This is a genomic window from Marinifilum sp. D714, from assembly GCF_030851345.1.
Lineage (GTDB): Bacteria > Bacteroidota > Bacteroidia > Bacteroidales > Marinifilaceae > Marinifilum.
This window is the reverse complement of sequence record NZ_JALPNU010000004.1, coordinates 1-57,671: the sequence shown is the minus strand read 5'-3', so window position 1 is coordinate 57,671 and position 57,671 is coordinate 1. Positions and strand designations below refer to the sequence as shown.

Annotated in this window: 47 protein-coding genes (1 of these 47 running past the window's edge); 21 read left to right on the top strand and 26 right to left on the bottom strand. The window is 36.0% G+C overall.

Features of this window, described 5'->3' with window-relative positions:
- From M0051_RS05515 to M0051_RS05490, 6 genes are all read right to left on the bottom strand, one after another.
- On the bottom strand, nt 1-2,063 hold the 5' portion of the coding sequence (locus M0051_RS05515; protein WP_306740556.1) for a glucosamine-6-phosphate isomerase. 265 nt of this gene lie to the left of the window's left edge; only the first 2,063 of its 2,328 coding nucleotides appear in the window; its start codon is at nt 2,061-2,063; its stop codon lies off the left edge, out of view.
- A 91-nt stretch (nt 2,064-2,154) separates the two neighbouring features.
- On the bottom strand, nt 2,155-3,258 hold the full coding sequence (locus M0051_RS05510) for a phosphotransferase enzyme family protein (protein ID WP_306740555.1): 1,104 nt from the start codon (nt 3,256-3,258) through the stop codon (nt 2,155-2,157).
- Nucleotides 3,259-3,304: 46 nt separating this feature from the next.
- Nucleotides 3,305-4,528, bottom strand: a complete 1,224-nt coding sequence (gene gluP / locus M0051_RS05505; protein ID WP_306740554.1) for a glucose/galactose MFS transporter — start codon at nt 4,526-4,528, stop codon at nt 3,305-3,307.
- A gap of 103 nt (nt 4,529-4,631) precedes the next feature.
- The gene (locus M0051_RS05500; RefSeq protein WP_306740553.1) at nt 4,632-5,531 is read right to left on the bottom strand and encodes a sugar phosphate nucleotidyltransferase; all 900 of its coding nucleotides are present in this window, start codon (nt 5,529-5,531) and stop codon (nt 4,632-4,634) included.
- A gap of 224 nt (nt 5,532-5,755) precedes the next feature.
- On the bottom strand, nt 5,756-6,982 hold the full coding sequence (locus M0051_RS05495) for an ROK family protein (RefSeq protein ID WP_306740552.1): 1,227 nt from the start codon (nt 6,980-6,982) through the stop codon (nt 5,756-5,758).
- 432 nt (nt 6,983-7,414) lie between these two features.
- On the bottom strand, nt 7,415-8,395 hold the full coding sequence (locus M0051_RS05490; protein ID WP_306740551.1) for a DUF4097 family beta strand repeat-containing protein: 981 nt from the start codon (nt 8,393-8,395) through the stop codon (nt 7,415-7,417).
- Between the two features lie 162 nt (nt 8,396-8,557).
- Between M0051_RS05490 and M0051_RS05485 the strand changes: the two genes are divergently transcribed.
- Nucleotides 8,558-9,229, top strand: a complete 672-nt coding sequence (locus tag M0051_RS05485; RefSeq protein WP_306740550.1) for a ferredoxin--NADP reductase — start codon at nt 8,558-8,560, stop codon at nt 9,227-9,229.
- 18 nt (nt 9,230-9,247) lie between these two features.
- The gene (gene rlmN, locus M0051_RS05480; protein WP_306740549.1) at nt 9,248-10,291 is read left to right on the top strand and encodes a 23S rRNA (adenine(2503)-C(2))-methyltransferase RlmN; all 1,044 of its coding nucleotides are present in this window, start codon (nt 9,248-9,250) and stop codon (nt 10,289-10,291) included.
- A 70-nt stretch (nt 10,292-10,361) separates the two neighbouring features.
- Here rlmN and M0051_RS05475 read toward each other — a convergent pair whose 3' ends face one another.
- A complete protein-coding gene (locus M0051_RS05475; protein WP_306740548.1) occupies nt 10,362-11,381 on the bottom strand; it encodes a LacI family DNA-binding transcriptional regulator in 1,020 nt (339 codons plus the stop codon).
- 394 nt (nt 11,382-11,775) lie between these two features.
- Nucleotides 11,776-13,167 (bottom strand): aldehyde dehydrogenase family protein, encoded by a 1,392-nt coding sequence (locus M0051_RS05470; RefSeq protein WP_306740547.1) that lies wholly within the window; start codon nt 13,165-13,167, stop codon nt 11,776-11,778.
- Nucleotides 13,168-13,324: 157 nt separating this feature from the next.
- Here M0051_RS05470 and M0051_RS05465 point away from each other — a divergent pair, with 157 nt between their 5' ends.
- Nucleotides 13,325-14,020: a LexA family transcriptional regulator gene (locus M0051_RS05465; RefSeq protein WP_306740546.1), complete on the top strand. Its 696-nt coding sequence runs from the start codon at nt 13,325-13,327 to the stop codon at nt 14,018-14,020.
- Between the two features lie 289 nt (nt 14,021-14,309).
- The gene (locus M0051_RS05460) at nt 14,310-15,266 is read left to right on the top strand and encodes a DMT family transporter (protein ID WP_306740545.1); all 957 of its coding nucleotides are present in this window, start codon (nt 14,310-14,312) and stop codon (nt 15,264-15,266) included.
- 343 nt (nt 15,267-15,609) lie between these two features.
- Here the strand turns inward: M0051_RS05460 and M0051_RS05455 are convergent, their stop codons facing one another.
- The 5 genes from M0051_RS05455 to dinB form a co-directional block, all read right to left on the bottom strand.
- Nucleotides 15,610-16,191: a hypothetical protein gene (locus tag M0051_RS05455; protein WP_306740544.1), complete on the bottom strand. Its 582-nt coding sequence runs from the start codon at nt 16,189-16,191 to the stop codon at nt 15,610-15,612.
- A gap of 269 nt (nt 16,192-16,460) precedes the next feature.
- Nucleotides 16,461-17,339: a cation diffusion facilitator family transporter gene (locus M0051_RS05450; protein WP_306740543.1), complete on the bottom strand. Its 879-nt coding sequence runs from the start codon at nt 17,337-17,339 to the stop codon at nt 16,461-16,463.
- Between the two features lie 111 nt (nt 17,340-17,450).
- Nucleotides 17,451-18,398 carry a bifunctional UDP-sugar hydrolase/5'-nucleotidase gene (locus M0051_RS05445; protein ID WP_306740542.1) on the bottom strand — a complete coding sequence of 316 codons (948 nt, stop codon included), beginning with the start codon at nt 18,396-18,398 and terminating at the stop codon, nt 17,451-17,453.
- Nucleotides 18,373-19,155 carry a 5'-nucleotidase C-terminal domain-containing protein gene (locus M0051_RS05440; protein ID WP_306740541.1) on the bottom strand — a complete coding sequence of 261 codons (783 nt, stop codon included), beginning with the start codon at nt 19,153-19,155 and terminating at the stop codon, nt 18,373-18,375. The genes M0051_RS05445 and M0051_RS05440 overlap by 26 nt, the downstream gene beginning before the upstream one ends.
- Before the next feature lie 233 nt (nt 19,156-19,388).
- Nucleotides 19,389-20,453 carry a DNA polymerase IV gene (gene dinB, locus M0051_RS05435; protein WP_306740540.1) on the bottom strand — a complete coding sequence of 355 codons (1,065 nt, stop codon included), beginning with the start codon at nt 20,451-20,453 and terminating at the stop codon, nt 19,389-19,391.
- A gap of 107 nt (nt 20,454-20,560) precedes the next feature.
- Here dinB and M0051_RS05430 point away from each other — a divergent pair, with 107 nt between their 5' ends.
- From M0051_RS05430 to M0051_RS05405, 6 genes are all read left to right on the top strand, one after another.
- Nucleotides 20,561-22,078 (top strand): MATE family efflux transporter, encoded by a 1,518-nt coding sequence (locus tag M0051_RS05430; RefSeq protein ID WP_306740539.1) that lies wholly within the window; start codon nt 20,561-20,563, stop codon nt 22,076-22,078.
- A complete protein-coding gene (mnmD, locus tag M0051_RS05425) occupies nt 22,053-22,757 on the top strand; it encodes a tRNA (5-methylaminomethyl-2-thiouridine)(34)-methyltransferase MnmD (RefSeq protein WP_306740538.1) in 705 nt (234 codons plus the stop codon). The genes M0051_RS05430 and mnmD overlap by 26 nt, the downstream gene beginning before the upstream one ends.
- A 116-nt stretch (nt 22,758-22,873) precedes the next feature.
- A complete protein-coding gene (locus tag M0051_RS05420) occupies nt 22,874-23,476 on the top strand; it encodes an FKBP-type peptidyl-prolyl cis-trans isomerase (RefSeq protein WP_306740537.1) in 603 nt (200 codons plus the stop codon).
- Nucleotides 23,477-23,501: 25 nt separating this feature from the next.
- Complete coding sequence (locus M0051_RS05415) at nt 23,502-24,206, top strand: FKBP-type peptidyl-prolyl cis-trans isomerase (protein WP_306740536.1); 705 nt, start codon at nt 23,502-23,504, stop codon at nt 24,204-24,206.
- Between the two features lie 273 nt (nt 24,207-24,479).
- Nucleotides 24,480-24,914 carry a peptidylprolyl isomerase gene (locus M0051_RS05410; protein WP_120240624.1) on the top strand — a complete coding sequence of 145 codons (435 nt, stop codon included), beginning with the start codon at nt 24,480-24,482 and terminating at the stop codon, nt 24,912-24,914.
- Between the two features lie 24 nt (nt 24,915-24,938).
- Nucleotides 24,939-25,310 carry a DUF3127 domain-containing protein gene (locus M0051_RS05405; RefSeq protein WP_110360567.1) on the top strand — a complete coding sequence of 124 codons (372 nt, stop codon included), beginning with the start codon at nt 24,939-24,941 and terminating at the stop codon, nt 25,308-25,310.
- 152 nt (nt 25,311-25,462) lie between these two features.
- On the opposite strand, the gene M0051_RS05400 is transcribed toward M0051_RS05405, so the two are convergent.
- Nucleotides 25,463-25,888, bottom strand: coding sequence for a hypothetical protein (locus M0051_RS05400; protein WP_306740535.1), 426 nt, complete (start codon nt 25,886-25,888; stop codon nt 25,463-25,465).
- A gap of 20 nt (nt 25,889-25,908) precedes the next feature.
- Nucleotides 25,909-26,484 (bottom strand): RNA polymerase sigma factor, encoded by a 576-nt coding sequence (locus M0051_RS05395; protein WP_306740534.1) that lies wholly within the window; start codon nt 26,482-26,484, stop codon nt 25,909-25,911.
- A gap of 487 nt (nt 26,485-26,971) precedes the next feature.
- Here M0051_RS05395 and M0051_RS05390 point away from each other — a divergent pair, with 487 nt between their 5' ends.
- On the top strand, nt 26,972-27,307 hold the full coding sequence (locus M0051_RS05390; RefSeq protein WP_306740533.1) for a DUF6249 domain-containing protein: 336 nt from the start codon (nt 26,972-26,974) through the stop codon (nt 27,305-27,307).
- A gap of 77 nt (nt 27,308-27,384) precedes the next feature.
- Here M0051_RS05390 and M0051_RS05385 read toward each other — a convergent pair whose 3' ends face one another.
- Nucleotides 27,385-28,668 carry a M64 family metallopeptidase gene (locus M0051_RS05385; RefSeq protein WP_306740532.1) on the bottom strand — a complete coding sequence of 428 codons (1,284 nt, stop codon included), beginning with the start codon at nt 28,666-28,668 and terminating at the stop codon, nt 27,385-27,387.
- A gap of 162 nt (nt 28,669-28,830) precedes the next feature.
- Here M0051_RS05385 and M0051_RS05380 point away from each other — a divergent pair, with 162 nt between their 5' ends.
- From M0051_RS05380 to M0051_RS05360, 5 genes are all read left to right on the top strand, one after another.
- Nucleotides 28,831-30,069 (top strand): mechanosensitive ion channel family protein, encoded by a 1,239-nt coding sequence (locus tag M0051_RS05380; RefSeq protein WP_306740531.1) that lies wholly within the window; start codon nt 28,831-28,833, stop codon nt 30,067-30,069.
- Nucleotides 30,070-30,075: 6 nt separating this feature from the next.
- Nucleotides 30,076-30,369, top strand: a complete 294-nt coding sequence (locus M0051_RS05375; RefSeq protein WP_306740530.1) for a PQ-loop repeat-containing protein — start codon at nt 30,076-30,078, stop codon at nt 30,367-30,369.
- Nucleotides 30,370-30,388: 19 nt separating this feature from the next.
- The gene (locus tag M0051_RS05370) at nt 30,389-30,943 is read left to right on the top strand and encodes a chalcone isomerase family protein (protein WP_306740529.1); all 555 of its coding nucleotides are present in this window, start codon (nt 30,389-30,391) and stop codon (nt 30,941-30,943) included.
- 257 nt (nt 30,944-31,200) lie between these two features.
- Nucleotides 31,201-32,286 (top strand): 3-oxoacyl-ACP synthase III family protein, encoded by a 1,086-nt coding sequence (locus tag M0051_RS05365; RefSeq protein ID WP_306740528.1) that lies wholly within the window; start codon nt 31,201-31,203, stop codon nt 32,284-32,286.
- A gap of 350 nt (nt 32,287-32,636) precedes the next feature.
- A complete protein-coding gene (locus M0051_RS05360) occupies nt 32,637-34,010 on the top strand; it encodes a 4Fe-4S dicluster domain-containing protein (RefSeq protein WP_306740527.1) in 1,374 nt (457 codons plus the stop codon).
- Nucleotides 34,011-34,109: 99 nt separating this feature from the next.
- On the opposite strand, the gene rlmB is transcribed toward M0051_RS05360, so the two are convergent.
- From rlmB to M0051_RS05340, 4 genes are all read right to left on the bottom strand, one after another.
- On the bottom strand, nt 34,110-34,850 hold the full coding sequence (gene rlmB, locus M0051_RS05355) for a 23S rRNA (guanosine(2251)-2'-O)-methyltransferase RlmB (RefSeq protein WP_306740526.1): 741 nt from the start codon (nt 34,848-34,850) through the stop codon (nt 34,110-34,112).
- 4 nt (nt 34,851-34,854) lie between these two features.
- Nucleotides 34,855-36,099 carry a DUF418 domain-containing protein gene (locus tag M0051_RS05350; RefSeq protein WP_306740525.1) on the bottom strand — a complete coding sequence of 415 codons (1,245 nt, stop codon included), beginning with the start codon at nt 36,097-36,099 and terminating at the stop codon, nt 34,855-34,857.
- Nucleotides 36,100-36,324: 225 nt separating this feature from the next.
- On the bottom strand, nt 36,325-38,265 hold the full coding sequence (locus M0051_RS05345) for an ABC-F family ATP-binding cassette domain-containing protein (protein ID WP_306740524.1): 1,941 nt from the start codon (nt 38,263-38,265) through the stop codon (nt 36,325-36,327).
- 93 nt (nt 38,266-38,358) lie between these two features.
- Entirely contained in the window at nt 38,359-39,108 is a 750-nt protein-coding gene (locus M0051_RS05340) for an AAA family ATPase (protein WP_306740523.1), read from the bottom strand.
- Nucleotides 39,109-39,309: 201 nt separating this feature from the next.
- On the opposite strand from M0051_RS05340, the gene M0051_RS05335 reads away from it, so the two are divergent.
- Nucleotides 39,310-39,726 carry a hypothetical protein gene (locus M0051_RS05335; protein WP_306740522.1) on the top strand — a complete coding sequence of 139 codons (417 nt, stop codon included), beginning with the start codon at nt 39,310-39,312 and terminating at the stop codon, nt 39,724-39,726.
- A gap of 33 nt (nt 39,727-39,759) precedes the next feature.
- Here M0051_RS05335 and M0051_RS05330 read toward each other — a convergent pair whose 3' ends face one another.
- Entirely contained in the window at nt 39,760-40,878 is a 1,119-nt protein-coding gene (locus M0051_RS05330) for a hypothetical protein (protein WP_306740521.1), read from the bottom strand.
- 220 nt (nt 40,879-41,098) lie between these two features.
- Here M0051_RS05330 and rlmD point away from each other — a divergent pair, with 220 nt between their 5' ends.
- Nucleotides 41,099-42,508: a 23S rRNA (uracil(1939)-C(5))-methyltransferase RlmD gene (rlmD, locus tag M0051_RS05325; RefSeq protein WP_306740520.1), complete on the top strand. Its 1,410-nt coding sequence runs from the start codon at nt 41,099-41,101 to the stop codon at nt 42,506-42,508.
- A gap of 65 nt (nt 42,509-42,573) precedes the next feature.
- Here rlmD and M0051_RS05320 read toward each other — a convergent pair whose 3' ends face one another.
- The 3 genes from M0051_RS05320 to M0051_RS05310 form a co-directional block, all read right to left on the bottom strand.
- A complete protein-coding gene (locus M0051_RS05320) occupies nt 42,574-44,016 on the bottom strand; it encodes a PAS domain-containing sensor histidine kinase (protein WP_306740519.1) in 1,443 nt (480 codons plus the stop codon).
- Entirely contained in the window at nt 44,006-44,578 is a 573-nt protein-coding gene (locus M0051_RS05315; protein WP_306740518.1) for a hypothetical protein, read from the bottom strand. The genes M0051_RS05320 and M0051_RS05315 overlap by 11 nt, the downstream gene beginning before the upstream one ends.
- Before the next feature lie 874 nt (nt 44,579-45,452).
- On the bottom strand, nt 45,453-46,895 hold the full coding sequence (locus M0051_RS05310; RefSeq protein ID WP_306740517.1) for an MATE family efflux transporter: 1,443 nt from the start codon (nt 46,893-46,895) through the stop codon (nt 45,453-45,455).
- Between the two features lie 732 nt (nt 46,896-47,627).
- Here M0051_RS05310 and M0051_RS05305 point away from each other — a divergent pair.
- From M0051_RS05305 to M0051_RS05295, 3 genes are all read left to right on the top strand, one after another.
- The gene (locus tag M0051_RS05305) at nt 47,628-50,213 is read left to right on the top strand and encodes a S9 family peptidase (RefSeq protein WP_306740516.1); all 2,586 of its coding nucleotides are present in this window, start codon (nt 47,628-47,630) and stop codon (nt 50,211-50,213) included.
- 217 nt (nt 50,214-50,430) lie between these two features.
- Nucleotides 50,431-51,201, top strand: a complete 771-nt coding sequence (gene yaaA, locus M0051_RS05300; protein ID WP_306740515.1) for a peroxide stress protein YaaA — start codon at nt 50,431-50,433, stop codon at nt 51,199-51,201.
- Nucleotides 51,202-51,309: 108 nt separating this feature from the next.
- Nucleotides 51,310-52,023, top strand: coding sequence for a hypothetical protein (locus tag M0051_RS05295; RefSeq protein WP_306740514.1), 714 nt, complete (start codon nt 51,310-51,312; stop codon nt 52,021-52,023).
- A 63-nt stretch (nt 52,024-52,086) separates the two neighbouring features.
- Here the strand turns inward: M0051_RS05295 and M0051_RS05290 are convergent, their stop codons facing one another.
- Complete coding sequence (locus M0051_RS05290; RefSeq protein WP_306740513.1) at nt 52,087-53,079, bottom strand: type IX secretion system membrane protein PorP/SprF; 993 nt, start codon at nt 53,077-53,079, stop codon at nt 52,087-52,089.
- Nucleotides 53,080-53,204: 125 nt separating this feature from the next.
- Nucleotides 53,205-57,671: gliding motility-associated C-terminal domain-containing protein (locus tag M0051_RS05285; protein WP_306740512.1), on the bottom strand; the 4,467-nt coding region annotated here is incomplete at its 5' end.

Here is a 57,671-nt window from a genome sequence, read left to right as displayed (position 1 = left end):
GAATTCTCCAATACATCAAGAGCATTTAAGGATACCGGTACAATATAATCGGCATCTGCCGGATGATACTTGAACCAAACATTTCTGTATCCAATAATTCTCAATTTAGAAAGATCCTCTTCTTCTCCCCACTCCTTAACAGCTCCTGCAATTGCTTGCAATACTTTGTAGTGAGTATCAGGACCACTTCCTTCCGGATCCATAGCCAAACTGATGGTAGTTGGCTTGTACTTTCTAAACTCTTCCAATACTGGAAGCATATCTCTATTCTTTTCAGGAAGTTCAGTAAAAATATCTCCCTTGTAGAAACCTAAACGCAAGTGGTGAACATTGTTTACTGGAACACCAAAGTGACCCCATACCAATTCTTCTTCGAACTCACGAACCATACCCTTCATTTTCTGAACCTCTGGTGAATTCTTTCCTCCATCATAAGCACTTTCCAGCTCGCCAATTACACTTGCAATTACTTTATTTAAATGGAACTTATCCTGTACTTTCCAGATTCCTACTATCGATCTGATCACACGGTGACACAAACCTCTACGTTTGCCATTCTCGTTACGCTCAGCAACTGAATTCAAGAAGTGAGAAACGTCTTTGTCCCATTTTTTACTATATCCTACTTCAAAGAAATCAGGATATTCCAACATCTGAACCTGACCTTTTGCAATAAATTCCTGACACTCTTTTAAAACGCCAATAATAAATCCATTGGTTACCGCTGTAAAACCAGAAGTCAATACCGAAAAATGAATTTCGTTACTAGCCGAACGCATCTGACGGTTGGTGTAAGGCATAATTCCCAACATGATATCATCATGATGTGGTCCTGTATGATAGATCACCTCATCATTATCAGCTTTCATTCCTTTTTCAAGCTTATTTTGGATAGCATCGATAACAAACTGTACCGTATCCTCACTTAAATTAGGAATCTGGCTGGTATATGGATCAGCTTTTAAATCTTCAAGCGTTAGGTGATGTCCATATTTGTTAAGCTTCTGACACAAATCAATTACTGCTTTCTCAGTTTTTGTTTGTGTCCACTCACCCTCTTTGTAGTACTGATTTACAAAATCGGTAAGCTTACATGCAGCGCCAGTAGTCAAGTAAAAACGACTGTTTTTCTGACGTTGAAGTACAGAAGCAGGATAAACAGCATCAGGCTTAGTTTCCAATGAACCTTTTACAATATCTGCCTTAGCTTCACCCGCTGCAAAAATAATTGAAACAGCATCTTTATCGTGAGTAATTGTATCCAAACCAATGGTAATAACCAATCGGTTTCTCGATACTTCAATTCCCCCCAAATCACCAGCAGCAACTGCCTGTGTTTCGAAGTTGGTTTTGGTCAATCGAGTAGTTGAATAATGATCCGAACCACGCGTATTGAAGGCAATGTGACCATCAGGACCAATTCCTCCCAGGAAGAAACCAATTCCACCTTTTTCACGAATCTTCTGCTCGTATTGTGTACACCAATTGTCAATCATGAAGATTGAATCTTGCTGCATTTTCTCTACTTCACTTGTTGCTTCACGGTAACGAAGCGACAAATCGATATTGTAATCCGGGAATACCTCAAGGAATGATTTGTTATCAACCAAAGGAATTTCCTCTGAATTAATTAACAATGCATTCTCTTCCTTCAATCCAAATCCTTCGATGTAATATTTCATCACATAGTTGTAAAAGCTATTGTGCTGACGAGGATCAATCGGATAAAACTCATCGATTTGAACAAATTGTAATCCACTCAAATCAGGCTTAGCCATTTCGCCTAAACCGTATTGTGAACGAATTTCAATTCCTTTCTCATTGTCCCAGTTTTCTAACAAAAACTGCGTGTATTTGATAAAATATTCAGGAGTTTTACCCGTAGGCAAACTAATTACTCCATTAGGGTTTTGCTCCGCCCATTCTAAAAAGCGCAGCGAGGTCATCAATCCTAATTTTGGGAAATTATCAACCGTAACATATGGAATTTTGGTTGTTATTTCCTGCATTCCTGATAATTCATAGAATGCTTGCTCTACTCTTGATTCAAATCTTTTTTCCATTTCTCTCTAATAAATCTTTTTCGGCTGAATCTCCACCACACAAGGAGAAAACGGCTTGTTATCTATGAGTTAGCTATTATTACACACAATTTTATGCAGACAACTCTTTACAATACTGATTCACCACTTGATTCATCTCTTCGAACTGATCTTCCATGCTTGTAAGCAATTTATACTGTGCATGAGTTCGAACCAAATTGTGCTCAGGTGATTTCACTTTGTAATAATTGTCTCCATCTATATAATCCATAAGGAATCTTAGCACCTGCTCGTAAGTGATATACTTGGCAGAGAAAGCAAGATATTCCAACTCTTTTTCAGTTAAGAATGAAATTGTTTCTCCCAAATAACCTTTTGTATAAGCTGTGAAAATTTCCATATCCATGCTTACGTTATCAAGGTTTTCGTCATCTTCCAAACCTGTGTTTGTATATGATCTCATTGCATCACCATAATCATTCAATACTGTACTATTCAAAACAGTATCCAAATCGATAACACATAAATCATTTCCATCCTGATCGAAAAGAATGTTGTTGATTTTAGTATCGTTGTGAGTTACACGGGTAGGAATGGTTCCGTTTTCAACCAACTCCCAAAACTTCAACATCTCCTCACGACGAGACTCAATCCATTCAATTTCTTTCTGTAAATCTTTTTTTCTACCAACAGGATCATTCGCCAATACTTCATCCCATTGCTTAAAACGGAATCTGATATTGTGAAATCCTGGAAGAATATCAACCAAAGGCTCTTTCATATCGGCCAACATTGCCTGGAATTTTCCAATTCCTTTTCCTCCTGCGAATGCCAATTCAGGACTGTCAGCAGCTTCATAAGTAATGTTGTCCTTAATGAACATGCATATCGTCCAATAATCATTGTTTTCATCAGCAAAGTAAGGAAGTCCTTCTTCAGTAACATTAATCGTCATTGCTTCTCGACTAGTATCACCTCCTGCAGCTTTAATTTTTGCTTTCAGATGAGCTGTTACTTTTTGAATGTTCCCCATCATTCCGGGAACATCCTTAAAAATGTTGGTATTCTTTCTTTGTAATATATAATTTGGTGATTCTTCTCCATCTGTAGTGATCAGAAAAGTATCATTAATAAATCCTTCACCTAATGGCTTAATATCCTCGATCTTTCCTTCCAACACGAATTTCGAAGCAACATCAAACAATTTCTCCTTCATAATTTATCTTTAAATGGTGTATCCTGATGCAACACCTATTTTCATTTTATTTCGTTCTTACTTTATGTCCTTTTATCCCATAGTATAAAATGTATAGGAAACATGGTACACAAATCCAATATGCATTTTGTCCTCCTACAGAATCTTTCACGAATCCATAAAGAGTAGGAATAATAGCACCACCAACAATTGCAATTACCATTAAAGATGATCCTGCTTTGGTAAACTTACCCAAGTCGGTCATAGCTAATGGCCAAAGTGCAGGCCACATCAAAGAACATCCCAAAGCCATAAATACAATGAAGAAAATAGACCATTCCGCAGGAACCAATACAACCATTAGAGAACCAAATAAAGCCGCTATCGCACAAATTTTAAGTGCAGCAGCCTGACTAATATATTTAGGGATAAAGATGATACCACAGATATATCCTATCACCATTCCTACCGGAGCAATCCATGCATAATATTCAGGGTTTGCCAAGCCTAAACTCTCTGCATAATCTACCAAGGTTCCAAGAGATACTGTTTCAACTCCTACATACAAGAACAATGCAAATACTCCTAAAAGCAAGTGTGGAAATTGCCATACCGATGTTTTATTTGCAGCATACGGACATTCTTCTGCAGAATCCTCATCTTCTCCAGCAGCTTTCACCTCAGGAAGTTTAGCCACCATGGCCAACATACCTAGTAAAATGAAAATCGCAATAATGATATAAAAAGGAACATTGATATCGGTAAGTGCAACATCATTTACTTCTTTACCAATTACCAATGCCAGGAATAAAGGAGCAATAGGCCAAGCTAATTTATTGGCAACTCCCATATAACTCATTCTTTTTGCAGCACTTTCAATTGGGCCTAAAATGGTGATGTACGGATTTACAGATGCCTGCAAGAAAGTATTTCCCATTCCACTAATAAATGAAGCCAACAAAAACAAAGGAAGACTTTCTATTTGAGCCGATGGGATAAACAAATAGAACCCAAGAGCAAACATCAAAAACGACAATGCCATTGTTTTCTTATATCCGATCTTCCCAATTACCAAAGATGCTGGGTAGCCAAAAATTAAGAATGCAGAAAAAGTTGCTGCAATAACCAAATATGATTCTGCAGAGGATATTCCTAATGTTTTATTCAATAATGGAACGATATAACTATTAATTCCTAAAGCAAAACCAATTGCAAAAAACATCACCCCTACAACGATCAATGGGATCATGAATTTCTTGGTTCCTGAGTCTGTTGCTTGTATACTCACCATAACAATAAATTTATTTTCAATTAATGATTTCTTATAATTTAACGCTAACGGTTTCTTTCCAACTAGTCATATCTCACATCCCAGAAACCATGTACTTACAATACTATTCCCAAAGTTTTGAAGGGTAAACACCTTTCTCAATCAACAAATTAATAGCTTTCTGTGCCTTTTCCTTATCTTCTTTATAAGTTACTCCAAACCACTGAGCATCCGACTTTAACACCTTTATCTGAGTCTCTCCTGATTCAATAATTTCAGCCACAACCGAAGGAATAAAGAATTCAGACTTCAACTGATCACCTTTCTCTTGAAGGAAAGTTTTAAACTGACTATCCAAATGATCAAAAAGTTTAGGAGTAAATCCCCAGAAGTTCATCGATACCGTTGCATCCTCAGGAAGTGGATACCATTTCTCATCTTCCAGGTAGGCGATATTTTCTGGTAGTTTTTCGATATGTGTTCTTTCTACTACAGTTTCCAAATGATCATTTTCATTGGTAGCACAAACTCCTCTTGACACAGATCCATTTTCAGAAATTGTGTTCGCCAACTGGTAACCAACCATGCAATTTTCCTGATCACTAATTGAATTGCGCAAATAATCAGCAATGGTTTGAAAAGCTTCTACTCCATAATAATCGTCTGCATTAATAACAGCAAAAGGCTCATTAATACAATCCTTTGCCATTAAAATAGCATGCCCGGTTCCCCATGGTTTTTCTCTTTCAGGATTATATGTTGTACCTTCTGGTACCTTAAATAATTCCTGATTCACGTAATCCACATCAATCTTACCAGCTAATTTTGCATTAAATAATTCCTTAAATTCTTGTTCAAAACGCTCTCGAATTACGAATACAATTTTTCCAAATCCTGCCTTAATTGCATCGTAAATGGAATAATCAATAATGGTCTCATTTGATGGTCCAATTGGATCCATCTGCTTCAATCCGCCATATCGACTTCCCATTCCTGCTGCTAATACTAATAATGTTGGTTTCATGAGTTTCTTCTTTTGTATCAATTACCACATAAAACTTTTATGAAATTTTAATTAACAAGCTGTCTTTGCTGCTATCATTAAAACTTACAAGTTCGTTTCATCTGTATTTTTTATATATATTTTTTTTAGGCGTTGATATAAAGAAATTGATTCCCGCAGAACACTACTACTACAATTGAATATTAAACCAAAGTTTAACCATGCGGGAATCAATAATTTCTCTATTAATCTAAACTTAAAACACTTCTCATCACATTTGCCATTGTTCCCATTAATGCTGAATCATCCAGCAAATCGGAACAAACCAATTCTGTTTCAGAACTAATTCTACTCATGGCATATTTATTCATCGACATGGTAACCGGATCAATTACAAACTTGCCAGCATGTGCAATTTTACCTCCAATTATTACCATTTCTGGATTCAACAAGTGAATCAATGTAACCAGTCCTTTCCCCAAATACTCACACATTTGGTTCAACTGATCTATTGCAAACTGATCACCTTGCAATATGGCTTCCACCACTGCTCTTAGATCAATTTTTTTATTTTCTTTTTTGTACTTAGCCAAAAGAGTTGGCTGTCCCTTATCAACTGCTTCTCTGATATTTTTTACCAGTATTTTCCCTGATGTTAAAGTCTCCAGACATCCAATTTTACCACAATCACAAAGCTTTCCCTCCGGATCAATCAAAATGTGGCCAAATTCCCCTGCAAAACCATTTTTACCAGAATGAAGATTCCCATTCAAAATCATTCCAAGACCAATACCATTACTTAAGTTTAAGCATAGTACATTTTCTTTGTCAATTGCTTTACCGAATGCTTTCTCTCCCAAAGCCATAGTTCTTGCATCATTGTCTAGCAATACATTCATACTTAACCTATCGCTTAAAAAATGTGCCAAACCTTCTTCAGCAACCGACAAATGAGTATGGCTTAACCCTTGCTTGGCATCAACCAAACCTGGAAGTGAAATTCCCACAGCAAGATATTTTTCCCTTGGCATTCCCAGTTGGGAAATCATTGTCTCTATCTTTTCTATCAAAGAATTTAAATACTCTTCACTATTCTCAAGATCAAAATACTTTGTCTCCTCTCTAAAAATTTGTTTGTTCGATAAATCAAACACAGCCAAGTTCAGAGTATGCAAATTGATATCTACACCAATTACATATTGATATTCGGAGTTTAGACAAAATAAATTTGGACGACGCCCCCCTATTGATTCTCCTACACCTTTATCCAACAACATTCCATAGCTAATTAAATCATCTACCAATGATGCTACCAATGGTTGACTTATTTTCACAGCTTTAACAATTTCGGCAATTGATGCAGCACCATTATAATAAAGGTGTCGAACAATTTTACGATACTGTTCTTGCTTTCTTTTTACAGAATTAGCTACCCCGTGTAGGTTCTTTTCATATAGAAATTGTGGTCTCAAACGTTTTTCTTCTATTATTAGTTTGTAATCTGCGGGTAAAATTACAATTTATTTTTTCAAACAAACAATTCTTTTATAATTTTTTTTAAAAGTATTGTATATTGAATTTAAAGCAGAAAAATTTAAGAAATTGAATGATTAGGGATATAAAAAAGAAAAAGGGCCTTAAAAAGGACCCTTAATCAAAGAAAACCAATTAATTATGCTATTAAAACCAAAATCCCGGGACACCACTCCCAATTTTTGGGAAACCATTAATAATGATTTCGCATAAGTAATTACAAGCTGCGGGCCAAAAACCCCTTCACTCTGTATATGTGACACTTAAGGGAAAATTAATTAAATTCTTCATTTCAAAAGTGTCCGATAGCATCACATCTAATGTTCGCAAACGAACAAAAAAAAGAGGACCAATTGTCCTCTTTGAATACTTTAATAATACGATTGATCTCCTGAGCTACTCTTTCCATGTATCCAAATCTCCCCATTTCGCAAATAAAGTTTCTTGTCTGCTTTTCTATTGCCAGCTCTTAAATTTCCCGACGATGCCACCAAATCAAAACTCAATTGGTCAGGATCATTTCTTAACTTCAAATCAATATTACCTGAAGTAGTATAAAAGAATGCTTCTCCAACCAATAATAAATTATTCCCTTCAATATCGCCAGAGCTAGCAGTTAAATGCAGGTACACTTTTGAGTTATCAATCTCCATACTACCTGAGCTCGATACATTCTTTAATCTTCCAACAAGATTATCAATTTCTATATCTCCTGAAGTAGTTCTTGAAGAAATATCTCCTTCAATGTATTTAAATTCCAGGTCTCCTGAGGATGCCTGCGTTGAGATATTCCCAACTACCTCTTTAATTTCCTGATCACCCGAAGTAGACTCCATGTCCAAATTACCAATGTGATTTTTTACGGAAATTTCACCAGAAGAAGTCTCCAATTCTAAATCGCCTTTCATATTTTGCATGCCAATATCTCCAGAACTAGCATGCATGGAAGTGTATTTAGCAACCAGGCCTTCACAATAAACATCGCCCGATGAATTTTTTACCAGAACTTCAGTATCAGATGGAACCTTAAATTGCAATTTAGATTCAATTCTTCCACTAAAAGAAAATGGTGAATCAATCCAAACCATCAGTTTATCTCCAGACACGTCATATTTTATCTCAAACTTCTTATTTCTTAATGATGATCCTTTAATTTCACCATCAAATTTCACATCAAGCCTATCACTACCTATAATTTCAACATCGCAAAAAGAACCTTTTACCTCAAGCTTATCAATACCATCAAACACCTTGTGTTCTTCTGCATATATGGTTTGTGAAAATAAATTCACAGAAGAAAGCAGGCAAAAACCAAATACCACCAATTGTATAAATCTCATTTTTGTTTTCATTTCTTATATTTTTTTAGGATGAATGCGTAAATTCAAACACTATATTATGACGCTTATTAAGCAAGCTTAGTTACAGTCAACAGCTATGACTTGTAAAATCAATTTCGCTATTTAGAATCTCTATAAATTAATTACTATATTTGCCCTCTCAAAATGTAATATATGAATTCAAATACAGATCAGAAGAACAAACTTCACACTACTAGTATTCTTGAAAACAATGAAATATCGCCAGGCGTTTATGTGTTGAAATTCAGGAAAATTAAAGATTTTAAAGCAGGACAATATGTTGGTTTGACAACCGATTTAAGTGTAACTCCAAGATTATACACCATTGCAAGTGGCATTCAGGATGATGAAGTAAACATCCTGTATAACCTAAAAGATGATGGATGGCTTACGCCAAGACTTAGTGAAATTAAACCTGGAACAGAACTATTTGTTACTGATCCCGACGGTGATTTTATCGATGACTCTTCTCCCGCCTGGTGGATTGCATCGGGCACAGGAATTGCTCCTTTTTCATCCATGTTCCGATCAGGATTAAAAGAAAATAAAACACTTATTCATGGTGGTAGATTTACTCATTCATTCTATTTCGAAAATGAGTTCTTACCAGAATTGGGTGAAAATTATATTCGCTGTTGCTCACAAGAATCTGGGGATGGTTTGTATAGTGGAAGATTAACCCGATATTTGCAGGATATTCCAGAGCTCCCAAAAAATTGCAGATTCTTTTTATGTGGTAGCCCTGAAATGGTAGTTGAAGTACGCGATTTGCTTATCAACAGAGGGGTTGAATACAATAAAATTGTGGCTGAGATCTACTTTTAATTTGATTAATACTGAAGAATGGGGAAAGAGATTCTATTAGGAAAAAGTTTGAATGAATTAACTCAAGTAGTTAAAGATTTGGGACTGCCAAAGTTTACTGCCAAACAAATTGCCGATTGGTTGTACAAAAAAGATGTAACGGAAATCGATCAGATGACCAACTTGTCTTTAAAGGCAAGAACTGCCTTAAAGGAAAAGTATGACTTTGGTACAACTGCATCAACCAAAGTACAAGAGTCGGTTGATGGCACAAAAAAATACCTTTACCCAACCAACCACAAGAATAAATTTATTGAAACTGCCTATATTCCAGACAACGATAGAAATACCTTGTGTGTATCATCACAGGTTGGGTGTAAAATGGGATGTTTGTTTTGTATGACAGGAAAACAAGGATTTCAAGGACAATTGTCGAGTGGTGAAATCGTAAATCAAATTCGAAGTCTTCCGGAACGAGACAAGCTTACCAATATTGTATACATGGGTATGGGCGAACCTCTAGATAATGTTCCAGAAGTTCTAAAGTCTCTTGAAATTTTGACATCGGATTACGGAATGGCCATGAGCCCAAGAAGAATTACCGTATCCACTATTGGAATCATTCCGGGAATGGTTGAGTTTTTAGATAATAGCGAATGTCACCTTGCAGTTAGTTTACACACTCCGTTCGACGATGAGAGAAAGAAATTAATGCCAGTACAAAATGTTTACCCAATTAAGGATGTACTAAAAATCATTAAGGATTTCGATTTTGGCAGACAAAGAAGAGTTTCTTTTGAGTACATCATGTTCAAGGGAATTAATGATACTTCGAGACATGTAAAGGAACTTTGTAGAATTTTGGATGGCATCAAATGTAGAATCAACTTGATTCGTTTCCATCCTATTCCAAACACTCCTTTAGATGGATCTGATGACCAAACCATTGAATTCTTCAAAGATCAATTAAATAAAAAGGGAATTACGACTACAATTCGTAGATCAAGAGGATTAGACATTTTCGCAGCTTGCGGATTGTTATCAACCAAAGAGTTGGTAAAACAACAAGAGAAAGATTTTTAAGACCTCAGAATATATAAACAAAAAATCCTGCCAATTGGCAGGATTTTTTTTATATCATTTATTGTGTTTTTTATCTTTCACTAGATGTTCTTACCAACAAGTCTGCATGAACCACAACTTCTTTCACATCCTTAGCTCCTGGCTTATCTTCCATTTGATCAAATAAAAGTTTTGCAGCTTCTCGTCCAACTTGTTTAGGGTTTTGATCCATAGTTGACATAGACGGCTCCATATAACGTGAACGACGGCTATTTGAAAATCCTACTACAGCAACTTCTTCCGGAATCTTAAGACCCAATTCTTTTGCCGCAGTCATTGCTCCAATTGCCAATTCATCGTTAATTGCAAAGAAAGCATCTGGTCGGTTTGAACGCTTTAAAAGTTCCAATGAAGCATTCTTGGCATCTTCAACTGTAAAATCACATCTTGAAATTAAAGTCTCATCAATTGCCATATCCTTATCTTCCAATGCCTTTTTGTAACCTCTCATTCGGTTTCTACCAAAAAGCATGTACTCAGGACCGGTTAAAAATGCTATTCTCTTAGCTCCTCCTTCAATTAAGTGAGTTACTGCCGAATGAGCTGCAGCAGCATCATCCGCCACAACTTTTGATACCTCAAGTTCTTTTGATGTTCTATCGAAAAGTACCATCGGCACACCCATATCCTGAATTTTATGAATATGATCGTATGTATTCGTTGCACGCGATAAAGAAAGGATAATTCCATCCATTCTCATATTAAGAAATCCGTTTACGTTCTTCTCTTCTTTTTCCATTTTCTCATTCGAAGAACTCACGAAAACCTGGTATCCAAATTCGTCAGCAACCTGCTCAATCCCCTTTACAACCGATGCATAAAAAGAACTTACAATCTGTGGCACAACAACCCCAATGGTATTCGACTTCTGAGTTTTTAAAGCAACAGCCAATGGATTTGGTTGGTACTTCAACTCTTTAGCCAATTTCTGAACAGCCTCTCTAGTTTGTAAACTGATTTCAGGATTGTTTTTTAAAGCTCGCGATACAGTTGAAACAGAAATGTTTAATTTTTCTGCAATATCCTTAATGGTTACAGGTTTATTTGCCATAGTACAAATTTTAATCTTATTTCAATAAATCAGATAAGGTGTCATTAATATAATGACTTTTATCAGTTTATCCAACAACACACAAAGATAGTATAAATTAATTAGGAGATGTCTTTGCTTGCGCACTTTTTCACCCAATTTACCTAGGTGTTTTCACTCATCACTTAATATATAATGATGGATTAACACTGATTTAACCTTCAAATTCATTTTCTCCAGAACTCCTATTAATCTATGTTCTCAGAGATTGATTTCAATTCATACATCTCGCAATAGCACAACTCATGATGAAAGCAATCATCATAATTAAACCTGCGAACTATTACGAACCAGTATGAAAATGGATTAACGCATTTAATTTTAATAATCTCAAAATGCAATTTAACCCACGATGCTAAATCTTACTTGATTTGATCACCATCAATTTCTCTCTTGTCATTTCGTGCATTGAATAAGGTATTCCACCTACACCAATTCCAGAAGCATCTCTTCCTCCAAATGGCATCCAATCCACACGAAATGCGGTATGATCATTAACGGTTACGGTTGCAGCATTGAATTGATTTACCGCATTCAAAGCTTTATTGATATCTGAAGTAAACACCGCCGACTGAAATGCCAGTGGCAATGAATTTGATAAATCAATTGCCTCTTGCATGTCTTTATAGCTGTAAACACAAACTACAGGTCCGAACACCTCTAATTGCGACACCTTAGAAGTTTGACAAGCATTCAACAGCACTGTTGGTTCATAACAAGTTTCGGATATTTTATTCCCCCCACATAACAATTTCGCTCCATCGGCTATGGCTTCTTGTACCCATTGGTCAACACGATCTACCTCGTAGGTTTCAATTAGTGGCCCTACTTCTGTTTGTGGATCCAAAGGATCTCCCACTTTCAAATTTTTGGCAATCTTAACCAATTGATTGCAGAACTGATCCACAACTTTTTCCTGAACAAAAACGCGCTGTACCGATACACAAACCTGGCCAGCATGGTAAAATCCGCCTTTGGCCAAAGCAGGAATGGTTTCCTCCATATTGGCATCCGATTCTACAATTACAGGTGCCGATCCTCCATGCTCCAAGGCACAACGAGTTCCTGCAGCCAATTTCGAACGCAAGCTCCAACCTACCTCAGCAGAACCAATAAAAGACAGATAATTTACTCGCTCATCCTTCACCAAATTCTCTGCATTGGTTCTATCGCAAACTACTACCTCGGCCCAATCGGCAGGCAAACCAGCTTCCTTCATCATTTTCACCAATTCGATTGCCGACATTGGCGTACTGGTAGCAGGCTTAATTAAAACAGGACAACCTACTGCAAAAGCAGGAATTACCTGATGAACTGCTAAATTCAAAGGATGATTAAAAGCACTAATACTCAAAACCACTCCAATGGGTTCGCGCATGGTAAATCCCCAACGGTTTATGGATGCCGCAGTAGTTCCCATTGGAATTTGCTCGCCTTTCATTTGGCCTATGTGCTCAATAGCCAACTGCACTCCATTTATGGCACGAAGTACTTCAACCTTACTATCCTGATGTGGCTTACCTCCCTCGGCAGCGGCAATTTTGGTCAATTCCTCTACTCGCATTTGCATAATGGCTTTGGTTTTCTCCAAAATCGCGATACGCTCATAAGGTTTTAACCATCTCGATTTATCCTGAAAAAGGGCATATGCATTTGCTATTTTCTCTTCCACTTGTTGACTGTTGAGCAAAGGAATCTCTTTGATCAATCTGCCATCAAATGGTGAATTTACTTTTATTGTGTTCATAGTGTGTGTTTAAATTTTTGCCTACACAAAATACAAGTTTTTGTCCTGATTAAAGCTCACCATATCAATTTTTAAATGCTTTAATGTCATAAAATCGCTGAAAGAAAGCTTCAAAGCACTACTTTTGTTGTTCTCAAAATTCACACACAGAAATTTCATGAAAAATCTAAATAAGAACCTTAAACACTTACGCATAAGAAAAAGACTATCGCAAAGCAGACTTTCTGCACGAATAGGAATTGGAGCCTCATCAATTAGCTCTTATGAACAAAGAAAAAGTACACCCAAAATATCTACACTTTTAAAATATTCCGATTACTTCAACCGCAACCTTGATGAGTTGGTGAAATCGGATATAGAGCAAGCAGAGAAGGAAAAGAAGCAAGACACGAAAGGTGAAAACTTGAGAATTCTTCCCATTTTGGTGGATGAGAAGAACGACGAAATGATTTCCCTGGTTCCGGTTAAAGCTGCAGCCGGATATTTGAATGGACACTCGGATGCGGAATTTATCAGCGAGCTGCCAAATTTTAGAATGCCATTTACCGAACTATCGGAAAACAAAACCTACCGTGCATTCCAAATTGAGGGAGAAAGTATGCTGCCAGTACCTGCAGGATCGTACATCATTTGCGAGTATTTGCAAGATTGGGAGTTGATTAAGGACAACACCAGCCACATCGTGATAACTACCGACGATGGCATTGTGTACAAACGCGTGGTAAAGGATTTCGACAACAATCAATTGTTATTGAACTCCGATAACAAAGAATACCTATCCTTCGAAGTAAGCCTGAATCAAGTGGTAGAGGTATGGAAGGCATTGGGATTTGTTTCTTTTCAGTTGCCCTAAAAAGATAGCAATCTGCATTCAGCTAACAGCTATTGTCCGACACAGCACACAGGATTTTCATTAGACAACAAACGACAAGAGTTGCAGTCTATTTAGAGTTCTTGGTTTATAAACTTATGATATTTATTTGCTGATGGCTGACAGCTGAATGCTGATGGATTATTTCATTTCAAAACAGCCTCCTGAAAATCTGCATGTTACTTTCCTGTTATTTTTTCATCTAGGAGTATCAGCGAATCATTTTTTTTCTACTTTTGATTGCTTTTATTCATTCTAAATAAAGAAAATAATGAACTCAATTGCTTCTTCAAGTAATTACAAGGGAGTACTTTACGCTATGGTCACTGCATTTTTATGGGGTTTTCTTCCTATTTTTTTAAAGGTAGCCCTTAAGGATATCGATCCCATAAGCATTGTATGGTTCCGATTCTCTTTTGCCTTTTTGGTACTATTCATCTACTACCTGATAACCGATCGCAAGCAGTTATACATTATCAAGCGGCCTCCTCTTTTGCTAATATTTGCCGCAATTGGCTTGGGTGTAAATTACGTTGGTTTCCTAAAAGGTCTGAACTACACGAGCCCAAGCAATGCACAAATTATTATACAAAGCGGTCCAATAATGCTGGCACTGGCAGGAGTTCTTTTCTTTAAGGAAAAGCTGAACCTAAAACAGATGATCGGCTTTGGAATTGCCGGCATTGGTTTGTTCCTATTTTACCGCACCCAACTGCAAAGCTTCATTCACGATACCAATGCTTTTAACCTTGGATTTTTCTGGGTTGAGTTAGGAGCAGTCACATGGGTACTGTATGCCGTTTTGCAAAAGAAATTGGTACAACAACATCCTGCGCAGGTTTTGAATATGGTTTTGTATGGAATTCCAGCTTTGATTTACACACCTTTGGCCGATTTTTCTGCTTTCCAGGGATTGGATTTTAAAACCTGGGCCATTGTGGTATTCCTTGGTTTAAACACTTTGGTTGCCTACGGATCTATTGCCCTAGCATTTAAATATACCGAGGCCTACAAGGTGAGCATTATTGTAACGCTTAACCCAATTATTACCCTAATTGCCATGTCGGTTCTTACCTACCTTCAGGTAAGCTGGATACAGCCCGAAAGCATGACACCTTACTCTATAATTGGTGCGGTTTTGGTACTTGGTGGTGCGGTTACTGCGGTGTTTTTCTCGAAAGAGAAAAAGAAAAAAGCGCTTGCTGTACAGAAAGAGGTGGCGAAATAAGGTTCTCGTAAAGTTTCTCGCAAAGGACGCAAAATTAACCTACTTCCCTAATTTTCAATAAATGCCCTCTAAAGCAAAGAATATGGAAATGGATTGTGCTAAATTAATCCCTTTGCCTTGGATTTTAATCCAAGGATTAAATTGAACTCATGTTACAAACCAAATAGCAAGCATCTCAAAGATGATAGATAGATTATACCATAACTCTCTCATTGTTTCTTTTGGGATTGGAAATCCTTTTACTCTATGAACCCTGATTGCAAATCAGGGCTAGCAGAAATTCAAAACAATGCCGACTTGCTCCTGTGAATTTGTAATTCACAGGTTGTGGGTTTGGGATTTTTCAATCCTCAATCTCCATCTCGCGAATCGAATCGGTAATCGGAAGGATTTTAACCTTTTTGTTCTCCCAAATAAAAATAACATTGTTGGTTTTGCCAATAAGCTTACCACTAATGATTTTATCATCAGTATAATGAATGGTATATTTCTCCTTCCTGTTTATGGTAGAACGAAAAAGTCGTCCGTAAAAGTCGGCAGCAAAATACAGGTAAGCAATTAGAGCTATTGTAAAAGTTAGAATTTTATAGGCTCTGTGCCATGACTTTCTACTTAATCCAAGCGAAAACAGGTAATACATTCTGGGACACTTTCTCTCCCAATAACTATCAAGCTTGAAAAGCAGGTAAATAAATGTGAGCGAAGCCATGGTAAACAGGACAATAATGTAATCCTGAAAGGGTGCAATCAAGAAATCGAATATATCGGCATACTGAAAAATATTAATGCCAAATTCTGAAAATTTTTGATGCTTAAACAGCATTCCCATTCCTACCAAAAAGAGATAAAAAATGGTTACAATAGATTGCAGTTCCTTAATAATTAGCTCGTAGGAATCCTTTATTAGTCCTTCCTTTAATTCCATAATTTGTGTTGTAGAGTAAGGACATGAAAGTAAGAAATTATTGGGAAGAACGCTATACTAATAAATGATAGTACCTCCGTTTTTCCTTATTCAACTCACCTCAATCCTCTCCCGAGGAGAGAAAGCTAGCCGCTGCTGAATTCTTGGCATATGGTCTATTGATTGTTTTCCTTCTCCTAGAGGAGAAGGTCCCGACAGGGGGATGAGGTGTTTAATCTTGGCCTTGAGGACCTTCCTCCCGATCCCAAAAATAACATCACATAATCACCCTACACATGATCCCGAGGCTCAATATGAATGGTAGCCACGAATCCATATTTTCTTTTGATTTCCTTCTCGATTTCGGTAGAAATGTCGTGCCCAGTTTTAATGGACATATCGTGTGGCAATTTGATATGGAAGGTAATCTCGGTATGATCACCATAGTTGTGAACATGAAAATGATGCGGATTAATGGCATGTGGATAAATCTCCTCACAAGTTTTCTTCAGATCGTCTAACAGTTTCTGATCGGGACTTTCACCCAAAATGGAATGAATGGAATCCCTGATGATTTCGTAGGCTGCATAGCCAATCATAAAGGCAACAATCATCCCCAATGCACCATCAATCCACCAGAAATATTTCCCCACAAAAATACCTGCCAAAATAACAAATGAGGATATGGCATCGCTACGGTGGTGCCAACCATCGGCCTTTAGAACTTTCGAATTGGTTTTGCGAGCACCATAAAAGGCAAACTGCGCAAGGGCTTCCTTCACCACAACGGAAACAATCATTACCACAATGGCAATGGTTCCAAATTGCGATGATTCACCACTTTTCAAGGTATGATAAGATTCTAATACGAAATCGAAGGCTACCAGCAGCAACAGAATCCCAATAATAAAGGCGCTAATTAAATCTGCCCTGCCGTGTCCGAAAGGATGATCTTCGTCGGCAGGTTTTTTAGAAATTTTTGCTCCAATTAATACAATAACAGAGCTTAAACTATCAGACAAGGTATGCCATGCATCAGCAATAATGGCAATTGACCCGGTAACCAATCCGGCCCAATACTTTAAAATAAAGAGTACAATATTTCCTGCAATGGATAGCCACCCTTCGGTTTCGGCCCAATTCGATTTATTTAACTCAAACTTTTTCATACGATCTGATAGTCAAAACCCCAAAAATAATAATTTTATACCATTTCTTTTTCAATATGACTGAGGTATAGTGTCATCCCGATCAAATTCGGAATCAAAAATGAATCGATATCAGGCTAACCTTCCATCTACTTTCATCAATTGTGAAGCTGCCAATTTGGTTTGCTTTTTCTTATCGATATAAAAATCGATTCTTCCCAAAGCAATTCCAGCCCATCCAACCTGGTTGATAATTACCTCTTCGCCATCCAGGTTTTTCACTTTTTCTGGTTTCTCCAATAAGGTATGTGAGTGCCCCCCTAAAATTACATCAATACCACTGGTTTGCTTGGCAAATTCCATATCGCAATCTTCACCAATATTGCTGGTATGCCCCATGTGCGATAGACAAACTACCAAATCGCAATTGTTCTCTTCTTTCAGGATTCGAACCATATCTTTAGTCACATCTACCGGATCGATATAACTAATTGTTTCACGATTGTGAGGCTCTACATAAGCAGTAAGATCAACACCAAGACCAAAAACCCCAATCTTAAGCTCTCCCTTTTCGAAGATCTGGTATGGAGGAATTTTACCTTCCAAATCGGTACCACCAAAATCGTAATTGGCATTTAGCAAAGGAAAATTACGATTCTTTATCTGCGAAGTAATCCCCTTAATACCATTGTCGAACTCGTGGTTTCCAATATTACCGGCATCGTAACCAATTTTCGACATCAGCTTGTATTCTGCCTCTCCTTTAAAGAAGTTAAAATATGGCGTTCCCTGATAAACATCGCCACAATCCAATAACAACACATGCTCCTCTTCTCTTCTTACCTTTTTCACCAAAGCATTTAATCGGGCAAAACCTCCCAGTCCACCATATTTTGGATCTTTTTTCGGAAATGGTTCAATGCGAGAATGCAAATCATTTGTATGCAATAAGGTAATTTTATGCTTGCTGTTCGAAGCTGCAAAAAGTGATTTGGTAAACAATCCGCTGCTTAAAAATGCCCCGGTTAAACCCAATTTCGTAATAAATTCCCTTCTATTCCACATTGTAAATCCTCCCATCTAGTTTAGCCGATACTTTTTCTCCTTTTTTGTGCTTCTCACTCATGTATTTAATGATTTCCGAACGCAATAATCGGTGCATGTGTCGGAATGTTTTGCGTTGTTCAAAGGCAGTAAAACCGCCGCCGCCATTTACCAGGTAGTCAACACTCATTACATGATATATTTTCGTAGGCTCAACAGGCTTTCCATTCACAAGAATGTTTACTGCTTTTCTGTCTTTAATGCCCATTTTCGCTCCACTTATGCCTTCGCCACCAAAGTAAGCAACGCGTTGAAACAATTCGACCAGCTGCTTTCCTTCCATTCCAACAATTACCAACTTGTTTTTAAAAGGCAACATTTCGTATACCCTTCCGGTAGATATTTCACCCTTCGATAGTGAAGTTCTAATTCCTCCCATGTTCATCAAAGCCACATCAACCCCATGCTTTAATTGCTTCTCTTTGCAAAAATCGTTGCCCATTTCGAACATGGCATCGGCAAGATAGTTGGACAGTAAACCTTCTGGCTTACCCGTTACCATATCCATTTCAGCCACCGAAATAATGGTATTCATCTCCCCATCCAATTGTTGTTTGTAAGAATTGATCAAGTTGATTAAGCTAGTATCCTTTGCGGATATCTGATCCAGATCAGCATTAATGGTGTAATGTGATTCCACCTTATCGGTAGTTTGCTTCGAACTGCCCGCACAGGAACTTAAGCCTGAAGCAATCAAAACAATAAAGAGTGATTTGATTAAATTTCTTCTCATGCTAAAAATAAAATACACTTTAGTCTTTTATTGACCGGTAAAATTATAAATATTCAATTATCATCTAAAATAATCGACAATATCAGATCATATTTAATACCAATTATACTTCCTTTACATGACATCATGCAAGAATGGTACTACACTTCAATCAGAATAATATCCTCTGATACAATTTATAAAATGGTTTATTGTGGTATGATTTTCAATAAAAATCAATTGAATTGACCTGATTAAAAATCAATTGTAAGCTGCATGGGTTCAGATTCGTCTATTCTGTTCGAGACAGATAATCCTATGAGACGAATGCTTGTTTTCAGCTGTTCCTGATCCAAGAGCTCTTCTGCAAGTTTTTGAATCATGTCTTCACCTTCAAGCACCTGCAAAAACGTTCTGCTTCTCGTTTCCTGCTCGAAGTTACTATATTTTAGCTTTAAAGTTAAGGTTCTACCCCTAAATCCACTTTTTTCCAATCTGCGAACCAACGATTCAGTCGTTTTCATTAGATCTTTTTTAATCTCTTGTGTATCGATTAAATCATTTCGGTAGGTATGTTCGGTTCCAACCGATTTCCTGATTCGATTTGGGTTTACAGGTCTGTCATCAATCCCCCTTGCAATATTGTAATAATAGGCTCCATGCTTTCCAAACAATCGGCTTAAATCCAAAAGACTTCTTTCTTTTAAATCTTTCCCCCTAAAAATTCCAAGTTTGTGCATCTTGTCGGCAGTAACTTTACCGACTCCGTAAAATTTGTCGATTTGCAAATCGTTGATAAAACCCTCGATATCCTTGGGAGGAATCACAAACAATCCATCGGGCTTGTTTACATCCGAAGCAATCTTAGCCAGGAATTTATTTACCGATATTCCCGCAGAAGCAGTCAGGCTAGTCTCCTCTTTAATTCGAGCCTTAATCTCCTGAGCAATTAAGGTCGCTGAAGACAGATTTTTTTTGTTGTGAGTAACATCTAAAAATGCCTCATCGATAGAAAGCGGTTCAACCAAATCGGTATACTCATAAAAAATGCTCATGATCTGGTTGGAAACCTCCTTGTAACGATCATGACGACCACGAACAAATATTAAATGTGGACAGCGCTTTTTCGCAATTTTTGAAGGCATTGCGGAACGAACTCCAAACTTACGAGCTTCGTAACTTGCAGCTGCAACAACTCCCCTGTCTCCATCACCTCCAACCGCTATGGGTTTATTGCGCAATTCAGGATTATCCCTCTGCTCCACAGAAGCAAAAAAGGCATCCATATCAATGTGAATTATCTTTCGAATGTCGTCCATATTTCCAGTGCAAATATTTGAATAATCATGAGGCAATCAAAAAATAATCGCTGCCATTTTTGTAATTTTACGCCCAATTTCAAATTATACTAGCAAGTCAACAGAAAGTGAATAAAATCAAAGATCTTACTTCAGGAAATATTTTTACACAAATTGTAAAACTGGCAATTCCAATTATTGCCACTTCGTTTGTGCAAATGGCCTATAACATGACGGATATGGCCTGGCTGGGGCATGTTGGAAAAGAAACGGTTAGTGCAGTTGGGATGGCTCTTTACCTGGTCTGGTTTGGATCTTCATTGATGTATATTACCAAAATAGGCGCAGAAGTTGGGATATCACAATCTATTGGAAGAAAAAACCTTGATGATGCAAGAGCCTTTGCTAAGAATGCTTTCAGTTTGTCTTTGCTGATATCAACCGCATTTGCTGCAATTGTATGGATTTTTGCTCACCCAATTATCAGTGCCTTTAACATTGAGAGTGAATTTGTAAATCAGACAGCGGTTGATTACCTAAGATTCGTTTCCTTTGGTATGCCATTTACCTTTTCTAATATTAGTATCTCGGGCATATACAATGGAATTGGCAACACTCGAACTCCCTTTATTGTAAACTCCATTGGTTTGCTTTTAAATATCATTCTTGATCCGATTTTGATATTTGGTTGGGGAGATATTCCTGCATTAGGAGCAAAAGGTGCTGCAATTGCTACTGTAAGTTCACAGTTTTTAGTATTTGTGATCTTCATATACAACCTACATTTTAGACAAAACCCACTAGATATCAAGCACTACTTTGGCAAAATTCAAAAAAAGTTCTTACAACCTATTCTTAATGTTGGTGGTCCTGTTGCCTTGCAATCAGTATGTTTTGCTTTTTTGGCAATGGTGTTAGCCCGGGTCTTAAATAACATTGTTGAAGGAGATGAAGGGCCCTTTGCCGTGCAAGCCATTGGAGGGCAAATTGAGGCATTATCCTGGATGACAGCTTTGGGTTTTTCAACAGCTTTGGGAACATTCACAGGTCAGAATTTTGGTGCGGGCAAATGGGATCGAATCCAAAAAGGTTTTTTCACTACGCTGGGAATTGCCGCTTTCATTGGAGGTATTAGTACAATTCTTTTCTTCTTTTTTGGAGAGGCTATTTTTGGTTTATTCATGAACCAGGAAGAGGAAAAAGTAATTCAAATGGGGGTTGTATATTTAATTATTTTAAGTTTCTCTCAAATCCTAATGTGTATTGAAATCACTGCCACAGGAGCTTTCAATGGAATAGGAAGGGCGATCCCTCCAGCCATCGTTGGTATTTTGGGTAATGTATTACGTATCCCCTTGGCATTCTTTTTAAGCTATACCTTAATAGATTACCTGCCCAAATTTAGTCAGTTACTTAGTCCTGATACCATCATTGCTACAGGAGTTTGGTGGGGCTTAACTTTATCTAGCATATTAAAAGGTAGTGTGTTGTTTTTATGGTTTTTACTCATACTTTACAAGCATCCTGAGAATGATTATCCATTACCATTTCAAAAATTCTGGATTCGACTTTTGCCAAGCAGATTGCGTCAAACATCAATTGTAATTAATCCGTTAAAAGATGAACAAATTAAAAAGGGAGCTTAAGGTAACAGAGGATGGTTCTCATACATTTTATATGCCTGATTTGGATGAGCATTATCACTCTACTCATGGGGCTATGCAGGAATCGATGCATATTTTCCTGAATGCAGGTTTTCATTTCTCACAGCAGGATCCATTGCACATTCTGGAAATTGGTTTTGGAACAGGATTAAATTGTTTTCTAACTGTAAAGGAAGCAGAAAAACTTAACAGAAAGGTGATTTACCACTCCATTGAACTTTATCCCCTGGAAAAAGAATTGGTGAAGGATCTGAATTATGCTAATCCTTCTGATGAAGCATCTTCCGAAATGTTTCAAAGACTGCATTCCTGCGAGTGGAATACCGATATTCAAATCAATGAAAACTTCACCTTACACAAACTTCAGGGAGATTTAATTGAATACAATTTCCCATCAAAATACGATTTGGTTTACTTCGATGCATTCGCACCAGATGTGCAACCCGATTTATGGACTCAGGATATTTTTGAGAAAATTTATAAGGCAACTAATTCAGAAGCCATACTAACCACTTATTGTACCAAGGGAATTGTAAAGAGAGCCTTACGTGCTGCCGGTTTTCAGGTAAAAAGATTACCTGGGCCTCCTGGTAAAAGACAAATGTTACGTGCCACTCGCATAGATGATTTTGAATCGACAAAAACAACCGAACAATTGTAAAAAAAACTTAATTTCCTGTGCAGTTTCGCATATGTGAAGGAAAAGCCTTACCTTAGTCGATCTTTATGGTCATACTAATCATAAATCAAAAAGCAAATAACAAATAATTATATAAAATGAAGTACACAGAAGAACAAGATAAGGTAAGTTATTGCCTTGGATTAAGCATCGCAAGCAACCTAATTACATCAGGAGTAAAAACCATTAGCACTGAACCTTTCATGGAAGCCCTTGATGCTGCATTCAATGGTAAAATGCCAGAGCTTTCTCCAGATGAAGCAAACAAAATCCTTCAAGAATTCTTTACCAAAGTTCAGGAAGAGCAAGCTGGTGCAGCAATCGAAGCTGGAAAAAAATTCTTATCTGAAAATGCTAAAAAAGAAGGCGTAACTACTCTTGAAAGCGGTCTTCAGTATGAAGTCATTACAGAAGGTAAAGGTGATTTACCAAAAGGTACGGATAATGTAAAATGCCATTACCATGGTACTTTAATTGATGGAACTGTTTTCGATAGCTCTGTTAACAGAGGTGAGCCAGCTACATTCCCGGTAAATGGTGTAATTGCAGGATGGGTTGAAGCTCTTCAATTAATGCCTGTTGGATCGAAATGGAAATTGTATGTTCCTTCTGATTTGGCTTACGGTGCTCAAGGTGCTGGTAACTTAATCGGTCCTCACACAACTCTTATTTTTGAAGTTGAGTTATTAGAAATCGTATAATATATTAACCAAAATACAACGCAAAATGAAACTAAAAGCATTGTCTCTTGCACTTGGTTTAGGTGCTATGACCCTTGTTTCTTGTAACCAAAACGGGAATAAGGATGTTGCCTTAAATAATCAAATTGATTCTGTTAGTTACAGTATTGGTATTAACTTCGGAACAAACCTTAAGAAAAGCAATATCACTGAATTTAACGAAGCAGCTATTCTTGCTGGTATTTATGATGTAATTGAAGGTGATTCTTTGAAAATTGAATTGCGTGAGAGTGGATCTGTTATCAACAATTACATGAGAGCTCTTCAAACAAAAATTGGTGAAGAAAATATCGCTAAAGGTGAAAAATTCTTATCTGAGAATGCTAAAAAAGAAGGTGTTATTACCACTGCAAGTGGATTACAATACCGAGTAATTACTGAAGGTACTGGTGAAAAACCAGCAGCTACTGATCAAGTAAAAGTTCACTACCGCGGAACAACTATCGATGGCAAAGAGTTTGATTCTTCTTTCAAAAGAAATCAACCAGCTACTTTCGCTGCAAACCGCGTAATTAAAGGTTGGACAGAAGCTCTTCAGTTAATGCCTGTTGGTTCCAAGTACGAATTGTTCATTCCTGCTAAATTGGCTTATGGTCCTCGTGGTGCAGGTGGTGATATAGGTCCAAACGAAACTTTGATTTTCGAAGTTGAGCTTTTGGAAATTGTAACGCCAGCAGAACCTAAAAAATAATTGACCTGTAGTTTCAGGACGATATATTAAAAACAGAACCCCTTTTGATAAAAATCGAAAGGGGTTTTTTGCCCTCTCAACTATTTCTAGAATAACTTGAGTCGCATTTCCACCTGCAAATTCATATCTCAGGTTGACAATTTTTTAAGCCCATATCTTTTTTTTAGATTTGCATACTTTTGCAACTACCAAGACGATGTTGTAAATTTAAAATCTTGTTTTCAACTTTTGAAAACTAATAAAACTGTATAATAACCAATAAAATAAATAGTCATGTACGCTGAAATTCATACCGAAAAGGGAGTGATGAAAGTAGAATTCTACGAAAAAGATGCTCCAAAAACTGTTGAAAATTTTGTAAACCTATCGGAATCCGGATTTTACGACGGACTAAATTTCCACCGTGTAATTCCTAGCTTTGTTATTCAAGGTGGTTGCCCTGATGGAACTGGCGCTGGCGGACCAGGTTATTCAATCGACTGTGAGTTGGATGGAGACAATCAATATCACGACAGAGGAGTTCTTTCTATGGCACACGCTGGTAGAAACACAGGTGGATCTCAATTTTTCATTTGCCACAACCGCGACAACACTTCTCACCTAGACAGAAATCACACTTGTTTCGGTAAAGTTGTTGAAGGTCTTGATGTAATTGATGACATCCGCGCTGGCGACAAAATCGAAAAAGTTGTAATCATTAAAGAGTAATTCCTAAAAGATAATTAGATACAGATGAATTTTGAAATCAACGGAAAAGTAATCGTTAAAGATGACACACAACAAATTAGCGATCGCTTTAAGAAAAGAGAGTTTGTAATTGAAGTAGAAAATGAAAGAAATTCAGAATGGAACGATTTCATTAAATTCCAATTAACTCAAGACAGATGTGACCTTTTGGAACCAATTTCTTTGAATGAAGAAATTAAAGTTTCTTTTAACATTCGCGGTCGCAAATGGGAAAAAGATGGAAGAGTAAACTACTTCTCTAATTTGGAAGCTTGGAGAATTGAAAAAGTACAAGCCGAAGCAGCAATTCCAGAAATGCCAGAATTTACTGCAGATGATGTACCACCTGCTCCAGAAGAAGATGATCTTCCTTTTTAATTAAAATATACAAACCCATTCCAATCGGAATGGGTTTTTTCTTTGCTCGTGTTGAATAATTTTGCTCATAAAAAAAACTGCCCTTCGCATGAAGAGCAGCTTATCGTCAAAAAAATTATTGAAAATCCGGTTGGCACCGGCTGTGTTTGAACTTACCTATATTGAATAAACTTATTCACAATTCTATCGAAAGCTGCCAAAGAAGCCATGGCAAATACAACAATGTAAACAATTACAGGAACTTTCGACAAGCTAACAAAAACTCCATTTAACAATTGATTAATTGGTGTTAAGAATAATTTATCCAGTTGTGTAAAAAATGGATGTTCTAAGTCGCTAACCAAGGTTCTTACATCGGTTCCAAGCAATATTATAGCTAGTACTACTATTAAGCCAATAATTCCTAACCATTGCTTTCTTGATCTTGTTTGTTTTACTTCAATTGGCTTTGCCAACCAATCTTGCATCACATCATCCATTACCTTGTTGGTAAACCTCTCTGATGGTTCTTCCAACTCAACATCTTTCATTAAATTCTTAATGAATTCGTCTTTATAGATATCTTCTTGCTTGTTCATGGTTTTCTATTTTTAGAAATCTATAATATTGTTTTTAGCTCTCCGTGTAAAATTGTTTCCAATTGAGAATACAACTTTTTTCGTGCACGATGCAGCTTTACTTTCACATTTGACTGGCTAAATCCGGTAATTTCACAAACTTCGTCTACCGAATTTTCTTCCAGATAAAATAGAGTTAATAATGTCCTGTCTTCAGCATTCATTCGTTGCAAAGCCTTCGTTAAGTACTTTTTTCTTTCATCTGCACGAAGCTCTTGCAATGCCGATTGAGTCGATTTAATATTTACAGATGCTGAATAATCCTCATCAATAGAGCTTACATCAAGCTTTTTTTTTCTCAATCGAGATATTGCTGTATTGAAGATGATTCTATACACCCAAGTTGAAAATTTGGCATCTCCTTTATAGGTATCCAATGCTTGATAAGCCTTCAAGAAAGCATCTTGAGCAACCTCTTCGGCATCTTCTCTATTCCCCATTAATTGCAAAGCCACATTAAAAGCCATTTTCTTGTACTTATTAACAAGAACAGCATATGCACCAGGATCACCTTCCTTTATTTTCGCAATGTAATAGCTATCTCTTTTTAATGCCATATGTTATCAAACTTTCAACTCTCAACAAAATCTCATCAATTAAAAAGACAATTCTTTGTTGATAAATGTTGCTTCAAAATCAAAATTTTAACTTTTATACCGATTATTAATCCTTAAAAGCTGTTTGTTCACTACCAATAACTAACTCATTATATATCGACATTTCAATTTAATATTTCTCTGTTTCACTTTCAGCTCACAGCAAAACTTAAATGTTTTAATTGAATCACCTGTAACTTAGACGCACAAGTATTCGGTTCGGTTACAGACTAAAGAAAATAAGTTCAATATTTCTTTTTTCCACTCAATACACACAAGTTAAGACAATGATTTTCATCAGAATAATTTATCACGTTAAAACTTTCTTAAATTTTTTTGTAACCGATTTAAAAAAGGTGGCGTCATAAAGTTGAAAGCAAAAATCAATAAGCGATTTTAGTTTATAAATAATGAATTAAATAAAAGTTTAACCTTAAAATCACATATTATGGATATCACAGGAGTAGTAGCAATAATTTCAGTATTTGGATGTGTTCCACTAATCATTTTTTTAGTACACAGACATAAAGAAAGAAGAGCATTAATCGAAAAAGGAATGGATATTAGTTTATTGCAAGGAGAAAAAAAGTGTAGCACACTTGAAAGTTTAAAGTATGGAATTTTATTAATTGGATTGGCAGCAGGAATCCTAGTTGGTAACATTCTTGATGCCTACACAAGATTAAACGAAGAAGTTGCTTACTTTTCAATGATCTTCTTATTTGGTGGATTGGCTCTGTTAATTTTTTACAGCATAGCTAAAAAACAACAAGAAACTGAATAGTTTGAAATAATTTACCCCAAACAAAAAAATGCGCCTCAACTCGAAGCGCATTTTTTTATATCAAAGCATTAAAATTCTTATTTACCAATATGAAATAGAATTACTTCTTCGGCTGCTCTTTCACAAACCGGGCAAAAGTGTTTCTCATTGTTCGATTTCATTTTACAATCCTGAACTGGCGAATAAATTCCCTTAGCCGTATAGCCTCCTCCTTCAAACACGCCTAATGTTTTTTCATATTCAGGTGTTCGTGGTGTTGGTACAGGAGTTGACTCATCCAACATATCTTTCCATTTCGAGTCGAAATCAACCATAGTTGTGATGTTTGGTTCCCATGGCTCAACCTCCAGGTTGTAAAAACCATCGTAAGCAACTTTCGAGTTGTAATACTCATCTCCAAGGCCAACAAATCCATGTCCAAATTCATGGCTCGACACTTCATACGTCAACTGATTATCAGCTGAGCAACTAGAATAATAATTGTAAAAACCTCCTCCTCCATATCGATCGGTATTAATCAAAACAAAAATTTGATCATAAGGTACATTTGCACTAATATCATGCAATGCTTTAATATCAAAAGTCGTTAAATATCGAGGTACATCGAAGGTGTAAAATGTAGTATTTACCGCTGTATTCTTATAAATATTCTCACCTGGAACATCGGTTCCTGACTCTTCAGAAGCAGACTCTAAAGCATAAATATTAAAGTTTTTCGCATACTTATCAAACGGGGGAACATCCAATAGATAACCAGCGACTCTCTTTACATCTGCCCTAAATTTATCCATTTCTTCAAGCGTATATCCTTCAGCAATAAAAGCAATATCAACACTTTTATCCGGACTTCCCTTCCCCATAATCTTTGTATAAGGAACTGCCATTGGCTTTTCTCTGCCAATAAAATAATTCGTAGGGTCAATTGTATATTCCCATATTTGCTCCATGCTTCCGTCCCATTTTCTTGACTCCAACACAAAACGAGCTATCTTTTTAGGATACGGCATCACATTCACCTGATAAAATGCTTTTTTTAATTTCTTCGCTTCATCTGTAGTTTGCCATTCCTGAAAAAGAGAATTAAAGCCTTTAGAATAAATCAATTCTCCTGATTCCACATCATACAGCTTGAATCCAAAAGTTCCATATCCAAATTTATCTACAAGATTTACAGTACTCCCTCCCCAGTGAGGTTCCTCTTTCAACTCCTTTAAAAATACAGTTTGAGAGCTTGCATCACCACCCATTAAATAATCAATTCGGAGGGTTTTATTTTCGAAGTATTTTTCAAATTTATTTTGTGCATTGCAAAAAGTACTTAATGCAATAAACATCAAAATCAGTAATGGTTTTAGGTTCATTTTTCGATTGTTTAAGTTGAAGTGATAAAAGTACGAATAATTTAAGGATGAGAATTAGTCACCAATTACAAGATTTTTGATAATAAAAGATTCACATTTTTCTTTTCCTAATCGAAATAGATATCTTAGATTTTTAATTCACACACAAATTTAATATAGACCATGAAAGAACTATTGGGCGTTCAATTAAAGAACTGGCTAATCAACGAAGGCATTTCAGAATATTGGGCTGTACTACTACAATCAGCCATTGCAGCAGTTGTTGTAATTCTTATAGCTTGGTTGTCTGATTATATTGCCAAAAAGATCTTAATTGCATTTATAACCAGAGTTGTTAGAAGAACCAAAACGCACTGGGACGATATCTTACTAGAACGCAAAGTTTTTAATAAGATCTCACATTTTGCACCAGCAATAATTATCTATTCTAGTGCAAGTTTAATTGATCATGAGAGCTGGAGTAATTTCGTTGAAAATGGAGCGTATGTTTATATGGTTGTCTTATCAATCATGCTTCTAGATACTTTTTTAAGTGCAAGCAACGATATTTACAACACCATGCCAGTAAGTAAAACAAGACCAATTAAAGGATATATCCAAATTGTAAAAATATTCTTTTATGCATTGGGAATTATTGCGATAATAGCTGTTTTATTCGATAAAAATCCCTTAACAATTATTGCTGGGATGGGAGCATTTGCTGCTGTTATCCTGTTAATATTTAAGGATACGATATTAGGTTTTGTAGCCTCCATTCAACTATCGGCCAACAAAATGGTAAATATTGGAGACTGGATTTCAATGCCATCCAAAGGAGCGGATGGAACGGTAATTGATATCAGCTTAAATACAGTTAAAGTTCAAAATTGGGATAAAACAATTAGTACAATACCAACCTATGCCTTGGTCTCCGAATCATTCAACAACTGGAAAGGAATGGAAGACTCGGGTGGTAGAAGAATTAAACGGCATTTAAATATCGATGTTAAGTCAATTCACTTTCTTTCCGAAGAAGACATCCATAAATTTGAACAAATCAACTTGATTCAAAATTACATGAAAGAAAAGAAAGAAGAAATTCAAGCATCTAATCCTGAAGGTGAGATTCCTGTAAACCAGAGAAGATTAACGAATATTGGAACATTTAGAAAATATATTGAAGCATATCTCCACAATCACCCAAAGATTCATAACAACATGACTTTCCTTGTACGCCAGTTACAAGCATCAGAAAAGGGTTTACCAATTGAAATATATGTATTTTCTAACGATCAGGCTTGGGCAAACTATGAAGCCATTCAGGCTGATATATTCGATCACATTTTCGCAATTGTTCCTGAATTCAATTTAAAAATCTTCCAGAATCCTACAGGTGATGATTTTCAAAAATTAATCAATTAATTATAAATGAAAAGTATCTTAAAAAAACTCGATTTTTTCGAGTCATTGGGCTGGTTTGGTAATATCATTCTAAGTATTGGAGTAATTCCTCAAGTTGTTCAAACTTGGAAAACACATGATGTTGATAGTTTTAACTGGCCCTTTTTGCTGATGTGGGCTTTTGGTGTGCTATTTACTTTTATCTATATTGTGAACGGTGATTTAAAAGCAGATAAAAGACAATACCCACTTTGGTTAAACTATTTGGTAAACATTGTGGCAACTTTTTATCTCTGTTATGCCAAACTGATTTATTCCTAAATCTAAACCCCCAATTGATATGAAGAAATTAATTACCCTTTTATTTGTACTTAGCTGTTTTGGTTCTTTTGCACAAACGAAAGTAGGCGGAGTTGAATTGCCATCTCAAATAATGGTGAAAGAGACCAAGTTACAATTGCAAGGAGCTGGAACCAGAGTTAAACTTTGGATGGATATGTATGCAATGGGATTGTATTTGGAAAGTAAAACCAATGATGCATCTCAAATCATTAATGATAATAAGTACATGGGCATTAGACTTGAAATTATTTCTGGCTTAATTACGGCTGAAAAAATGGAGAAAGCCACAAGAGATGGATTTAAAAATTCGACCCAAAACAATATTAAACCAATAGAATCAAAAATAAATGATTTCCTCTCGGTTTTTTTAAGCGGTGTAGAAAAAAAAGACATTTTTGAATTTGTATACAACCCTTCGGAAGGAAGCTTGATCTACAAAAATGGAGAGCTTAGAAAGGTAATTGATGGATTAGATTTTAAAAAAGCACTTTTTGGCATTTGGCTTTGCAATAAACCTGCCGATAAAAACTTAAAAGAGGATCTGCTTAAATAGAATCAGAAAAGAATAGCAAAGGAGTGACTTAAAAATCACTCCTTTTTTTATCGCAGAAAAGATGGAAATACTTTCTAAATAAAGGTTCAGCAGATGCAGTTCAAAAAAAAACTTTATCTTAGCGCCCACACCAAACTTATTATCCTAAGGGATAAATCCTTTTATTACAAATCTTTCGGACTTTAGGAATCTGTTTCTTGAGGTAATATTTTGCACCCTTAATATTGTGTGCATTTTGTGAAACAAAAACAATAACAATGAGTACCAAGAGATTTTCTAAAATTGTAGGTTCAGGTAGCTATCTGCCAAATATCGAAGTTAAAAATTCACATTTTTTGAACCATGATTTTTTTGAACCGAACGGACAAAAAATTGACACTCCAAACGAGGAAATAATTGAAAAATTCCGTGAAATTACCGGAATCGAGGAAAGAAAGTACGCAACTGACCAGCAGCAAGCATCGGATTTGGCTTATCTGGCTGCAAAAGATGCATTAGATTCTTCGAACATTGATAAAGAAAGCATTGACTATATATTGGTTGCGCACAATTATGGTGACATCAAGCCAAATTCAACCTTAACCAATCAACTTCCATGTTTGGCTGCAAAAGTGAAAAACCTTTTGCAAATTGAGAATCCGAAATGTATTGCTTACGATATCTTGTTCGGATGTCCAGGTTGGGTTCAATTGATGATTCAAGCCAACTACTACATCAAATCGGGCGATGCCAACAGAGTTCTGATAATTGGTGCAGAAACCCTATCACGTGTTTGCGATCCACACGACAGAGATAGTATGATTTATTCGGACGGAGCAGGTGCAACCATATTGGAAGCTTTTGAATCGGAAGAAGAAACCGGAATTTTATCTCATGCAATGAGAACAGACACCAAAGATCAAGCATATTTCTTAAGATCAGACATTTCGGACAATGCTGATTTCGAAGGAAACAGTAACAGTCATTTCATTAAAATGTTTGGTCGTAAAATATACGAATACGCTATTACCAATGTTCCTGGCGTTGTAAAGGAGAGTATTGATAAAGCTGGATTAGACATCAAAGACATCAAGAAAATATTAATCCACCAAGCAAATGAAAAAATGGACGAAGCCATTGGCAAAAGATTGTTTAGATTGTATAAAGAAAGAGAGGTGCCAGAAGATATTATGCCAATTATTTTGAAGAAAATGGGTAACAATTCTGTGGCTACCGTCCCGATTCTTTACGATCAAATTGCCAAAGGAGCTTTAACCGGTCACAATTTAAATTCTGGTGACTACGTTGTTTTTGCCTCTGTAGGTGCTGGAATGAATATTAACTCTTTTGTATATAAAGTGTAAATTAACTTTAAATGTTAAATTTTTAATCTTTTTAATAAAGATTTATCCAAATGTGTTGGATTCAAAAATAATTTTTCTAAATTAGCAGGGCTGAATCTGATAGAGGCATGAAGATAAAAGGGATTGAGGAGAATAGGATATTATCAGATTTGATTTTGGAATTGCATTCTAACCCTAAAATTACTATAAATATTACCCGAATTAACACTTGTTGGTTCGGGTAGTTTTTTTGAACTATACTACAATTCAAAAATAAGATTGTAGCCTTCTACAGAGAAAGAATCCAAATTAGATTGGCAAAATGGATTCGCTAAAAAAATCCTTTATCTTGCTGCTCTAAGTCAAGAAAAATGAACCAAGTATACCACCTATCAATTCTTACCTGTCTGATTTTTTCAATCATTCTGTTTGCAGGATTACTTTACACATGCATTGTTTTTTATCAGGAAAATGAAAAAAGAGCTGGATTCAGAGCTCTTTTACTCGCTTTATTTCTGCCTCCCATTTACCAAATAACATGGTATTACAACTGGGAAATAATGGCTCTCATTCTTACAGCGGATCTATTGATAACTGGCATCCTATTTCTTATTCCTTTTGGCAACAAGCAAAACATCACCGATGATTTTCCAAAAACGAAAATTGATGAGAGAGACATCATGTTTTCACGAAACGAATTGAAAGAAAACACAGAGAGATTCAATGAATATTACTCCAAAAATCCTAACAAACTAAAACTAGATAATGAGTTTAGAAAGGAACCCGGATTAACCGCAGAAAAATCCATTTTCTTTAATGAATTGGCATACAAAGCTGCCAATGCCAGCTTTTTTACAGTTGATCAATTTCACCAAGCTGTTGATGGTGAAATCAATCCCAAAAAATCAGATATTTCAAAAGGCGAATTGAGTAAGTTTATTAAGGACTGGAGCAGAAAACTAGGAGCCTTAAATATTGGAATTACTGAATTGAAAGATTACCATTTCTATTCGCATAAAGGAAGAGGCGAAGATTATGGAAATCCTATTGAGAGCAATCATACTCATGCCATTGCCTTTACTGTTGAAATGAGTCAGGAAATGGTTGCTGCAGCACCTCAATCTTCCATCGTAATGGAATCGGCTCAACAGTATTTAGAGGCTGGACGAATTGCCGTTCAGCTAGCACAATTCTTAAGAAGCCTGGGATTTTCAGCACGAGCTCACATCGATGGGAATTATCAAATTGTTTGCCCTTTGGTTGCCCGAGATGCTGGCCTAGGCGAAATTGGCCGAATGGGATTACTAATGACGCCTAAAGAAGGTCCTCGAGTGCGATTGGGAGTAGTGACAACAACATTCGAATTAGAAACTGATAAAAGAAGCAAGGACAATTCGATGCTCGATTTCTGTTTACAATGTAAAAAATGTGCAGAGGTTTGTCCTAGCAATTCCATTTCCCTTGATGAACCCAAACTTGTAAATGGAATAAAAAGGTGGCAAATAAATTCTGAATCTTGCTTTACCTATTGGTGCAAAGCTGGTACCGATTGTGGTCGTTGCATGGCTTGTTGTCCTTACTCACATCCCGATAATTTACTACACAATTTCATTCGTTTTGGGATTAAACACTCTGCTCTGTTCAGAATGTTAGCTGTACATCTTGATGATTTCTTTTATGGAAGAAAACCAAAATCAGCAGATCTTCCGAACTGGATTCCCAACAGCAAAAAGATAAAGAAATAAAATTCTTTTCTATAATATTACTTTCTGCTTTATTCAATTTTAAGCATAAAAAACGCAGAAAATTAATTTCTGCGTTACAATATTTTTAGTCTTTAAAGATTATTTTCTTTGGCGAACTGCTTCATAAACCATTAACGATGCAGCCACCGAAACATTCAAGGAATCAATCTGGCCTAAGATTGGCACTTTTACCTTTTCGTCAGCCAGGCGAAGCAATGCCTCATCGATACCTGTATCCTCCGATCCCATAATAATAGCCGTTGCCAAAGTTAAATCTGCATCGGTATAATAGTTTTCAGCCTTCTCGGTTGAAGCTACAATTCGAATTCCTTCTTTTTTCAGGTTTCGCACCAGAGTTTTTAGATTCTGTACACGACAAACCGGAATTTGATACAATGCTCCAGCTGAAGTTTTAATTGAATCAGGTGTAATTTTAGCCGAATTCTTAAATGGGATAATAATCGCATCAACCCCAGCACACTCTGCAGAACGAGCAATTGCACCAAAGTTTCTAACGTCGGTAATCTGGTCCAATATCAAGATTAAAGGAGTTCTACCTTCAGCCATAATTTGTGGCACAACATCTTCAACTTCCTGGTAAGCAATAGGTGCAATTAAGGTAACAACACCTTGATTATTCTTCTGGTTAAGTGAATTGATTTTTTCAGCAGGTACAAATTGATATTCGATTGATTCATCACGAATTAAATCGAATAGATCTTGGTACAAACGACCAGTTAATCCTTTACGAATTAATACTTTTTCAATTTCTTTACCACTTCTAATCGCTTCCATTGTTGCTCTAATACCGAACAACATTTCCTGTTTCTGTTTAGCCATCTATCTAATTCCTTGATTTTACATTTAATGTAAGTTGTGGTTTTTCCTTATAGGTTAGGTATCGCCACAACCATTCCAATGGTCCCATCCTGTAATACTTCAACCAAATATAAGATGAAGTCATTTGAAAAATCCAGATGCCAAGCATCCAAAATAGCAACTCAAACCTGCTGAACTCACCGAACAATCCAAATCCGTAACTATAAAAAATGATGGAACAAATTACGGATTGGCAAAGGTAGTTTGTAAAAGCCAATCGACCAACTGCTTCGAAAGCTTTCGTTAAAAATTTAAACAGATTTAATTGATACACCAAAATGATTAAGCCAATGTACCCTAGAGAAGTAAAAATGCTGGAAAAATAATTGTACTGATATCCATATTTGAAATAGTGTACTACTTCCCATCTGTTTTGAGCCATTTCCTGAACCCCATAATTGGAAATTAATGCACCAATACCTATCCCCAAAACAGCCATTCCAGCATAAAATAGTTTGGTTTTTTTTGCTGATAAAACTCCTTGATTTAAAAGCACCATCCCCAGCAACATCATTCCTGTAGTTCGCCATAAAGAAAGCATAAAGAAGCCTCCTACCTGATAGTTCATGTTTAACTGAACCCTTTTCACAAAGATATCGAACCACGAGCCATGCTGATATAGGTTTATTTCAGCAGATAATGACTCAGCAGAAGGTAAAAATTCAGACATTGACTCTTCCATCATTTTTTCAGGCATGGTATCAAACATACTTCCAATTGCATAAAAGAAAAGCATAGGAACCATGTAAAGAAATACAGCGAGAACCAACTTCCATACATCCTTCACTTTGCGAAGCAGTACAGCAATTAAACCAATAATTGCGTAGGCAACCAGAATATCGCCAAACCAAATTAAATAAGCGTGAATCATCCCAAAAAGTAGAAGCCACATCATTCTTCTGATGTGAATCCTGGAACCATCAATGCCTTTATCTGCCAATCGATTCACAAATAACAAAATGCCTGCACCAAACAGAATGGAGAAAATACTCATGAACTTTAGCTCGGCAAAAACATGAACCAGCCAATAAGAAAAACTTTCCAATTCACTCATTTCTCCCAACACCAAAGGATTGGCAAATGATGCATTTGGCAAAGCAAAAAGCTGAATATTAATAAATAGAATGCCCAATAGTGCGAAGCCTCGCAAAATATCGAGGGAATGGATTCTTTCTTTTAAAGCAGTTGGGGCCGCATGCGGAGTTTGCATTTTTTTCTTTCTAAGATAAGAAGATTAAAGAAATAAAATATTTCACGTAAAGAGCGCAGTGGTTTTTTATTTTAAGAGATCGCAAAGATTTCCTACACAAAAACTTTAACCACAAAGACACACTAAGTTAATGCACAAAGTCCACAAAGCAATGTTCACTTTTAATTTAAGACCTGTAGTCAACCTATTTTCAGACAATGACTCCTTTATCCTTTATCCTTTAAACTACTCTCCTCTCTCAGCAATCAATTCCTCTAATTGCTCATTATATTCTTCCCAGGCCATCATTTCATCTTCAAGATCTTTCTTGGCATCCTCATATTTGGTAAAAAGAGATTGATCTTGCATTTTCTCTGGATTTGAAAGCAAATCTTCCATTTCTGCAATTTGCTCTTCAAACTTAGCTATGTTTTCCTCAGCCTTGGAAACATTGCGTTCCATTTTGGTGATTTTCTTACTTAACTCTTTTCTCTCCAGGTAATTCAACTTATTTTCCGAAGGAGCTTCTTCAACTTTCTCCTGAACAATCGCTTTTTTCACTTCTAACTCCTGAAGAGTTTCCATGCGTTTAGCTCTTAAGAAGTCATAAATCCCACCCAAGTGTTCTTTTATTTTTTTGTTGGCAAATTCATAAACTTTCGATGCTAAACCATCCAGGAACTCACGGTCGTGAGAAACAACAATAACAGTTCCTTCAAATTGCGACAAGGCCTCTTTCAACACATCCTTCGATTTCATATCCAAATGGTTGGTAGGCTCATCGAGCACCAATAAATTCACCGGCTCCAAAAGCAAGCGAATCATAGCCAATCGAGATCTTTCTCCTCCCGAAAGCACTTTTACTTTCTTATCAACTTCCTCCCCCCGGAACATAAAAGCTCCAAGAATATCTCTGATTTTGGTTCTTACATCGCCAACGGCAACATCATCAATGGTATCAAAAACCGTTTTGTTTTCATCCAGAAGTTGAGCCTGGTTCTGAGCAAAATATCCGATTTTTACATTGTGACCAACCTTACAGATTCCCGTATGCTCTAACTCTCCCATTAAAACTTTTACCAGAGTTGATTTTCCTTCCCCATTCTTTCCTACAAAAGCAAGTTTCTCTCCTCTTTCAATTACAAACTCCAGTTCGCTTAAAACCAGATGATCGCCATAAGCTTTACTCAAATTTTTAGCTTCACAAACCAAATCGCCAGAACGTGGAGCAGGAGGAAATTTCAAATTTAATTTCGATAAGTCTTCCTCATCCACTTCAATTCTATCCAATTTTTCAAGTTGCTTGATTCTAGATTGAACCTGAACTGCCTTTGTAGCCTTATATCTGAATCGTTCAATAAAATCCTCTGTATCCTTAATCATCTTTTGCTGATTGATGTAGGCTTTCATCTGCTGTTCTCTTCGCTCGGCATGCAAAACAACATATTCAGAATAAGGAACTTTATAGTCGTATATTTTCCCAACCGAAATCTCAACTGTTCTGTTGGTGATATTATCCAAAAATGCACGGTCGTGCGATACCAACACCACAGCTCCGGGATACACCTTCAAAAAATCTTCTAACCACTGAATTGACTCAATATCCAAATGGTTGGTAGGCTCATCCAAAAGAAAAACATCCGGACGACGCAAAAGAATCTTAGCCAATTCGATACGCATTCTCCAACCACCGCTAAATTCGTTGGTCTGACGAGTGAAATCGCTGCGTAAAAAACCAAGTCCCATTAGGGTTTTCTCAGCTTCAGCATCAACATTTTCACCACCCATCATGTGATAACGGTCGTTTTTATCGCTCAAGCGATTAATCAACTTCATGTAATCCTCCGATTCATAATCGGTGCGCTCAGCAATTTCAGCATTAATTTTTGCAATCTCTTTTTCAAGGCCCAATACCTCCTCAAAAGCAGTAAGAGCTTCCTCCATTACTGTTCTGCCATCAAAGTGGTTCATTTGCTGTGGCAAGTAACCAATCTTAATCTCAGAAGGAATGGAAACATTTCCTTTTGTGGCTCCCTGTAATCCCGCAAAAATCTTAAGCAAAGTTGATTTTCCTGCTCCATTTTTTCCAACAAGGCCAATTCTGTCTCGCGAATTCACAAGAAAACTTACCTCTTTGAAAAGAGTAAAACCACCAAATTCAACTGTAAGATTATTTATAGAGATCATATTAATTCCTTTTTAAGATGTGGCGACAAAAATAATGAAGAATGAGCAATTAATAATTAGTAATGAATAATTATTAATTGCTCTTCAGAAATTCTAATTCGATAACTGCTCACTGTTCACTGATGCCTGTTCGCTAATAACTGCCTTTTTCAACATTTCCGACTGAATGATATTCTCTTTCACCTCAGTCATTACGATATTTTCGGCTTCAGCAAAAGAAATATCATAAACACGATTTACTTTTGCATACTCTTCAGGGAAACGAGCCAACAATTTGTCATACAATCGATCAAGATCCTGTTTTTTAGGATTTTGAAATTCCATTTTCAGTTCGAATCTGCGAATCAAAGCCTCATCAATCATATCAATTTGATTGGTTGCTGCAATCATTACTGAATTCTTTGGCAAGTGATCCATCATCTGAATCATACCATTCACAACACGTTTCATCTCACTACTATCGGTGTTGTCATAGTTTCGTTCTTTTCCCAAAGAATCAAACTCATCGAAAAACAAAACGGCCTCTTGTGTTTCAATCATTTTAAAAGCCGAAGCAATATTTCTTGAAGTCTCTCCTAATTTCGAAGAAATAATGTTTCCAAGGTTTATTGTTTTGATTTTCTTATTCAGTTTATTGGCAATTGCCTTTGCTGTCATGGTTTTACCACATCCCGATTTTCCGTATAGCAATATCTTATTGACAACCGGCAATCCATACTTTGTAAGAATTTCAACATGTTCGTATTCTCTTAAAAACTGAGAAATCTGTGAAAAAAGTTGTTCGTCAAAAACAACGTCATTCATGTCAACTTTTCCATTGTTGGGTATAAACAGATGATTCATGCTTAAATATTGTGTTTGCTGTGTTTTGTTGTTGTTTATTTAGTGTTGCAAACTTAGTATTTTATCCTTAATCATAAGCAAAGTCATTTTGAGAGTTTTATAAAAGAATTACATTTGCGAACTATTTTTTATCAATGAACTCTGTATGAGTACAAATGAAATTCCATTAGAAAGGAAATGAGCTGTATTAGATATTCATATTTGAAAAAAGAAAAGCAATTGGTTATTGCTTGTAGTGATAAGAAGGTTGATCAAAAAATTTTAGTTTCGGAGTTTAAATCTATATTCAAAAACTTAAAGCTTGATTCCCCGGTTGATATTTTAATAGACATTAAAAGTCTTAACCTGGAAGCATCTGTAAAAGACAATGAACGATACACCAGTTTTTTTCTAAAAGAAAAAATAAATGCCAAAAAGATTGCCGTTTTAACCAATACCCCTTCGCAGGTTGTACAAAGCATGCTTCTTATTGAGGGTGTTAAACATTTGGGCATTGCCATGAAAGTTTTTAATTCTGAAAAGGCAGGTTTAGATTGGATCAATTCGAATTGTCAAAACAAAAAAACATTACAAATCCATCAAGCATTATCAAAGCTATCAAACAAAAAAGCATCATAAAAAAGGAGAACTTAAGAGGTTCTCCTTTTATTTTTAATACTCTTTCGAATAATCTTTATAAATCGCCTTTTCGAATTCTATCCAGTGTTCCTTTGTCATCCTACCAGGTGTAAACAAACAAATTCCTGAAGCACCATTCACCATCGATTCACGAATTGCTTCTCCAATCTCTTCTGGTAGTAGGCCATGATTCTCAGGGTCTGCTTCTTTTGTTTTTGAATCTGGATTTGGACAAATAAACAAACCACTGTAAACTGGTCTTTCTCCATTTAAACTTTCAACAGACTCCTTACACATTTTACCAATCCATTCGGTTCCCTCCAAATAGAAATCATTATAATTCATTGGTAAGAAGGCATCCAAGTTCCATTGATTCCATTCCTGACGAACCATTTTAACTGCATGTGAATGTGGTCCCGGAAATACTGCTGCCGTAATGTCTTTACCTTGGGCATGCACATCTTCAACCAATCGATTAACAATTTTTGTAATCAGATCCTGACGAAACTTTTTCCACTCTTGCAATTCTCTTGCCTTAGCCTGATCGGTTATTTCGACACCTGTTTTTTCCTTAAAATCAGCCTTACACTTATCGCAATAGCAATAATCAAAATCCGGATATTCCTTATCCATTACCAAGCCATACTTATCCCACAATCCTTTTGCAAGAATTACATCCGGGAAACGAATATAATCCAAATGTACTCCATCAACCTCTGGCAATCGAGCAATAGTTACATATAAGTTTGAAAGATATTTGTATACCTCCTCCTTGTTGGGACACAAAAACGTATAGTGATCTACATAGGCTGGTTTATCGTAAGCCGATTCCCCATTTCCATTTACGGCATACAACTCTTTGGGAATATTTTTATCTCTGCCTTGAACCATTGTTGGTATCCAGGTATGAAATTCCAGGCCAACCTCTTTGGCAATTTTTCCCACACGTTGATATACGGCAGGATCATGCCCTCCATTATACATCAAAGCATCAATTCCTTTTTCTTTTAAATCAGTAAATTTTTGTAAAAGTTGTGCGTCGGTTGCTTCGCCCGGACCTCCAAGCCATGCAAAGCATGGAACTTTTGTTGGTTGTTGCGTACCGCACGACACCAACAACAACAAACTGATAACAGCAAGTAGCTTGTTCATAGTTAAATTATAAATAAGATTTGTGGCTTTGGAATACTTGCTAAAGATAACAAATTAAAGGAAGAAGTATTTAGATAGGGTATCGGGAAATGTAATATGACTTTTTGACTATTCAACTTTTTGACTATTCAACTTTTTGACTATTCGACTTTTTGACTATTCGACTTTTCGACTTTTCGACTTTTTATATCTTTGTGCCCAAATTAAAAATATAAGACAAGTGGGAAGAAAAAGAAACAGAAAACCCCTTCTGCAAAACATTAGAATTGAGAAGTTAGCCGCCGAAGGAAAGGCCATCGCAAAAGTGGATGAAAAAGTGCTGTTTGTTACAAACGTAATTCCAGGCGATGTAGTGGATGTACAGGTTACCAAAAAACGCAAAAGTTATATGGAAGGTAATCCTGTTTTCTTTCACGAACATTCTCCATTAAAAAAAGATGCCTTTTGTGAGCACTTTGGTGTTTGTGGTGGATGCAAGTGGCAAAATTTGCCATACGAAGAACAGTTAAAGTTCAAGCAACAGGAAGTAATCGACAATTTGGAAAGAATTGGTAAAGTTGAATTGCCAGAGGTTAATGAAATATTGGCTTCAGCCAAAACCGAATTCTATCGTAACAAGTTGGAGTATACCTTCTCTAGCAAGAGATATTTAACCAACGAGGAAATTGCCAGCGGTAAAGATTTAAACCGCACTCCTGCAGTTGGTTTTCATGTTCCCCGATTGTTCGATAAGGTTGTTGACATCAACAAATGTCACCTACAACCAGAACCTTCGAATGCCATTAGAATGGCCATTAAGGAATTTGCTTTTGCCAATGATTTAAGCTTCTTCGATATCCGCAATCACGAAGGATTCCTAAGAACATTAATCATTAGAACTGCATCTACAGGTGAGAATATGGTAATTGTTACTTTCTACCACGAAGATGTGGAAAAGAGAGAGGCATTACTGAATCATTTGGTTGAAAAATTCCCTGAAATCACATCATTAATGTATGTGATCAACGAAAAGGCAAATGATACTATTACCGATCAGGAGGTAGTATTGTTTAAAGGACGAGATCATATCTTCGAGCAAATGGAAGATTTGAAATTTAAAATTGGTCCAAAATCCTTCTACCAAACCAATTCCGATCAAGCTTACGAATTGTACTGCAAAACTCGCGAATTTGCTGAACTAACAGGCGACGAAGTGGTTTACGATTTGTACACGGGAACTGGAACCATTGCCAATTTCGTAGCAAAACAAGCCAAGCAGGTTATTGGTATCGAATATGTACCAGAAGCCATTGAAGATGCTAAGGTAAACTCTCAAATCAACGGAATTAACAATACAAAATTCTTTGCTGGTGACATGAAAAATGTTCTAACCAAAGAATTTATCGAGCTTCACGGTCAACCTGATACCATGATTGTTGATCCACCACGTGCCGGTATGCATGTTGATGTAGTGGAAACTATTCTGCACGCAGCTCCAAAACGCATTGTTTACGTTAGTTGTAACTCGGCAACTCAAGCTCGCGATTTAGCACTAATGAACGAAGCCTACAAAGTAACCAAAGTACAAGCTGTCGACATGTTCCCACACACTCATCATGTGGAGAATATTGTGCAGTTGGAGAAACGTTAAGTTTTTCATGCTTAAAATATAAAAAGCTCGCAGAGATATTCTTTGCGAGCTTTTTTATTTATTCATTAATACTTTTTCGGAATTGTAAAACTAAATTTTGAGCCTTGGCCAACTTCGGATTCTACCCACAATTCACCTCCCAATAACTCTACAATGTCTTTCGAAATGGATAGTCCAAGCCCTATTCCTCCATGTTGTCTGATAAGGTGATTTTCAACCTGTCTGAAACGGCTAAAAATAATCTTCTGATGCTCCGAAGATATTCCTATTCCTGTATCCTGCACATAAAAAAGAACAACATCTTTTAAACTTTCACAACCAATGATAATCTCACCTTTTTTGGTAAATTTAATGGCATTGCGAATCAAATTATTAAAAACCTGGAGCAGTTTACCTTTATCAGTATGTATTTCAAAATTTGGGTTAAACATGTAATCCAACTTTACACTTAATTTCTTTTTTTCAGCCTCAACCGAATGAAGGTTTTTTAGCCCAGATAAAAATGGATCAAGATAAAAACGATCTACATTTATTTGTAATTTCTTTGCCTCCAACAATGAAGCATCCAATATATCATCCATTATACTCATAAGCTGATTTCCACAATCTTTTATTATTGAAGCATATTCTTTCCTTTCTTCATTTGTCACATTATCATCAGCAATAAAATCAGTAAATCCCAACAAACCATTTAGTGGAGTTCTAACTTCATGACTAAGGTTAGCCAGGAAAGCCGTTTTAAGTCTGTCATTTTCTTCTGCCTTAATCAGTGCTTGCGTTAATTTGGCTTCAGTAAGCTTTTTTTCTGTAATATCCAATCCAACTTTTAAGTATCCTATGATACTATTTTCATCGTCAAGCACAGGTGAAATGGAAGCCGATTCCCAATAATAACTAGAGTCTTTACGTTTGTTATAAAATTCTCCTTCCCACTTTTCACCCGACGATATTTTTTGCCACAAATCTTTGTAAATAATAGCTGAATGTTTGCCTGATTTTAAAATCCTTGGATTTTCTCCTATTAGCTCTCCAAGATCATATCCTGTCTCCTTGCAGAATGTCGGATTCACATATTCTATCTCACCATTGGTGTTCGTTATTACTATTGATGCTAAACTTTGCTCAACCGCATTTGATAGTTTAGTTAGTTTAAGCAAATTCTTATTTCTCTCCGTCACATCCCGTATTACAGAGTGTAAAAGTTCTTTCCCATCAACCATAACAACACCTGATGAAATTTCAACATCTTTAATTTCTCCCGATGCAATGCGATGTTGAGCTTTAAAAAGCTTTTTGGGGTTAATTTTGGCTCTCTTAATGTTATCCCAAACAGAAACTTCTCCTGCAATATTTAAATCCCAAATTTTAAGATTTAGCAGTTCACTTTTTGAATAACCATAGAACTCACAAGCACTTTCATTCACATCTTTTATCAACCCATTTTCTGGCGATACAAGCATCATTACAGATGAACTACCGTAAAAAATATTCTTGTATCTATTCTTCACTTAACTTCTCCTTCAATTTAACCTTATCGGTTAAATCTACCACCGAAATCGCAAATTCCTCATCACTTAACGGAAATGAATCTACATAAATGAACTTCCCAATATCCGAATGATAGGAGTAAAAATTGGTGTTCTTGAAATCATTTATAACCGATTTAAAGTAAGCAATCCATTCAGGTTCAGTATTTGGAAACAATTCCAACAAAGTCTTACCAATAGCATTGTATTTAGAGATCTCTATTATTTCTTCATTTGCCGGATTCATATCCTTGTAGAGTAAATCCACCAATTCTCCTACTTCATTCCTAATTGGTTCAAGAATAGCTATGGCTGAATTTGATGTTGAAAAAAGTGTCTTATACTTCATTTCACTTTTCAATAATTTCTCTACAAGCTTCTGATTTTCTAAATCATACTCCTCTAAAAAGAACTTATTCATTTCTTCCTGATACAATATTTTTAAATCAGACTCTATAATCTTTCGGAATTCTACCAGCGAACATTTTGTACCTGTATCGAATTTCGTTTCCTCCTCATTAGCAACGTATAAAACTCCAAACAAATCTCAATTCGAAAATTTAAGTGGATATCCAAAATAATTGAGATTATTAAAATTGTTAAGTACTAAATCATCAGAACTAATTTCTTTTATTACAGCTAACTTCTTTACAAGATCTAAATATTCTTGATTCTCGAACCTTAATGCTTTGTCGCATGTATCACTTTTTAATAAAAGCTCAAGATTTGATTCTTTAATCTGAGCAATCATTATATTCGAAATATTGAACGTATTTGAAATGAGATTCAACATATCTTGCCATTTATTCAAAATGCTACTGGAAATCTTATACCTTACAATTTCTGACATAATTTTCAATTCAATTTAGAAATAGAATAAATCGTCAAATAAAAATAATTACAATGCCCCCTCAAGTCAACATAGACTCACATTGCAACATTATAAATCAATAATGAAATGATATTCTTGTTATTAAGAATGACAATAGATACATAAAGTTAAATAAAAATACATACAATACAAACATAATCTATAAATAAAATCCATTCCCCATTTACTTTGCATACACCATAACACCCTTATAAAATATATCTCACCTTCCCAAAGTATATTCAAATCCCTTCATTATAAATGTTCAACCTACAATTTTATTGGTCAACAAATATAATCTCCAGTTGTTTACTGAACAGAAAAGTCATGGTTTGGGTGTTATTATAAAACTTTCTCTCAAATCGGATAATTCCTAACACCCAAGAGCAGCGGACAATGTGTTGATTCTGAAGATTTCACCAATTACATATTAGGAAGAAAAGCAAGTGATTGAAAATAGAGAAATTCCAAGTTTCAAATCCAAAGCTCAAATCATAAACTTAAAAGACTCTGACAGGTTCAATGAACGCTGTCAGTTCTTTATACTTTATACTTTCTTAAGCTTCCACCTCCCTGTTTTAAACCAATACAAGGCGATTAGTGTTAGAACTGCCTCAGCAATAAGGATGGCATAAAATACGCCATTTTGGTTCCAACTAAATTGAATTGCCAGCACATAAGCAACTGGAATTTCCACAATCCAGAAACTAATCAGGTTCAATATTGTTGGCGTTTGTGTATCGCCTGCTCCATTAATCGAATTCAGTAATACCATACCCATTCCGTAAAAAATAAATCCGCAGCTAATAATTTTTAACGCTTGAATTCCATTCACTACAATCCCCTGATCATCGGTAAATAATTCAATAAAATAAGTTGGAAACAAGAAGAATATTATTCCTATTAAACCAAGAAACGCTACATTAATTCTTCCTGCAGCCCATACCGATTTTTCAGCACGTTCCGGTTGATTAGCACCTAGATTTTGTCCTACCAAAGTAGCTGCCGCATTGCTCAATCCCCAGGATGGCAACAGAATAAATATCAAAATACGGATTGCAATGGTATATCCCGCAATGGCAGCACTACCAAACTCGGCCATTATCCTCATCAAACCAATCCAACTTGAGGTTGCAATAATATTCTGTCCTATTCCTCCAAGCGACAGGTTTATTAATTTCTTGATGGTTTTCCATCGCAAGGTAAAATGCTCTATTTTGATGTGTATCTTTCCACTGCCTTTAAACAGCAAAATAAACTGGTATATCACAGCCAATCCTCTACCAATACTAGTTGCTATTGCAGCTCCTTCAACGCCCATCGCAGGAATTGGTCCTAAACCAAAAATCAATAATGGATCAAGAATGATATTTAAACCGTTGGCAATAATCAAAACACGCATGGAAAGTGAGGCATCTCCTGCTGATCGAAATATCGCATTGTTAATAAATAGCAACATGATAATCATGTTACTGCTCAGAATAATGGTTGCATAACCCGACATCTCATTCACAATGGTAGAATTTGCTCCCATTAATCGCAGCAAGTCTTTTGAAAAGAAAATTCCTACTATCGCGATAAAAACTGATGCTATCGCTCCGGTTACAATGGCCTGTGCTGAGACTTTTGCAGCTTTCTCGAACTTCTTTTCACCAACTCTACGGGCTACCAAAGCTGTTGTTGCCATTGATAAACCAAACCCTATGGCATATACAATGGTGGTTATCGATTCAGTAATCCCCACAGTTGCGACTGCATCATCGCCGAGTTGGGATACAAAAAAGATATCGGCTATAGCAAAAACCGATTCAAAGACCATTTCCAATACCATAGGTATAGCCAACATAAATAGGGCTTTCCCAATTTTCCCATTGGTATAATCTCTTTCTTCGCCCGATAAGGCATCCTTAATTATTTTCCACAATTGCCACACTCGGTCAATTGTTTTTACTCGTACATATTTCTTTTTAAAATTGCTATTATGTTGCATTTTCGTTTTCGCTTATGATGATGAATTAAACTCTTTATTTTTGCTTTTTCCTCGAAACATTTTCCTGTTTCAAATTTCACGAGCTCCACAAATGGGGCACAATTAAAACCTGAGTTCAATTAAAAATATAAGACACATAAAGTCAGATTTATTCAAGATTTGATTTAAAAATTATAAAAGAATATCGGGATATTTTGAAATTTTTTTTAAAGTAAAGATTGGATGAAGATGACTTTTAAAAGAATTTGCTTGCTTTTGGCATAAATTCCCTCAAATCCTCTTGAAATATCCCTATATTCCTTCAAGAATTTGAAAAAAATTCTACTCAAAATCAATTCAAACTGTGGCCATATTTTTAATAGAGCTCAGGTTTACTCATAGTTGTACTCATAATTTTTCCTCCATTAAATTTTTAGGTGTACAAAAATCGTATCGGGCGGCTTACGCCTCCGTTACTTCTTAATTAATAATATCTATAGAATAAGGAAAGCCTAAGCTGTTTAGCTCAGATAATTGCAAGGTGAATTTGTGACAAATATATTCATAGCTTTCCTCCGTTTTTTGCGTGAGTACCACAAATATAAATCAATTTATCCAAATCGCAACAAATATTTTTCCAATACTGTTAATTTCAGCGAGAAACATGACCTAAGCTAACAAATATTCTTTTTTATGCTCTAAATTTTATGTAGTATTGAGGTCTTGCAACAAACCAAATAAATCGTAATAAAAATGAACAAGATCATTGTATCAGCCCTGGCTGTAATACTAAGTGTAAATCTTTGTTTTGCTTTCTCTACCGAGGATAACAAACAAAAAACAATTGAAAATTGGTTGATTTCGGATGCCATAGAACTACACCTTCCTGCATTCAACACTACCGAGGATTTTAGCGGAAGTACTTTCGAACTAAAAAATCTTTTACAGGAAAACCAAATGGACCTTTGTAAAATTGCTCCTAATGAATCGGACAAACTGAACTGGAACAATGAGCAATTGACCTGGAAAAAGAAAAGTGCCAATTCTAAAGGTTTTCTTTCTTTGCCAAATAAGGAAAACAAATTGTACTATCTGGTTTCATACCTAAACACTGATCAGTGGAGTGAAGTTGAGCTATCGTTGAAAAGCTTCCCAATGATTGAGGTTTATGTGGATGGCAAAAAGCAATTGTCGCAATACAAGCATGAAGCCGATAAAGCCAAAGAGTCGAGCAAAAGTCTAAAACTGGAGCAAGGACACCACAAAATTGTTGTGAAAATTCTAAGCGGTTCTAAGAACAATCAGTTTCAACTTGCTTTGAAATCCAAAAATGATGCAAAAGCTGATCATTTTGAATTGAGCCTTTCTCCAAAACAGTTTATGGATATCAACAAAGTTTTAGATGGCACAAAAGTAAAAAGCACCGCTTTATCCTTTGATGGCAAGTATGCGTTAATTTCTTACAGCCGTACCTTACCTCCTTCAGATAAAAGTGAGAATTGGAAAGAAATCCAAGAAATTGAAACAGGCAAAATTCTTTACACATTCAGAGGAACACAACTTTCAAACATCAATTGGTTACCAACCGGAAATCAAATTTCTTATACCAAAAAATACAACGAAAAAGCATCTATTTTTGTTTTCGATTTTGAAAGGAATACTGAAAAGCAAATTGCTGAAAATATCGAAGATTTCTCTTCTTACACTTGGGCTCCAAACGGAAAATTCATCATCTATAGCATAGGGAAAAGCAATTCTGAAGACTGGAAAATGAAAAAATTCCAAGGCATGGAAGATCGTTTGCCATGGTATAGATACAGATCATTCCTTTACAAATTGGATGTTGCAAGTGGTGTAAAACAACGACTAACTTACGGAACTTTAAGTACGAACTTGGCTGATATTAGTGCTGATGGAAAAAATATCCTATTCACAACTTCGCGTCCTGATTATAGTGGTTACCCATATTTTAAGCAGAATCTTTACCAAATGAATATTGAAACTTTTAATGTGGAAAGCATTTGGGAAGACAAATTGACCGCTGGTCAGGCACAATATTCTCCTGATGGCAAACAATTGTTGGTGCAAGGAGGTCCTTCTTGTTTTGGTAAGATTGGTGAAAATATTGGCAATCATCCAATAGCAAACAATTACGATGGACAGCTTTACATTTACGATTTGACTTCAAAAAATGTAGATCCTATTACTTACAATTTCGATCCTGCAATTGATGCAGCAGTATGGAATAAATTGGATAATAAGATTTACATTAAAGCACAAGACAAAGACTACGTAAAACTATTCAGCTATGATATTGCGTCGAAAAAATTCACTGAATTAAATTCGAATTCGGATGTGGTTCGTGGTTTTGACTTGTCGAAAAATGGGAAAACAATTAGCTATGTGGCTTGTGGAATTTCAAGTCCATACAAAGCATTTACCTATGATATTGCTTCTAAAGAAAATCATGTAATCGCAAATCCTGAAAAGAATCATCTGAAAAATGTAATATTCGGCAAAACCGAAGATTGGAATTTTACCAAGGAAGATGGAACTACGATTATTGGTCGCGTTTATTATCCTCCTAATTTCGATTCCAATAAAAAATATCCATTAATTGTAAATTATTATGGTGGAACGTCTCCTGTAGAAAGAAGTTTTGGAGGTCGTTACCCTCTGAACATGTATGCAGCTATGGGTTATGTGGTATACTTACTACAGCCTAGTGGTGCTACAGGTTTTGGACAAGAATTCTCGGCTCGTCACCAAAACAATTGGGGAATTATTACTGCCGATGAGATTATTGATGGAACCAAGAAGTTTATTAAAGACCACTCATTTATCGATGCTGATAAAGTTGGATGTATCGGAGCTTCATATGGTGGTTTTACAACTCAGTTGTTACAAACCAAAACCGATATTTTTGCTGCAGCCATTTCTCATGCTGGTATTAGTGATATCACCAGCTACTGGGGCGAAGGATATTGGGGCTATTCGTACAGTATGAATGCTACAGGAAAATCATTCCCTTGGAACAGAAAAGACATTTATGTAGACCAAAGCCCATTGTTTAATGCCAATAAAATTACAACACCAATGTTATTGCTCCATGGTAGCCAGGATACCAACGTACCATTGGGGGAAAGTATTCAAATGTATCAGGCCTTAAAATTGTTAGGAAAAGATGTGGAATTTGTACAAGTAAAAGGTCAGGATCACTTGATTCAAAACTACAACAAACGCATTCTCTGGAACAATACCATTTTTGCATATTTTGCAAAATACTTAAAAGATCAGCCACAATGGTGGGATGAATTATATCCTGATAAAAATTTATAAACCTTAATATCAAAAGAGATTGGCAAATGTCAGTCTCTTTTTTATTTACACTCAACTGTTTTTGGGAAGTCATATTTCCCCTGAGTTACCTTTCCCAATCTTAGGTGTTTTTCCTTATCATAGACAGAAACTAACACATTATCAATAATGATAAACTCTATTGATGCTTATGTGAATAATACTTACTTTTAAGAATCAAAAATTAAAAGAACAGAATATGTTAATAGTTATATCACCTGCCAAAACATTAGATTTTGAATCTCAAGCAAAAACAGCTATTCATTCAGAAGCAAGTTTTACGAAAGATGCTGAACAATTAATTAAAATTCTTCGCAAACTTAAAGTGGATGAAATTGGAGATTTCATGGGAATCAGCCCCAAGCTGGCTCAATTAAATTTTGAACGTTTTCACCAGTGGAACTTGCCTTTTACACCCGATAATGCCAAACAAGCATTACTGGCCTTTAAAGGCGACGTTTATACCGGAATTGATGCGGAAAGCCTAAGCGATGCGGATTTTGAAAACGCACAATCACAATTGCGCATTCTTTCAGGTTTGTATGGCGTTTTAAAGCCAATGGATTTAATTCAGGCTTATCGTTTAGAGATGGGTAAAAAACTGGAAAACAGAAGAGGTAAAGACCTGTATGAGTTTTGGGGAGATAAAATCACGAAATCAATTAACAAAGATTTAAAAGAATATGACCACAAGCATCTAATTAACCTTGCATCGAATGAGTATTATAAATCGATAAAGGCTAAACAAATAAATGCCGAAATCATTGCTCCTGCTTTTAAAGATCTGAAGAATGGACAATACAAAATGATCAGCTTCTTCGCTAAAAAAGCAAGAGGATTAATGACTCGATTCATTATTCAGAATGGAATAAGTAATCCTGAAGACTTAAAAGCTTTTGATTTAGATGGATATATCTACAATCCTAACTTATCAAAAGATAATGCTCCAGTTTTCACTCGTGATCATTAAAGAAAATTTACATTATTAAAAAGAGTTTTAAGTCTTGTTTTTGCTCTCATTTTTTACTATGTTTAAGTATAAGATAATCCGAGTATTAACCCCATAATCCCTCTGCATATGACCACTGAAAACTATGTTGTAAAGTATGGTAGTCTTCTAAAAGAAGAAACCCTGGAAGTTATTGATGATAAAATATTGCCTAATACCATTGTTTTGGAAGCAACAAATCCGTTTCCCGGATATTATGAGTATTACGATGGTTTTCAGAAAGATGTTCAACCTCATTATATTTATTTGGTATTAGATAGAAGATATGATTTAGAAGAGTTTACTCGGGCTACGCAAAAAATAATGAGCTATTTCGAGGCCAAGTTCCACGCTGCAATTGGTAACATTACCATTTATAACAGTGTGTACTACGTAATTCGTATCAGAAGACTTATTAATTACGATCAAGTAAAAGAATTACAGGAGTGTTATCAATCCGAAGGAATTATTTTTAAGACAAATGATTCTATTCCTCACAATTCTAAAGCAATGATTCAATTGGATAAGTTTTTTGCTTTGGATATAATCGAAGATGGATACTTTAAAGATCATATTGAACCAAATCATGGATATTTTACCATTCCTCAGAAACTAAGCTGGAAGCAATTTGAGCAATTAACCAAAAAAGTGAAATACAATATGGAGATGATTCATTTCGATGTTTCTTTGGGTTTTATTTACGACCATTTTAAAGCTGTTGATATGATCAGGGTTTATGCTGAGAACCTAGATCTGGATTTAATGAAGAAAATTAGAGACAAATACATTGAAAGAATAAAATAAATAATACAAAACAAAAAGGAGGTTTTCAAAATTGAAAACCTCCTTTTTTCATGCAATATTTTCTTAAAAAACAGGTGCTCTAACTGCTTTAATTCTTTTTCTCCTTTTCTTGGTGGTAGCAAGCGGAAAAGAGAATGATATTTCGTGCGCTCCAGTATTTGTGTGAATTAGTTTAGAAATGGCGTAATCGTAACTGTAAGCAACTTTAAAGCGTTCGGTAACGAATCCTGCCATGGCAATAAAAGAGTCGTAATTTGGCTCAAAATTCTGATTGAACCACAATCCAAATACCAAAGAACTTTTACTTGCATACAATCCATAGTTCATCTGAGAAAAATCTCCTTGTTGCTGATAAAGCAATGCCGGGGCAAGAATCCAATTATCGGCATATCTTCTGCTTCTTCCGCCTAACACAAATTCGGCTCCAGCGTGAACTGTATATTTGGTTTGCAATTTATCTTCCTGTTCGTCATCAAAACTTAAATCTGGCTTAGCCAAATGGTGTGCAGCTATACCGAAATAAAAATCTCTGTAGTAAGCTATTGATCCCAATGAGAAATCCCATCCATCTTTTCTCCTGTTTACAGGATCACCGGAAGGATTGTGTGGAAATATATTACCATAAATAGGTGAAACCTGATCAGGAAATACAAGGTTCTGCCAATCTACTTTTTTTTGCATAAAAGCAGCCTGAATGGCTGGACGAATCACAAAATCATCGGTTATTCTCAAATAGAATGAATACATCCCCGCGAAGGTGGTTGTTTTTAAAGCACCATCTCCCTGATCATCCTGAATAACCATAACGCCTACTCCTCCATTTAAGGTCTCATAGAAATTATCGAATGCTACACTATAGGTAACGTATGGAAGATCCAAGTTTGGCCATTGGTTACGATAGTTTAAGCTAACATTAGAATTATTTGTAGATCCTGCCAAAGCTGGATTCAGGTATAGTTTATTTGCGTAAAACTGAGAAAATCGGATATCCTGAGCAAAGCTTTGCACCAATGCTCCCACAAATAATACACAAAAAACAATCAGAGCTCTCTTCATCTATTCTCTATTTATAACTCCACAGAGTTATTCTAGTTAAAAAAGTGATTCGGACTGTTGTTTAAAAGTTCGAAATCACTTGTAAAATAAATTTATTTTATTGATAAAATAAAACCTTTTCTCAATTATCTGATCAACATGAAGGTTCCTTGGTTGGTAAGTTCACCATTAATAAACACCATCCAAACATATGCACCTGCCGGACAAAGTTTACCTCTGTATTTACCATCCCAACCACCGTTGCGACCAACCTCGTTGGTCTTATACATTAATTCTCCCCAACGGTTGTATACATACATTTCAAATTTCTCAATATCGTAATTGATATCTTTCAAATAAAATTTGTCGTTATCATTACTCGAATTTGGAGTAAATGCATTAGGAGATTCAATACCTACAGGTTTCACTTCCACATTCACAGAATCCTTGGCAATACAGCCTAAATTATCTGTTACTGTCAATTTATATTTACCTGTTTCCGACACCTCATATCTTTGAAGAATACTACCTTCCTTGCCATCTTCCCATTCAAAGTAGTAAGGAGAATATTCCAAAGGAAGATTTGGAGCTAATGTTACAGTTTGTCCTTCAAAAATTGTTACTGGTCTATCTTTAGTAAGTTCAATCTCTCTAGGTCCAGTGTAAATCAAATTATTCCTTAAGTTTGGTTTTGGTGTTGGATTTATTACAAAATTTTGTTCATCGCCACAACCATATTTGTTCTCTACAGTTAACAGATATTTACCTGGTTGATCAAGTGTTCTCTCAACATCCGTATATCCATCTTCCCAAATCGGATTTTCCATTCCTGCGATATTCACTTCGAATTTTTCACCCTCACAAGCAAACTTATCTTCTTCTAATTCAGGGTCAGCTACCATATTTACAAGTACTTCACCCTCTGTATCACAGCCATAAAGGTCGGTTACACTAATCTTGTAAGTAAATGTTCCTTCAGGAGCATTTACAATCTTCGGACTTCTCGAATTAGGATCATCTAAATGATCTGGGTTTGTCCAAATTATTTCTCCTGCATCACCTACAACATCGGTTAGCAATTGTAATTGGTTACACTGACCAACTGTAGTGTCGGAAATGGTGGTTACAATAGGTAGTGGAGCTACTGTAAGCTCAACCAAATCCATATTTGTACAACCATGTTCATCCATAACCGTTGCGACCAATACTTGTGATTTTCCAGGGGTAAATGTTGGATTCATCGAATTCGCATCGTCCAAATCTGCTGCAGGTGCCCACTGAATATTATTTTCATCTGTTTCTGCACTTAATTTAAAAGGCTTACAACTACCAATGGTAGTATCATCTGTAATATTTACCGTTGGCAATGGATCTACACGTAAAGTGGTTTTTGAAGTTACATTGGAACATCCATTTTCATCCGTATAAGAATAATGAACATTATAGGTTCCCGCACCTTTTTCTGCCGGATCGAATACCTCTTCAGAAATGTCATCCACCCAATAAATACCACCATCAGGATACCCTCCTGAAAGAGCAAAACTTTCATTACATACTCCTTTTGATTCAAACAGAGCCAAATTCACATCAGGTAGAGCATTTAATTTCACCAATGAATCTACTTTCGACTCACAACCTGTAGCAACATCGGTAATCATGATAGAAAGCTCACCATTCGCCAGTTCCCCCCAAGTAATTCGAGTACGTAAACCTTTATCTGGTCCGGCAAACAAACCACCTTCTACTCCCCAACCATACTCAATTTCGGGCATTGCATCGGTTGTATATGTAACTCTATCTTCTTTCGCACAAAGTACCATTCTACCTAAGATTCTCGAGTTTGGTAATTCATGAACTGTTAATTCTGTAGGTTTTGTTGATCTTGAATCTGTACATCTATCAGAAACAATGCATGTATAGTATCCACTATCATCAGGGCTTGTTTTACCCAAATTCAATACCGATGCATTTTCTCCGGTTAAGTCAACCCCATCCAACTTCCATTGATATGTTACATCATTTCCTTCAACATCCGTTGTAAGCGTTACTTCTTCACCAGAACAAACCTCAATATCCGCCATTTCAGATAAGATTCTCAATTGAGGAATTACCTTAAGCGTCATTTCATCACTAATGGCCTCTGCACATGAATTGTAAACTTTACAAGTATAATTGGCCTCATCATCAAGCTGAATAGATGTTAAGCTCAATACAGGAGAAGTTTTTCCATCTATGTCAGTTCCATTTTTTCTCCACTGATATTTGAGTTCCTCTCCGGTAGCACTCACACTAAACTCTACCAATGAGGTGTTTTCACAAGTTTCTACATTGTCACTAACAGAAATAATTACTGACAATTCTGTCACCTCTAAGCTACCTTTTGTTGTAACATTACCACATAAACCAGTTACTTGTACTTCATAATTTCCTTCATGTGCTAATAGTGTTGGATTGTAATTCAGAATTTTTTGATCTGAAATCTCAACTCCACCAAAGAACCATTTGTATTTAATATTCGCTGCTCCTTTTACATTTGGAATCCATTCTAACTCCTGGCCTTCACAAACTGTTTTGGTTCCTAGCGTAGCTAGAAGCGTTGTATTCTCATATACACGAACCGTTGTTTCCTCAACAATGCCATCTACTGGAGCACCCTCTCCTTCAATCTTACAAGTATAAACTCCTGCATCAGTTGCTTTAAGTTCTGCAATATAAAGGGTCAATTTTGTTTCTCCTGGAATTTCAAACCCATCCTTAAACCATTTAACCGACGATATTTGACCAGTGGCATCTATGCTTAAACTTAATGGTTCACCAACACATTTTTCTTCCAAACTAACCAATCCATCAGTAATAACAACCGGCTCTTTAACGGTTAACTTACCTGTTGCCAATCGAGTTGCACAAGTACCTTCAATTTCGCAATTGTAATAACCCTCATCAGCAAATTGAATATTTGTTAGCGTTAGTGAATTTGTTTTTTCAGATAAGATAGTGGCAACACCATCTTTTACATGAGTCCATGTATAAGTTAGATTATGACCTGTAGCATCAACAGTCATTGTGTAATCCTGACCAACAAATCGAACTACATTTTTTAAAGTAGCTAGAATTATTGTTGAAGGATTTACAGTCAGTTGAGCAGTCTCTGTTAATGTTTCTCCACAACCATTATCGTTGGTAACAGTACATTCCACAGTATATATTTTTGGAGTAAATTCATCTGCTGGAAGTACTTCAGTACCACTAATTAATAGTGTAGCAATAGCAGAAGGCTGAGGAATTCCATCAATTTTCCATTGATAATTTAAATCACGTCCTGTAGCTTTTGCTCTAAACACAACATCCTCATTTTCACAAACAGTTTGATCTGCAATTGGGCTTAATGTTGGTTTTGGATTAACAACCTGAGTTCCTACTGAAACATCAGATCCACATTTATTTGAAACTTCAACTTTGTAATTTCCTTCCATTGCTGTTGTTGCATCTCCTAAATTCAACTGAACTCCAGCAACAGTATTTGTCGATCCAGTATTTAATGTCCATTCAATAGCATCGTATGATCCAGTCACACTTATCGTTCCTAATATCAAAGGATCTCCTTCACAAACAGCAATAAGCTTTTCAATACCATCTCCATCAATTGAAGGCGCATCCATAATTGTAATATGACTTGTGTAGGTATAAGTATTATCACAATGATCTTCAACAATACACTCATAGGTTCCTGCATCGGTATCAGTAACAGCAGCAACCAAATAACTCGTTGTTGCTGTTATTGGGTTTCCATTATGAGTCCATGTGTATGATTTTACATCGCCTGTTACATCAACTTCCAGGTTCAGTTCACTACCAACACAAATATCATCTGGATCTACCCATTTATTTACAGTAGTAACCGATTCATATACATTCACATATCCAGATACAGATTCTATTGAACATCCATCAGACACTTCTACTTTATATTGACCTGATTCGCTCTTATCTACCGGAGTAAAGGTATAATCAGCTTTTGTTGCTCCTGGAATTTCCGTACCGTCTTTATACCACTTGTATGATAAAGTTAAAGCTGGATCGAAACTCTTAACACTTACTGATAATGTTTCTAAACCACCCAGACAAAATTCACTGCTATTTGACCAAGCATTCAAGCTTAATTGTGAACGATGAACAACTGTAAAATCATCACTTGTGTCAGGACATACTCCATTACCAACTGCTACTTGATAATTTCCATTATCACCAGTTCCAATATTTACAATCGCAGTTGGAGAAACTTCTGTAGCATCTTTGGTCCATGAATAAGTTAATGGTGTAGTTCCTGCAGTAACATCCAATTTTATTTGCTTACTCTCATCGAAACACAATATCTGATCATCAATAGGTGTAAATTCTACTGGTTCATAAACTTCGACTTTTACTTCATTTGAAGTATCATCTGCACTTGAACCATCTTTTACAATGCATCTTACTCCCCAGGATTCCATTGCCTGGCTTGCATTGGCAATTGTATAAGTTGACACTGCACCAACTGTTGATACATCTGCAATATTTGCATCTACAAATACATTATCACCTGTATGGTATTGCCATTGGTAAGTCAGTCCTGT

Coding starts and splice junctions, on each gene's coding strand:
- M0051_RS05510 (WP_306740555.1), bottom strand. CDS start 3,258: ATGAAGGAGAAATTGTTTGATGTTGCTTCGAAATTCGTGTTGGAAGGA.
- gluP (WP_306740554.1), bottom strand. CDS start 4,528: ATGGTGAGTATACAAGCAACAGACTCAGGAACCAAGAAATTCATGATC.
- M0051_RS05500 (WP_306740553.1), bottom strand. CDS start 5,531: ATGAAACCAACATTATTAGTATTAGCAGCAGGAATGGGAAGTCGATAT.
- M0051_RS05490 (WP_306740551.1), bottom strand. CDS start 8,395: ATGAAAACAAAAATGAGATTTATACAATTGGTGGTATTTGGTTTTTGC.
- M0051_RS05485 (WP_306740550.1), top strand. CDS start 8,558: ATGAATTCAAATACAGATCAGAAGAACAAACTTCACACTACTAGTATT.
- rlmN (WP_306740549.1), top strand. CDS start 9,248: ATGGGGAAAGAGATTCTATTAGGAAAAAGTTTGAATGAATTAACTCAA.
- M0051_RS05475 (WP_306740548.1), bottom strand. CDS start 11,381: ATGGCAAATAAACCTGTAACCATTAAGGATATTGCAGAAAAATTAAAC.
- M0051_RS05470 (WP_306740547.1), bottom strand. CDS start 13,167: ATGAACACAATAAAAGTAAATTCACCATTTGATGGCAGATTGATCAAA.
- M0051_RS05465 (WP_306740546.1), top strand. CDS start 13,325: ATGAAAAATCTAAATAAGAACCTTAAACACTTACGCATAAGAAAAAGA.
- M0051_RS05460 (WP_306740545.1), top strand. CDS start 14,310: ATGAACTCAATTGCTTCTTCAAGTAATTACAAGGGAGTACTTTACGCT.
- M0051_RS05455 (WP_306740544.1), bottom strand. CDS start 16,191: ATGGAATTAAAGGAAGGACTAATAAAGGATTCCTACGAGCTAATTATT.
- M0051_RS05450 (WP_306740543.1), bottom strand. CDS start 17,339: ATGAAAAAGTTTGAGTTAAATAAATCGAATTGGGCCGAAACCGAAGGG.
- M0051_RS05445 (WP_306740542.1), bottom strand. CDS start 18,398: ATGGGAGGATTTACAATGTGGAATAGAAGGGAATTTATTACGAAATTG.
- M0051_RS05440 (WP_306740541.1), bottom strand. CDS start 19,155: ATGAGAAGAAATTTAATCAAATCACTCTTTATTGTTTTGATTGCTTCA.
- dinB (WP_306740540.1), bottom strand. CDS start 20,453: ATGGACGACATTCGAAAGATAATTCACATTGATATGGATGCCTTTTTT.
- mnmD (WP_306740538.1), top strand. CDS start 22,053: ATGAACAAATTAAAAAGGGAGCTTAAGGTAACAGAGGATGGTTCTCAT.
- M0051_RS05420 (WP_306740537.1), top strand. CDS start 22,874: ATGAAGTACACAGAAGAACAAGATAAGGTAAGTTATTGCCTTGGATTA.
- M0051_RS05415 (WP_306740536.1), top strand. CDS start 23,502: ATGAAACTAAAAGCATTGTCTCTTGCACTTGGTTTAGGTGCTATGACC.
- M0051_RS05410 (WP_120240624.1), top strand. CDS start 24,480: ATGTACGCTGAAATTCATACCGAAAAGGGAGTGATGAAAGTAGAATTC.
- M0051_RS05405 (WP_110360567.1), top strand. CDS start 24,939: ATGAATTTTGAAATCAACGGAAAAGTAATCGTTAAAGATGACACACAA.
- M0051_RS05400 (WP_306740535.1), bottom strand. CDS start 25,888: ATGAACAAGCAAGAAGATATCTATAAAGACGAATTCATTAAGAATTTA.
- M0051_RS05395 (WP_306740534.1), bottom strand. CDS start 26,484: ATGGCATTAAAAAGAGATAGCTATTACATTGCGAAAATAAAGGAAGGT.
- M0051_RS05390 (WP_306740533.1), top strand. CDS start 26,972: ATGGATATCACAGGAGTAGTAGCAATAATTTCAGTATTTGGATGTGTT.
- M0051_RS05385 (WP_306740532.1), bottom strand. CDS start 28,668: ATGAACCTAAAACCATTACTGATTTTGATGTTTATTGCATTAAGTACT.
- M0051_RS05380 (WP_306740531.1), top strand. CDS start 28,831: ATGAAAGAACTATTGGGCGTTCAATTAAAGAACTGGCTAATCAACGAA.
- M0051_RS05375 (WP_306740530.1), top strand. CDS start 30,076: ATGAAAAGTATCTTAAAAAAACTCGATTTTTTCGAGTCATTGGGCTGG.
- M0051_RS05370 (WP_306740529.1), top strand. CDS start 30,389: ATGAAGAAATTAATTACCCTTTTATTTGTACTTAGCTGTTTTGGTTCT.
- M0051_RS05365 (WP_306740528.1), top strand. CDS start 31,201: ATGAGTACCAAGAGATTTTCTAAAATTGTAGGTTCAGGTAGCTATCTG.
- M0051_RS05360 (WP_306740527.1), top strand. CDS start 32,637: ATGAACCAAGTATACCACCTATCAATTCTTACCTGTCTGATTTTTTCA.
- rlmB (WP_306740526.1), bottom strand. CDS start 34,850: ATGGCTAAACAGAAACAGGAAATGTTGTTCGGTATTAGAGCAACAATG.
- M0051_RS05350 (WP_306740525.1), bottom strand. CDS start 36,099: ATGCAAACTCCGCATGCGGCCCCAACTGCTTTAAAAGAAAGAATCCAT.
- M0051_RS05345 (WP_306740524.1), bottom strand. CDS start 38,265: ATGATCTCTATAAATAATCTTACAGTTGAATTTGGTGGTTTTACTCTT.
- M0051_RS05340 (WP_306740523.1), bottom strand. CDS start 39,108: ATGAATCATCTGTTTATACCCAACAATGGAAAAGTTGACATGAATGAC.
- M0051_RS05330 (WP_306740521.1), bottom strand. CDS start 40,878: ATGAACAAGCTACTTGCTGTTATCAGTTTGTTGTTGTTGGTGTCGTGC.
- M0051_RS05310 (WP_306740517.1), bottom strand. CDS start 46,895: ATGCAACATAATAGCAATTTTAAAAAGAAATATGTACGAGTAAAAACA.
- M0051_RS05305 (WP_306740516.1), top strand. CDS start 47,628: ATGAACAAGATCATTGTATCAGCCCTGGCTGTAATACTAAGTGTAAAT.
- yaaA (WP_306740515.1), top strand. CDS start 50,431: ATGTTAATAGTTATATCACCTGCCAAAACATTAGATTTTGAATCTCAA.
- M0051_RS05295 (WP_306740514.1), top strand. CDS start 51,310: ATGACCACTGAAAACTATGTTGTAAAGTATGGTAGTCTTCTAAAAGAA.
- M0051_RS05290 (WP_306740513.1), bottom strand. CDS start 53,079: ATGAAGAGAGCTCTGATTGTTTTTTGTGTATTATTTGTGGGAGCATTG.